Origin of the sequence: Roseovarius aestuarii, from assembly GCF_019966515.1 — a bacterium.
Lineage (GTDB): Bacteria > Pseudomonadota > Alphaproteobacteria > Rhodobacterales > Rhodobacteraceae > Roseovarius > Roseovarius aestuarii.
Map to the genome: position 1 here is coordinate 57,672 of NZ_JAIMIB010000014.1, position 56,350 is coordinate 114,021.

Here is a 56,350-nt window from a genome sequence, read left to right on the forward strand (position 1 = left end):
GGTGATCCGCATCTCGCAATCGCTCGGCAAGAATTCATGCGGGTGCCGACTGGATTCCGCCGCGCTTGAAATGGCGGTCGGCCTTGTCGAAGCGGAATTGGGTAAAGGGGCGCAACTGCTGATCGTCAATAAATTTGGCAAACAAGAAGCGGAGGGCGGTGGACTTCGTGATGTCATCGCACGAGCGGCCTCGGATGGCATTCCCGTTCTGGTAGGGTTGAACGGCGTAAACAAGCCTGCATTCGAGGCGTTTGCCGGTGGTCTGGCAGAGCCTGTGCCTGCAACTGAAGCGGACGTGCTTGACTGGGCGGAGGGTGCCCTGAAAGCTCGGCTAAGGGTCGCCTGAAAATCTCTGAATTGCGGAAATGCATTCGAGACCGTGCTGCGAACCCGGTTTCAGCGGTTTCAGTGTCCGCGAATTTCGTCCGCGGATTGCCGTACAACGTCCGAGATTTGTGTCAGATGATCCGTCAGCGGGCTGGTCTTGCGCCAGACCATACCAACGGTACGCGTGGGTTGCGGATTCCTGAAGTGCCCGACACAAACCGCGGCTGATCGGGTTTCGACCGGTACGGCCATTTCGGGGATCAGCGTGACACCGATACCCGCCCCCACCATCTGCACCAGCGTCGACAGGGAGCTGCCATCCAGCCCCTCCTGCGGCAGAGACGACGGGATATTGCAAAACGACAGCGCCTGATCCCGAAAGCAATGGCCCTCTTCCAATAGCAAAAGCCGCATCTCGCGCAGATCCTCCTTACTGGGCATGGGTTTTTCAGCCTCGTCCCCGGCGCGGACCAGAACCATGTTTTCGGTAAAAAGCCCCACCTCGGTAAAGCTGGGTTCCGACACCGGCAGCGCAACGATGGCCGCATCCAACCGACCGTCGATAAGTTCCTGCACCAGCCGGGGGGTAAGCGTCTCACGAATATGGACATCCAGGCCATCATGGGTTTGGGCCAGATTGGCAATGATCCGGGGCAGAAGATAAGGCGCGATGGTCGGGATCACCCCCAACCGCAACCGCCCCACCATCTTTTCGGTCGAGGCCCGCGCGAGATCACTCAATTCGTCCACACGACTCAGAATATCGCGCACCCGCGTAGCAAATTCCTCGCCAAAGCCGGTCAGACGCACCTGCCGCGTACCACGTTCAAAAAGTTTTGTACCCAACCCCTCTTCCAGTTCCTTGATCTGAACCGACAATGCGGGCTGCGTAACCGCACACATCTCGGCGGCACGTCCAAAATGACAATGGCTGGCAAGGGCTTCGAAATATCTGAGCTGTCGAATTGTAAGGTTTTTCATTAGAAAATATTATGGATAAGATCAGAAAATGCAACTTAAAACTATCCGATATCAATGCTAGAGAAGGCGTATTAGGGCTGGGAGGACTGACATTTTGGAGGCAACGTTGTTGCGCCCGCCACCAACGAAAACTTCCGCCCCCCTTTTTCTAAAAACGCCGCAGCCCGGTCTTCCCGGACAGCACAGACGTAACCAACATCGGAGAGATAACATGGACGGAAATGATGTAGGCGCCGGCAAATGCCCGGTTATGCACGCAAATCTTGGGGTTCGATCGAACAGTGACTGGTGGCCAAACCAGCTGAACCTGAAAATTCTGCACCAGAATCAGCCCGCCAGCGATCCGATGGGTGCAGATTTCAACTATGCGGAAGAGTTCAAAAAGCTCGACCTGAAAGCACTGAAGAACGACCTTTACGCGCTGATGACCGATTCTCAGGATTGGTGGCCGGCGGATTATGGCCATTACGGCGGGCTCTTTATCCGCATGGCGTGGCACGCTGCGGGAACCTACCGCACCGCCGATGGCCGTGGGGGTGGTTCAACAGGCAACCAGCGCTTTGCGCCGCTGAACAGCTGGCCTGATAACGGCAATCTGGACAAGGCGCGCCGCCTGCTTTGGCCGATCAAACAGAAATACGGCAACAAGATCTCCTGGGCCGACCTCTTCATCCTGACCGGCAATTGCGCGCTTGAATCGATGGGTTTCAAAACCTTTGGTTTCGCCGGTGGTCGCGAGGACATCTGGGCGCCCGAAGAAGACATCTATTGGGGGTCCGAGGACGAATGGCTGGGTGACAAACGCTATTCCGGTGATCGCGATCTCGAAGACCCGCTTGCCGCCGTGCAGATGGGCCTGATATACGTCAATCCCGAAGGACCAAACGGCAACCCCGACCCGGTCGCCTCAGGCCGTGATATCCGTGAAACCTTTGCCCGGATGGCGATGAATGACGAGGAAACCGTCGCTCTGACGGCCGGTGGCCACACCTTCGGCAAGATGCATGGCGCGGGCGATGCGGCGCATGTTGGCCCCGAACCTGAAGCTGCACCGCTTGAAGCAATGGGTCTTGGATGGCTAAGTACCCATGGCAGCGGCAAGGGCCGCGATGCCATTACCTCGGGGCTCGAAGGCGCATGGACGTCGAACCCGACACAATGGGACAATGGCTATTTCGACGTGCTCTTCGGCTATGAATGGGAACTCACCAAAAGTCCGGCTGGCGCGAACCAATGGATTCCGAAAGACCTGAAGGAAGAGGACATGGCGCCCGATCCAGAAGATCCATCCAAGAAAGTACCGATCTTCATGACCACTGCCGATATGGCGATGCGCATGGACCCGATCTATGGCCCGATCTCCAAGCGCTTCCACGAAAACCCAGAGGAATTTGCCGATGCCTTCGCGCGCGCTTGGTTCAAGCTGACCCACCGTGACATGGGGCCGACATCGCTCTATCTGGGCGGCGAAGTGCCCAGCGAAGAACTGATCTGGCAAGATCCGATCCCGGCAGTGGATCACGAACTGATCAACGATGCCGACATTGCCGATCTCAAGGCCAAAATCCTGGCATCCGGCCTTACGGTTTCCGAACTAGTTGCCACTGCCTGGGCCTCGGCCTCGACCTTCCGCGGCTCGGACAAGCGCGGCGGTGCCAATGGCGCCCGCATCCGTCTGGCCCCGCAAAAGGACTGGGAGGCTAACGATCCTGCGCAACTGGCCAAGGTGCTGGGTGTGCTTGAGGGCATTCGGGCCGATTTCCAGTCGGGCGGCAAAAAGGTCTCGCTCGCCGACCTGATCGTGCTGGGCGGCTGTGCCGCGGTCGAACAGGCGGCTGGCGGTGCAAACGTGCCCTTCACGCCCGGCCGCATGGACGCCTCGGCAGAGCAGACCGACGTCGACAGCTTTGCTGTGCTCGAACCGGTTGCCGATGGCTTCCGCAACTACCAGAAAACCAAATTCAGCGTCCCAGCAGAAACGCTGCTGGTGGATCGCGCCCAATTGCTGACGCTCACCGCGCCTGAAATGACAGTGCTTGTGGGTGGCCTGCGGGTGCTGGGAGCAAATACTGGCGGATCGACCCACGGTGTCTTCACCGACACGCCCGGCACGCTCAGCAACGATTTCTTCGTCAACCTGCTCGACATGGGCACCGACTGGAACGCCAGTTCGGCGGACGAAGACACGTTCGAGGGCCGCGACCGCGCTACCGGCGAGGTAAAATGGACCGGCACCCGTGCCGATCTGGTCTTCGGGTCGAACTCGCAACTGCGCGCCCTGGCCGAGGCATATGCTCAGAACGACCGTTCCAGCGCTTTCGTCGCTGATTTCATCGCCGCCTGGACCAAGGTGATGAACGCCGACCGCTTCGATCTGGCCTGATCGTATTACCCAAACCGAGCGCGCGACTGATACAGGCCGCGCGCTCGGCACAACAAGATAAGTATGCTAGGAGTGCAGAATCCGCTTTGGGATACCGCATAGGTATTTATTATAACAACAGACATTTACGGCCTTATGTATCAGACGCACCAATGGTGTGATCGGTGATTAGGCATTGGTGCGTCTGATACATAAGGCCGCAGATTTCTGCGCTGTCATGCAGCGGTCAGACCGGTCGTTCATGCTGGCTGCAGCAAGGACTTGCACTCGAACTCACAGGTCGCGGGCAACGCCGACGTTGCAGACTTGGTCAGTTACGTCCGCTTTCGTTCGAACTCTTGTTCGATAACTTCTGTGCCCCATTGCGTGCCGGGTATCTCATGGGCAAGCGCGAAGCCATGCTTTTCATAAAGGTGGCGCGCAGCATCCAACCCTTTGAACGTCCAGAGCCGCGTACGGTCAAAGCAATTCTGGTCTACGAAGGACGTGGCCCGCTCCAGTAGAATATTTCCGATCCCCATGCCCTGCGCCTCGGGGCCAACGATGAACCATCGCAAGTGACAGACGCCTTCTCCGAGGTCTTCACCGTCCAGTGACACCGAACCAAGCAGCTCGTCATCCAAATAGGCGGAAAACGTCGCGTTTGATGGATTGTCGATCCGCGCCATAAACTCCGACATCTCCGTTGCAACTTTCTGCTCGAAGACAGCACCAAACCCGAAGTTCTTCGAATAGAAAGACGCATGTAAGTGTGCCACAGAAGCGATGACGCCTGGACGGTAGCCCTGATGCACCTCGATATCTGTCACAGCGTCCAAGTTCGACCGGTCTTCCGCGCTCAGGGCCTTTGCGAACAGGGCAAGACCCGTTTCAATCCGGGCGACATCCTTCGATGAAAGCCCGTCCAGCGCAGAGCAAAGTTGTCGCCGAGCGAAACCTTCAACGTCGCTCAGAAGGCATTTCCCCTTCATCGTAAGTGCGAGAATCCGTGACCGTTTGTCGCCCGGATCTGGACCTACTTCGATAAGACCATCTTTCTGTAGCTTCTGAACAAGACGGCTGACACTGGATTTCTCCAGATGCAGCAGTGCGCCGAGGTTGCTTGCGTTGGTTACTGTGCCGTGGTCAACCTCAATAATGGTATGCACGGCCGAAGGTGAAAGCTCCGTCCCTGCCAACCCCTTCTGCATGAAGCCAAGTTCGCGCACGATGTGCCGCGCCGCGCTGCGAATCTTGTCGATACGGGAAGTAGGAAGTATCTGAGTCATGGTTGTATGATACAACTGCCATCCTGCCCCGTCCACTGGGAGCAGACATTCGCTGCGGAGCCGAATTGATGTAGATTGGACTCGGAGGCGACTTTGAATCCAGTGCAGCAGCCGGTCGACAGTCATCCCTGAACTAGATGAGGGCGGCCCTAAGCGGACCTTCGAAGTCGCTCGAAATCAACAATTCAATTCCCGCGAAGCAGACCTTCAAGTACAGTGAAGTATTTAGGGACAAGCTGTCGTCGAGCCCGAGCTCAAATAGGGCGGTATCAATCCAGCTTCAAACCTTCTATGTCTGCGTGAAATAGGGAAAGGTACCACATGCCGAAATCCAAAAAGCCTAGGGTAAAGCGCCCGGGTGCAAACCCCATAAAGAAACCAGCTTTGCATCAAGCGCTCAACAACACTCCCGGACAACATGGTGAAAGGCCAACCAAGACGGGCAAGAAGGCACAAAACAAATCTGCGTGAGACAGCGCCATTTTTTTGAAATGAACCGGTAAGGTTACGGTATTTGCCATATTGGCCGCTACCCGACACCAAAAGCAGCGCCGCATCTCCCCAATCTAGGTCGCTCGGTAAAACAAGGACGGCCCAATGCGGGCACTCTACATCTTCCAGGGTTCAATCACCAGCTTCCCGAAAGCCGCCGTTCGTTCAGGGCGCCGTATTTTGAATTCTTGAACTGCTACACTGCGGCGCGAAATCGCGGCGACTGCTCCTCTGGCCGCTTTATCAGCATCCTATCACCAAGTTTCCCATTCGAAGTTGCTTGCTTATGGAGACGCAACGCCGTCAGTGCTACCAATCCACTTATGGCACAACCACTTGATCGCCTCGTCGAATGTCAAATCCAGAAAGCTCTCGCCGAGGGAAAACTGCGGGGGCTGGAGGGTGAAGGCAAGCCGCTTCCCGACCGATCAGGCGAGGCGTATACTGATATGGCGACTGCCGTTGCTGTCCGCATCATGGCCGAGGCGGGGACATTGCCTGAGGAGTTCGAGATCAAGAAACTGCTGGACGCCGCAAAGAAGAATTACAGAGGCGCAGAAAACCCCGAAGCCAAGCGTGTGGCAATGGCTTTAATCGCTGACTTACAGCAGCGTTATAACATCGCTGTCGAAGCTCGCCGGCGATTCATGTCGCCATAGTCGGGGCGTCTGCATTGCAGGATGCACATTGGTCGTTCTAGCACTCCGAAGCATCATGCACTTTGGGTTCGGAGCTATCGTTCGCTGTTTTCGGATTTCGTGAGGAGGCATACGGACCTTTCCTGCCATACATCGTGTCGGCAACCCCTCGCGGGATCGAAGCAATCCGCACCATCAAAAACCGCTACATCACGATATGAAGCCAGGTGTTCAGCGGGAAGTCGCCCTCATGCACGAGGTGTTTGGATTGATTGTCTGACACACCCCAACAGCCTCGGTCCTCCGTTCCCTAATCTTAACAGTGGACCCATTCAAATAGGGAGGCTCAATCATGATGCGCCCGCAGAACTGGCCCAAGTTCAGCTTTGGTGCCTTGCTGGAGGAAGCCTCGATGCGCATGTCGCACAACAAGCTCGGAGTTGCACTGGCCAACAAGCTGGCTCGGATCGCGTGGAGCGTCCTGAACTCTGGCAAATATCTTGATTGGAAGGAAAAAGAGACAGCGACCACGATCTAAACAAGCCACAGCTGCAACGATCTCGTAATGCCTCGCTGCAAGCGCAATGGTTTTCTGCGTTAGCGATAGCTACGTCCGCAAAAGGCAGTTTAGTCCGCGAAGCTACCGCTCGCCGCGATTGCTCCAATGACCGTTTTTTTCTGTTTGCGAAAAAGACGATGATGTTGTGGAATACTGCACTACGGGACGCGCTATCTGTCAGCTCTTCGCAGCATCAACTGGGATAGTTCCAAAGTTAAGTACGCCAAATCTGACGCAATTTCAGAACTTGCTTTGGCGGATTAAATTCTCGCTCATCAGCCTCGACCGATAATGTAACTCTTGATAGCGCACAACAAAGGTGGTCAGAAGGGTGGTTTATGATATTGGTGTATTATTCAATATATTGATTTTTATCATTTATTTTAAAATTAGTGGTGCCTCAAGAGGGACTCGAACCCCCGACCTTGTCCTTACGAAGGACCTGCTCTACCAGCTGAGCTATTGAGGCTTACGCATTATCATATTAGCGCTGCGGTCCTTTACAAGAGATGGCGCCCGGCGTGCAAGCCCCGTCGCCGTGATCAGCCGCCTTTAAGGCGGGCCAGAAGAACCACTTCGCTGTCAGGTTTGATCGGGGTGAACCAGCTATCGTTGTAAATCCGCCCGTCGATGGCGACCGAGACACCCCGATCAAGCTGGGGCCTGAGGCCGGGATATTTCCCGGCCAGCCCATCCAGTAATTCTCGCAGTGTGGCCGCGTCGATCTTGACCTCGGTCTGATCGTCGGTCATGGCGGCCAGCGAGCCCCAAATTTTCACCTGGACCATCGCTCGCCGCCTTTCCTACTTGCTGTGCAGCGCGCTCAACACCTTGGGCGGCGACATCGGCAGTTGCGTCAGGCGCACACCCGCAGCCTCGGAAACCGAGTTGGCCACCGCCGCCAGCGGCGGCACAATCGAGGTCTCGCCCACACCGCGCACCCCGTAGGGATGGCCCGGATTGGGGATCTCCAGGATCACGGTATCGATCATCGGCAAATCCGACGCGACGGGAATACGGTAATCAAGGAAGCCTGCGTTTTGCAGGATACCGTCATCGCCATAGATATATTCCTCGTTGAGCGCCCAGCCGATACCTTGCACCGCCCCGCCCTGGAACTGCCCCTCAACGTAATCCGGATGCACCGCCTTGCCCGCATCCTGAAACACGGTGTAGCGCAGGATTTTCACCGCGCCGGTTTCCGGGTCGACCTCAGTATCGACCATGTGGGTGGCAAAGCTCACGCCCGCACCTTCTGGGTTGGCCTCGTGATGGCCCGCAATCGGCCCGCCGGTGTTGGATGCCACGGCGGCGATTTCCTTGAGGGTCATCGGCGGGTGTTTCCCGGCGTTTTCGCCCGCCGGATGGGCCGCGCCATCTTCCCACTTCACCGCGTCTTCTTCGATGCCCCAGACCATGGCCGCACGCTTGCACATCTCGCGCTTGGCAGCGCGGGCGGATTCGATTGTGGCCAACCCCACCGCAAAGGTCACGCGGCTGCCATCGGTCACCTCGTTCTGGCCCAGCGATCCGGTATCCGCCACAATTGTGCGGACTTGCTCATAGGGGATGCCCAGCTCTTCGGCGGCCATCATCGACATCGACGCACGCGAGCCGCCGATATCCGGGTTGCCCTCGGACACGGTGACGGTGCCATCGGGTGTGATGTTCAGCGTTACACAGGTGTCGCCGCCGAAATTGAACCAGAAGCCGCAAGCCACGCCGCGCCCCTGGTTCTCGCCTAGAGGTGCCGCCCAGTGCGGGTGGTCCTTGGCCGCACGTAGCGTTGCTTCCAGACCAATCGCCGGGAAGGTCGGGCCGTAGCTAGCCTTAGTGCCTTCGCGCGCCGCGTTTTTCAAGCGCACTGCCAGCGGATCAAGGCCAAAGCCCTTGGCCAACTCGTCAATCGCGCTTTCGACCGCATAGGCCGCCATCGGCGCACCGGGTGCGCGGTAGGCTGCCTGCTTCGGGCGGTTTGTTACTACGTCCCAACCGACGGTCTTCACGTTTTCCAGATCATAGGGCGCGAAGGCCGACATTGATCCGAATTCGACTGGCGATCCCGGATAAGCCCCGCCCTGATAGCGCAACTCGGCGAAAGCGGCGGTGATCTGGCCGTCCTTGGTCATGCCGATGCGGACGTCTATTGAACTTGATGCTGTCGGCCCGGTGGCCCGCAGCACTTCCGAGCGGCTCATCACCATCTTAACCGGGCGACTGGTCTTGCGTGACAGCGCCAGAGCAACCGGTTCGAGGAAAACGGTTGTCTTGCCGCCGAACCCGCCGCCGATTTCCGACGCGGTGACACGTAGCTGCCCCTGCTCCATTCCCATGATCGCCGCACAGGTGTTGCGCACCATGTAGTGGCCCTGGGTGCAGCACCACAGATCTGCCTGCCCATCCGGACCCATCGAGGCCAGACAGGCATGGGGTTCGATATAGCCCTGATGCGTTGCCTCGGTCTTGTAGGTGCGTTCAATCACCCGGTCAGCTTTGGCAAGCCCGGCCTCGATATCTCCGTGACCAAATTCGTAGCGCGCGAGCACGTTGGGCGACATGCCCTCGGGGACGGTCTCGTTGGCGCGACCGTCGTGCAGAACCGGCGCGCCATCTTCCATCGCCGCGTCCACATCGGTGACATGAGGCAGCACCTCATAGTCGACCTTGATAAGCTTCAGCGCCCTCTTTGCTACGGCAACCGAGTTCGCCGCCACGGCGGCCACCGCGTGACCATCATAAAGCGCCTTGTCCCCCGCCATGCAGTTATCGAGGATATCAGCGGTGAAATCATCATCGGTGATCTCGCTGAAATCCGCACGGGTGACGACGCCGTGCACACCCGGCAGCGCTTCGGCGGCCGATGTGTCGATTGACTTGATCCGCGCATGGGCATGTGGGCTGCGCAGCACATGGGCGATCAGCATGCCCGGCGCGCTCATATCCGCACCGAACCGCGCCTTGCCGGTCACCTTATCGACGCCATCAGGGCGTTTCACCCGTGTGCCGACAACCTTGAACTGACGAGTCTGGTATTGCTGTTTGTCATCCAGTGCCATCTACGACGCCTCCCGCATTTCCTGCGCCGCATCCATGACGGCACGAATGATTTTGTCATAACCGGTGCAGCGGCAGAGATTGCCTGCCAGCCAGTACCGCGCCTCTTCCTCTGTCGGGTCCGGGTGCTTTTCCAGCAGCGACTTGGCCGCGACGAGCAGGCCGGGCGTGCAGATGCCGCATTGTAAGGCGGCATGTTCGATGAACTTGCGCTGCAACGGGTGCAGCTGATCGCCCTCCGCCATGCCTTCGATGGTGCCGATCTCGCGGCCCTCGGCCTCGGCGCCCAGCATCAGGCAGGAACAGACCAGGCGGCCATCGACCGTGACCGAACAGGCGCCGCAATCGCCGGTGCCGCAGCCTTCCTTGGCCCCGGTCATACCCAGACGATCGCGCAGCGCATCCAGCAGGGTTTCATCCGCCTCGCACAGAAATTCTGTCGGGTCGCCGTTCACTGACGTGGTGATGTGAATCTTGCTCATGCCGCACCTCCTGCGCGTTTCTTGGCAATCTTGGCGGCGCGCTTGGCAAGGACACCCGCCACATGCACGCGGAAATCAACAGTGCCGCGTTTGTCATCAATAGGCTTGGCCGCCGCCGAACAGGCCGCCGCCAGCGCGTCCAGCGCCGTATCGTCTACCTTGGTACCGATCAGTGCATCTGCCGCCTCAGGCACCAGCAGCACCGTAGGGGCCACCGCACCTAGCGACACGCGTGCGGCGGTGCAGGTGCCATCCTCATCCAGCGTCAGTGACACGGCACAACCGACCACGGCGATATCCATCTCGGTGCGGGGAATGAAACGCAGATAAGCGTCCGAAGACCGCGCACCGCGTTCCGGCAGGATGATCGCGTCGATCAGCTCACCCTTGGCCAGCGACGTCGTGCCCGGCCCGGTTGGGATTTCCTCGACCGGCACCACCCGTGTGCCGTCCGGCCCAACAACCCGCGCCACCGCACCTGCGGCGACCATCGCGGGCACGCTATCGGCAGCGGGCGACGCGTTGCACAGATTGCCGGCCATCGTGCAGCGCCCCTGCACCTGCGTCGATCCGATCAGGTTGGTGGCCTCCACTACACCGGGCCAATCCGCAACCAGCCCCTCGTGTTCGCCCATCTCGGCCCCCGACACGGCGGCACCAACGCGCCACCCACCATCTTCAGGGTTGATCTGGCGCAGCGCGTCGATCCGTTTGAGATCGATAACCGCATCCGGATCGGCCATATCAGAGCGCATCCTGACCAGAAGGTCGGTACCTCCCGCAAGAAGTCTGCAATCGCCGGAATGGGCAGCCAGCGCGCTGACCGCCTCTTCGACAGTGGTTGGGGCAAGATACTGCATGGGTCGCCTTCAACATTGGGTTTCAACAAATCAGCCTGAACTACAGCCGATGCTTGGCCGGATGACAATATACATAATGAGGTATTTGCCTTCCCGGGTACCGGCGCATGTCATCATTGTGCAGCACAGAGCGCAAGGCGGCCGTGCCACAAATGCGCTGGATTGGCCAAAAAGCGGCATTTTTCGCTAAGGCTCGCGCGATTTGGCGTTATAGCTTGATGCAGCGGCCCTGCTCACCTATCTGGACCGCACCGCATTATGACAGCCAAAAAGGTTCCCGATGCCGCCGCTGGAAAATATCGACCGTGCCCTGATGTCCATCATCATCACCGTCCTGATGCTGACGGTGGGTATCAGCCTTTGGGACAAGATCTATTTCGCATTGAAATTCGCTGCTGAAGACGGTGTTGTCGAATACGGCACCGCCATCGCGCTGCTGATCTCAAGCATTGTTCTGATCCGCAACGCTCTTTCGATCCGGGGACGCGCGGGAACATTGGCTGTGGCGCTGACCTTCTTTTACGCATTGCTGTTCTTCTTCGCCGCTGGCGAAGAGGTCTCGTGGGGCCAACGGATATTCGGCTGGGAATCGGGTGAGTATTTTCAGGAGAACAACATCCAGAATGAAACCAACCTGCATAACATCGTGGTGGGCGACAAGCAGCTGACCAAAACCCTCTTCGGCCCGATCCTGACAGTTGTGCTGCTGCTCTATCTGGTTGTGCTGCCGCTGCTTTATCAGCGACTTGCGTGGGTTCAGCGTATCGCCGACACGCTGGCGGTGCCGGTACCAGGTCTGCGCCACGCCGCGACCGCCCTGATCGGCAGTATCATCGTCGCCGTTATCGACGCCTTCGATGTAGATCGCGCGTGGGAGGTATACGAATGCGTCTTCGCCCTGCTGACGGTGTCGATCTTCCTGCTGCCCACGAACCGCGACAAGGTTACGTGAAGCGAAAATCAGCCCTTCAGGCGTTACCCAGCTCAAATCAGTCACATTGGCGCAAGCAAATAGTCACAATGCGGAAAATGCTGGCGTTGTGCGCAGCGATACGAATGTCGGCTTTCTGTTTCACCTTCTATCTTGGTATGCGCTCGGTGGCGCGCCAAACTCTTTGGAAAATGCGCTTGGGCCTTTATATCCGCAACGAGCCGCAATCTGTTTCATCGGAAGGCCCTTTGCCAAAAGCTCCAAGGCTATTGAAAAGCGCACGCGACGTCTCCAGGTCGAGAAACCCATTCCAAGCTCTGTCACGCATAACCGCGCCAACGTCTTGGATGATGCCCCGGCTTCCTCAGACAGCTGTTCAAGGGTGAGAGATTTGGAAGGGTCGTCCAGGCCGATCTGACAGACAGTTTGCAGTCTTCGGTCGCGGGGCATTGGAATGTTTAGCGGCAGTCCCTCTCCCCCCAAAGGCCATCCAGAACAATCCGGATCTTCTCCTCCGCCGAAAACTGTCGACGCGTCTTACGCTTGATCTCTTTGACGTGTTTGTCAGCCGATCCATTCGGCCCTGTCTTCGTTCTCATCTCGTATCCCCTCAAGGATTACGATGAGCGAAAGACACTCACTTAGCAAAACAATGCTGCCTGCCTGCTCATCGTGCTATTCGCTGACGCCGGGGAAGTATAATAATACGCTATTGGAGCGAGCGCAGCGAAATGACTCCTGGTCCCGCAGAGCCGGCCTTAAATCAACGCCCGAGCAATGACCGCTGTGCGGACGGAAGCAGCCAATTAGGGGGCTGACTCCAAGGTCTGCAATGTGTTCGCTATGGATGCTATCTAAATTCTGGCGAGGCGCCAATCGGGTGCCAGGTTTGATCTCGTGCAAAATTCTTCGGTGCTGTGCCCCGCGAACAGGCCATCCTGAGTCACCAGAACAGTGCGCCACCCCCGTGCGATCGCGCCTAGGATATCTGTATGGAGCGTATCGCCACACATGATAATGCGTTCAGGTTGAATGCCATGCAGGGTACTTTCGACCAAGTCATAAACTTCAGGGAACGGTTTGCCGAAAAAGTGAACGTGCTTCCGGCCCTGATCCAATAGCAAATGGCCGAAATGTCCCGGCTCCAACGAAAATCCATTGTCGCGGGGCGCGACCAGATCGGCGTTTGCAATGAGAATAGGGCGATCATGATGTCGCAATGACGCGCTGAGGAGACTTTGACGCGCATCTGTCCATCCACTGGACGACAGGAACAAAAACCCACTGACCTGATCATAATCAACCGGATTGTCGCTCAGTTTAATGACATCAAAGTCAACATCGCTCATCTTGTCTTCGGGGGCAGCGATCGCCCCCCACGAGCCAGCGGTCAGACAAGCGAGCGCCGCATCTCGACTGGTAATGATTTCATCCGGGTGAACTATAATGCCCAGTTTTTTGAATTTTTCTACAGCCCCTTGGCGATCATAGCTGGCTGCGTTGGTTAGGATGCGGATCTCGTTGCCCATGTCGCGCAGGTCTTGCAGTCTACGGTCGGCTCCGTCGATCAGCGTATCTCCAACATTCAAGACGCCGAACGCGTCAAACACGAAGGCAGAAGCTTGATCGGCAATCTCGGTGAGCGACGAAATATCTTGTGTTTGCGCTACTGGCCGCACCACTGGAAATCTTTGTCGAACTTCTTCGTATCGGTCAAAGATTTCAGGGGTGCTTAGCATAAATACGGGCAACCTTTATGTTTTCCATCACCCGCCCGCAGCACGCCAGCGTCGATCTGCCGACTGTAGCAACGCCATCGAAAATGACAAACCTAAAAAATTACAAAACAACAAAACTAATAATTCTTGATATATACATACCGGAAAATAGCGACAAATTGTAACTATGGTAGATATATTTGTTGTTTTGTCGTTATTTCGGTTCTAGCGTTTGCTAGCGATTCTTCAAGGCTGGGGTGATGTCCGAAAAAAAGCGAAAGCGACACAACAGCATAATGGGCCTTGTCCATGAGCGCGGTGTGATGAGCGTTGGTGCACTGGCCGAGCGGATGGGCGTGTCGATGCAAACCATTCGCCGAGATCTGGACGAGATGTGCGATGATGATATGTTGCTCCGTCGCCACGGCCGCATCGAACTGAACGCACAGCAGCGCAATACACCGTTTGACCAACGTGCCGCCACCAACCCCATCGGCAAACAAGAGATTGGCGAAGCTGCGGCAGAACTGATTCCGGATGGTGCGACGCTGTTCATTTCCATCGGATCGACCCCGCTGAGCGTAGCACGCGCCCTTAGGCGCCGCACAAATCTGACTGTGATTACCAACAATCTGAGCGCGGCAATGGCATTGAGTGACGAGATGTCCAATCGCATCATTCTGCCGGGTGGCGAGTTGCGTTTGCCGGATCGCGATATTCTCGGCGACGGTGTTGTAACGTTCTTTGATCGGTATCGTGCAGATTTCGCGATCTTTGGGTCAGCGGGTGTGGCTGAAGATGGCCGCCTGCTAGAATTTCACGCCGCCGAAGTGCGTACCCGTGAACGCATCCGCGAAAACGCGAAAACCTCAATTCTCGTGCTGGATGCGACCAAGTTTGGACGTCTGGCCCCGGCGGCAGGCGAGAATATCCGCGATGTGGATCGTGTCGTGTTGGATGAAAAACCCGAAGGTGTGTTCGCTCAAATGATTGAGGATATCGGCGATCGGCTTTTGCTTGCCGAAAGGGCGTTCGCATGACAAATGCACCTTTTGTTGTAATGAAAGCCGTGGCCAAGCGCTGGAATGGCCAACTGGGTGTCGAAGACATTTCGCTAGACATCGACGAAGGATCTTTCGTGGCTCTGCTGGGGCCTTCGGGATGCGGAAAATCTACGTCCTTGCGTCTGTTGGCAGGCCTCGAAATCCCGGATGAAGGGCAAATATTGATCGATGGCCGCGACGTGACCACCTCGGCGGCGTCTGATCGCAATCTGTCGATGGTTTTCCAATCATATGCCCTGTTCCCACACCTGTCTGTGGCTGAAAACGTGATCTTTGGCCTCAAAGTGCGCCGGGTGCCCCGCGCCGAGCGGGCTAAGAAAATGAAGCGTGCGCTGCAGATCACCGGGCTGGAGGGGCTGGAACACCGCAAACCCGGCGAATTGTCCGGTGGGCAACGTCAAAGGGTCGCGCTTGCGCGTGCGATTGTGGCCGGACAACGGTTGTGCCTGATGGATGAACCGCTGTCGAACCTTGATGCCAAACTGCGGAATTCGGTGCGCAAAGATATCAAGAAACTGCAACGTGATCTTGGCATTACTGTCATCTACGTCACTCATGATCAGACCGAAGCGATGAGCATGGCGGACAAAGTGGTACTGATGAAAGACGGGCGTATCCAACAGGTTGGCACGCCGGATGATCTGTATAACCGCCCTGCTAACACCTTTGTGGCCGAGTTTGTTGGCGCCCCCCCGATGGCATTGATCCAATCTTCGGTGCTGGGTGGATTTGATGCGTCTCTGACGCTGGGCCTTCGGGCCGAGCATGTCTCGATTGTATCGAAAGGCGAAGGGCAACTGTCCTGCACTGTCAGCGAGGCGGAGTTTCTGGGTTCGGAAACCCTGATAGGGCTCAGCCACGAAGGAACGGTTGGCCTGAGTGTCCTGCAGCCCGGTCTGGCACTGTTGGACGAAGGCACCACTGTCGACATCGCATTCGACGCTGCGAACCTACACAAATTCAACCAAGAAGGCGACCGCATGTCGGAGGTGTAAGTCGCCAGAATACAACAAAAACAAAAGGGAGAACTAATAATGAAACATCTGAGAAAACTGGGCCTTTCAACGGCTCTGGTTGCCGGGATGGCGATGCCAGCCGCAGCTGAAACCGAACTGACAATGTACTACCCTATCGCCGTGGGCGGTGCGCTGACCGAAGTGGTTGACAGCATCGTTGCCGACTTTGAGGCGGCAAACCCCGATATCAGCGTCAACGCAATCTATTCGGGCAACTATGACGACACCCGCGTGCGGGCGCTTTCGGCCCTGAACTCGGGCGAACCGGCACAGTTGGCCGTCATGTTCTCGATCGATGCCTATGACCTGATCGAACAGGACCTGATCCTGCCGTTTGACGATCTGACTGACGATACAGACTGGTTGAACAGTTTCTACCCGGCCCTGATGGCCAATGGTAAAATCGAAGGCAAAACCTGGGGCATTCCGTTCCAACGCTCAACCATCGTAGCTTATTACAACAAGGACATGTTCCGCGACGCGGGCCTTGATCCCGACAGCCCGCCCACAACCTGGGATGAGATGATTGAGGCAGGCAAGGCGCTGACCAAGGACGATACTTACGGGCTGATGATTCCGTCCACGGGTTACCCTTATTGGATGTTCCAGGCGCTGGCGATCCAAAATGGTAAAGAGGTGATGTCCAACGACGGGCTGACTACACATTTTGACGACGACGCTGTTGTTGACACCCTGAAATTCTGGCAGTCACTGTCGGCTGAACATGGTATTATGCCAAGCGGCACGGTTGAGTGGGGAACGCTGCGCCAAGCCTTCCTCGAAGGTCAAACCGCGATGATGTGGCATTCGACCGGCAATCTGACGGCCGTGAAGAAGAACGCCAGCTTTGATTTCGGCGTGGCCGAGTTGCCTGCCAACATACGCAAGGGCTCACCCACAGGTGGCGGCAATTTCTATGTGTTCAAGGACACTTCGGCGGAAGAACAAGCTGCAGCACTGAAACTGATCCAGTTCATGACCTCGCCTGAACAGGCCGCCGCCTGGTCTATCGCCACGGGCTATATGGGTGTATCGCCCGCCGCCTATGAAACCGAGGCGCTGAAAGCCTATACCGAGGAGTTTCCACCGGCTCTCGTGGCACGAAACCAGCTGGAACACGCGGTTGCCGAATTTTCAACCTTTGAAACGGCACGCGTTCGTGATGGCCTGAACAACGCCATCCAATCGGCGCTGACAGGCGCGAAAGAGCCTGCCGAGGCACTGGGCGAAGCGCAATCTGCAGCTGACCGGCTGCTAAAAGCGTATCGCTGATACCAACCGCACCGGCCCGCACATCGGACCGGTGCTTTGCCACAGGGCAAGCATCACATGAACAAACACATCAATTTGGAGAAACGCCGCCAAGCCATCTATGGCTGGCTTTTGTTGTCTCCGGCGGCCGTGCTTTTGTCACTCTTTGCTTTTTATCCGTCTTTCGCCACCTTCGTCTCAAGCCTCTTTTCCAAGAAGACCCGGCGCAAACCGTCTGAATTCATCGAGCTTGAGAACTACGCAGATCTATTTGCTGACCCCACGTTCTGGCTGGTGGTGAAGAACAACCTTTTCTACGCTGCCATCACCATCCCGGTGTCGATTGCCATTGCACTGGCCATGGCACTGTGGGCCAATTCCAAAATCCCGGCCCGCGGTTTCGTGCGCACTGCCTATTTCACCCCGACCGTCCTGCCGATGATTGCAGCGGCCAATCTGTGGCTGTTTTTCTACACGCCGGGGCTAGGCGTGCTCGATCAGATTGGATCGCTCTTTGGGCTGCCGTCGGTCAACTGGTTGGGCCAGCCGGAAACCGCCCTGTGGGCCGTTATCATCGTGACCATTTGGAAAGAGGCGGGGTTCTTCATGATCTTCTATCTCGCCGCCCTTCAAACCATCCCTGAGGACCTCAAGGAAGCGGCGGATATCGAAGGATGCAGCCGCTGGACTTACACCCGCCGCATCGTGCTGCCCCTATTGATGCCCACGACACTGTTCATCATGGTCAACGCGATGATCAACTCGGTAAAACTCATCGACCATCTTTTCATCCTGACCAAAGGTGGGCCGTCGGATGCCTCAAAACTGATCCTCTATTACATCTGGGAAATGGCCTTTGCCTTCTTTGACGCGCCCCACGCCGCCGCCATGACCATCCTTGTATTGGCGGTGCTCTGTGTTGTGGCCGCGATCCAGTTCTTCTACCTGGACCGCCGGACGCATTACCAATGAACACTGTATTGAGGTATATCGAACCCGCGGGCGCGATCCTATTGGCGGTAATCTGGATATCCCCGCTGATGTTTGCGTTCTGGGCCGCGTTTCACTCCACCTCTGATGCGGTGAACTTCAACCTTTTCTCGGCCTGGACCCTCGACAATTTCCGCACCGCCTGGGACGGTGCCCCTTGGTTGCGATATTTCCTCAACACCTTCCTTCTGGTGACGGTGGTATTGATCGGCCAGTTCATCCTGACAACGCTCGCCGGGTTTGCCTTTGCCAAACTCGACTTTCCCGGCAAGAACTTTGTGTTCATTCTGGTGCTGATGCAGTTGTTCATCCTGCCCGAGGTGCTGATTGTTGAAAACTACGCCATGGTCTCGCGGCTGGGCCTGTTCGATTCGATCCTCGGCGTCGGCATGCCCTATATGGCCAGCGCCTTTGGCATCTTCCTGATGCGGCAATCGTTCAAATCTGTCCCGATCGAGCTGCACGAGGCCGCGCGGATTGAGGGTTGCGGATTGCTGGGCATTTTGTGGCGGGTCTACGTGCCCTTGGCGAAACCCACTTATCTGGCCTATGCGCTGGTGTCGGTATCGACCCATTGGAACAACTTTCTGTGGCCCCTGATTGTGACCAATTCGCCCGAAACCCGGCCTTTGACCGTGGGCCTGTCCATTTTTGGCGCGCCTGAAAACGGCGTTGATATTAGCGTGATTTCCGCGGCAACCATGATGTCTGTTGCACCACTTCTTTTGGCTTTCCTGCTGTTCCAGCGCCAGTTCGTTCAGGCCTTCCTGAGGGCCGGGATCAAATGACCACCATTCTGCAAATCTCGGACACGCATATCGTGCGACCGGGACAGTTGGTATCCGGGCGTCTCGATACCGCGGCATCGTTGGAAAAACTTGTGAAGCGCGTTTCGGCGAACAAATCTCAGTTTGGCAAGATCGACGCAATTTTGGTCAGCGGAGATGTAAGTGACGATGGTACTGCCGAAAGCTACGCGTTCTTTAAATCTCTCATGGCGCCACTGGAAGCGCCTCTTTTTGTCATTCCCGGCAACCACGATTTGCGTGAACCGATGCGCAGGACCTTTTCTGAACAGGGATATTTGCCTTCAGCCGGCAAGCTGAACTGGCATCAGCAGATCGGCGACATCGATGTCATCGGACTGGACACGTTGGTTGAAGGTGCAGGTGGCGGAGAAATTGACGCGGCCACATTGGATTTCCTTGAAACCGCGATAACAGCCAACAAATCACGCCCAGTCCTTTTGGCGCTACATCATCCGCCATTCCCCAGTGGGATTGCCTTCATGGATAGAATTGGCCTTGAAGGTATCGGGAAACTGGCAAAAGTGCTGAGTGGAGTTGACACTGAAATTCGGGTGGTATGTGGCCATATCCACAACACGATGGTGGCAAATGTCGGCGGCAAGACAGCCTTATCTTCCCCGTCATCCTGTAGCTGTTTTGAATTTGATGTGGCAGGAGACACGCCGGTTGGATTTATGGACCAGACGGATGGCTTCATGCTGCATCGCTGGCAGGACGGGTTTCAATCAACACGCATACCAGTCGAAACCGGTTCGGGGCCCTATCCATTCTGAATCTTTCTTAACATTTGCGCAGCTTGAAACGCGCCGAGAACGGCCTTGAATACATGGATCCGAAACATAAAGGAACGTAGGGAATGGCGTTACGCCAATTCCCGAAGGTGGCGGAGATGAATACTGCCATGTAGCACCAATTCGGACACTCGCATCACGTATGCATTTAGGACACTAACGGGTTGGTCTCAGATGATCTCGTCCTCGTCGTAAAGCGGTGCGGCCTCCAGATGCGCGGTCACACCTTCGGCGGCATCATCGGCGCGGGGCGTCTCGGCGATGTGAAACAGCGCCTCACCTTCATAAACGACCGGCATGTTGGTGCGTCCAATCACGATACCCTCGGCATCCGCCATGACTTCGGTTTCAACCTCACCGAACGGATCAGTGACAGCCCCCAGCACCGTGCCGGGTTCTACCGTGTCGCCAATCGTCAGGTAGCCGCGAAAAAGGCCGCCTGCGGGCGCGCGATACCAGCTTGAGGCACTGCAGAAGACCGGTTTGATCCGCGCCTTGGGCACGCCTTTGGCGGCGATCATGCCAAGCTGTCGCATCACCCGCAAAATGCCGCTGACACCGGCACGCGCGGCCAGTTCGTCAAACCGCAACCCCTCGCCGCCCTCATAGAGCAGCACATCCACGCCCGCCTCTTCCGCCGCCAAGCGCAAAGACCCGTCGCGTAGTTTCGAATGCATCATCACCGGCGCGGCAAAGGCCTGACCCAGTACGCGCAGCCGCTCATTGCCCGGGGTCAGGCGTAGCTGAGGCATGTTGGTGCGGTGAATGGCGGCAGAATGCAGATCGATGCCCACATCGGACCGTTCAACGACTTCCGTCATGAAAATATGCGCCAGCCGCGACGCCATCGAACCTTCAGCCTGTCCCGGAAAACATCGGTTCAGATCGCGCCGATCCGGCAGATAGCGCGTGTTGTTGAGAAACCCGAAGGAGTTCACGATCGGCACCGCCAGCAAGGTACCTGCCATATTATGCAGCGCCTCCGCCTTCAGCAATCTGCGGACGATTTCAACCCCGATCACCTCATCTCCGTGAATGGCAGCCGAAACAAACATCACCGGGCCGGGCTTTTTCCCGTGGATGACATGTACCGAAAGATTTACCGGTGTGTGATCCGACAGCGTACTGACCGGCACGTCCACAGTCTTGCGCGAGCCGGGCGCAATCTCGGTTCCGTTGATCTTGAACGTCTCGCGCTTCGCCATATCTGCCCCAACCTGTTTGCCAAGCGATAGGCAAATTCAGGCGCGCTGTCCATTCCACTGCGCGGTGTACGGGCCAGGGAACATCTTCAAGGCGTTGCGGATACTCCTTCTGTCAGCAATTCCCGATACTCCTTGCGCAGCAGATCCAGCTTCGGATCGATATATCGGGTACAGAACGGCCCGCCCCGGTTTTTCCGGTGATAGTCCTGAAACCGCACTTCCGAGGGCTTGAACCCTTCGAAATCCAGCACCCTTGTAACAAGCGGAACATCGAAACCGGACTGCAAACCATCCAGCACCGCCTCGGCCTGCTTGCGTTGCGCGTCAGAGCGGACATAGACGGCACTGCGATATTTGCCGCGCATCTTGTGGTTAGATGTGCTGGCATGGGTGCGCAGATGCACCTCGATCAGCGCCTCAAGCGGGATGGCATCGGCATTGAAATGCGCGACCACTGCTTCGGACCAGCCCTCATCCGGCGTCGTGGCACGGATGAAACCCTGATCCACCCGGCACACACCGCGCAGCGCGACAAAAACGGCCTCGGTACACCAGTGACAGCCGCCGCCCAATCCGATCGAGGTCACGCCCATTGGCCGTCCGGTACATCCTGCCCAAGCGCCGCAAGAAACCGCGCCGGATCAAGGTTGAAATCGGCATAGATCACGCGACCCTGCGGGTCGATCACCGTGAACCACGGCGTACCGCCAGTCTGATAATCCAGCATGAAGCCCGACAGGCCCGCGCCCGCCGGTTGCACGTCATGGCCGAAGGGGATGGCGAGGCCATAACGCTCCTGCGTTGGGCGTAGCCTGTCGACTGTGTTCTCCTCAAACCCTTCAAAAACAGTCTGAATGACCGCAAACCCAAACCCCTTGCCTGCCAGCGCCCTGACCAGCATTTGCAGGGTCGGAAAACCGTGGGAATGGCAACCGGGGCACCAGTGTTGGAAGCAATAGATCAGCTTGAACCCATCCCCCAGATCGGCCAGTTGCAGCGGCTTCTTCGTTGGCTGGCCAGCCCCGTCAATCCAGGTGGTCACACTCAGTTCGGGCGCAGGTTGGCCGAGTTGCATCTGACTATTCGGCAGCGTCGCGTTTCGGCAGCCGCCAGCCCGGGCGGATGAAGTGACATGTATAGCCGTTCGGGAGGCGCTGAAGATAGTCTTGATGCTCGGGCTCGGCCTCCCAGAAATCGCCGACCGGTTCCAGTTCGGTCACGACGCGTCCGGGCCAGAGGCCGCTGGCGTTGACATCAGCGATAGTATCCTCGGCCACCGCCTTCTGGTCGTCGTCGACATAATAGATCGCCGAGCGATACGACATCCCTCGGTCATTGCCCTGCTGATTGGGCGTGGTTGGGTCATGTATCTGAAAGAAGAATTCGAGCAGCTCGCGATAGCTGATCTTGTCAGGCTCGAACGTGATCTCGATCCCCTCGGCATGGGTGCCGTGGTTGCGATAGGTGGCGTTGGGTACGTCGCCGCCGGTATACCCAACACGTGTCGAGGTAACGCCGGGCAGTTTGCGGATCAGATCCTGCATTCCCCAGAAACATCCTCCGGCCAGTACAGCGCGTTCGGTCATGATACGTCCTCCACTTGGTTCAGGTACTCACCATAGCCTTCCGCCTCCATCTCGTCACGGTGAACGAAACGAAGCGAGGCCGAGTTGATGCAATAGCGCAGCCCGCCCCGATCACGCGGCCCGTCGGGAAAGACGTGGCCCAGATGGCTGTCGCCATGGGTCGAGCGGACCTCGGTACGGATCATCCCATGCGTGGCATCCCGCAGCTCGTTGATATGGGCGGGTTCGATCGGTTTGGTGAAGCTGGGCCAGCCACAGCCGCTTTCATATTTGTCCGACGAGGCAAAAAGCGGCTCGCCCGAGACGATATCGACATAGATACCCGGCTCTTTATTGCCGAGATATTCGCCAGTGCCAGGGCGTTCGGTGCCCGATTGCTGGGTCACCCGGTATTGTTCCGGGTTCAGGCGGGCGATGGCATCGGGGTCTTTGTTATAGGGCATGGCATTCCTCTTACGCGTGACATTAGGCATAAGATGGCGCGCAGCCACCGAATTTCCAAGGTGGAGCCGGGGGTGGTCACCAGAGCGTGATGTGGTGAAAGACGCAGTTGGCGCCCTCAACGCCGGGCCGGATCGGATATCTATGGCCAAGGGAAGAGCGAATTCCCCAAATCATTTGTGCGAGGCGAGCCCCCCCCAAAAGCCGCATAACAGCCAGACTTCGGGATGGCGATTCAGCACAGGTGATCCGCGCTTTATCCCCGCAACGTCCTTGGTTCTGAGTTCAATTGAGCCGGCCAGTCGCCAGGAAATACAGTCTTACCCTGCGCGGTTGAAACAGAACGCTGCGCCTATTGAAATCATTGAAACACAACTTCGACCTCACCGATGACAAGCTGAAACACAGTGGCGCTATCAGAAGGTCACTTCACAGTCAGAGGACGTATTCAAATGACACATTCATCAATCAGCCATAAGGGTCCGGCGCCTGATGGCATTTTCACGCCGCATTTCATTACCAACCGAATCTCTAACGCCTTGGCGCGGATCAAACAGATGCGCGAAGCAAACACCGCGATCAAACTGCTTTCGGAACACACCGATGCCGAGCTTGCAGATATCGGCATTCTGCGGGCGGACCTTGCCGAGGGCCGGTTTGAAGAAGCAGCGGATGCGCGGGCGTTGGCAATGCTTCGGGTCTACCGGTAGCGGTCCTGCCAGCCGGTAGAACGAGCGCAGGAAATGATGGAGCAGCGGACATGGCCTTGCCCGCTGCTCTTTTTTTGAGGCCCGGCCTATCAGGCCGCCGACCGATCACCCGCTCAGCTTGGCATCTTGGTCTTGCGCAGATATGGCAGCACCGTTTCGAACTCGCCGAACTTGGCTTTGGCGTCTTCGTTCGACACGGTCGGCGGGATGATCACATCTTCGCCCATCTGCCAATCCGCAGGGGTAGCCACGCCCTTACCGGTGCTGGTTTGCAGCGCGTCCAGAGCCCGCAGCACTTCGGCAAAGTTGCGGCCCACGGTCATCGGGTAGGTCATATTCAACTTTAACTGCTTATCCGGCCCGATGATAAAGACACTGCGTACCGTGGCGCTGTCGGCGGGTGTGCGGCCATCGGGCATATAGGCCTCGGCCGGCAGCATGTCGAACGCCTTGGATACCGCCAGACCCTCGTCAGCGATAATCGGAAATCCAGGTTTGGCTCCGCCCACCTGTTCGATATCGCCTTTCCACTTCTTGTGATCCTCAACCCCGTCCACGGAAACGCCGATCACCTTGGTGCCGCGTTTTTCCCATTCGTCGCTCAGTCGCGCGACGGCGCCGAACTCGGTCGTGCAGACCGGCGTGAAATCCTTGGGATGCGAAAACAGGATCGCCCAGCTATCACCGATCCAGTCGTGAAAGCTGATTGTCCCCTGGTCTGTTTCAGCGGTAAAGTTCGGTACGGTATCGTTGATACGCAGTCCCATGTCGTCTTCCTTTTCAGTTGTTTTTTCGGCGTTTCGCAAAATTTGATCAAATTATCCGACTCGGCTAACATCACACCTTGCAGGCCAGCATTTCCCCTGACACAGTGCCGCAAAATTGACGGAGGTCAACCATGATCGACAAACGAGAATTCTACATCAACGGCAGCTGGGTCGCACCCAGTGTAGCAAATGATCACAACGTAATCGACCCTTCCACCGAGGAGCCTTGCGCAGTGATCTCTTTGGGTGGCCAGGCCGATACAGATGCTGCAGTGGCCGCTGCCAAGGCCGCGTTGCCCGGCTGGATGGCGACCCCACCAGAAGAACGAATCGCGGCGGCCGAACGTATTCTTGAGGTCTACAATACCAAGGCCGAGGAAATGGCGCAGGCGATCAGCCTTGAGATGGGCGCGCCCATCGACATGGCGCGCCAGCAGCAGGTTGGCGCCGGCAGCTGGCACATCCAGAATTTCATCACCGCCGCCAAGGATTATGCGTTTGACGCCCCTCTTGGCGATCACGCCCCGAATGACCGGATCATTCACGAAGCGGTTGGCGTTTGTGCCCTGATCACGCCGTGGAACTGGCCGATGAACCAGGTCACGCTCAAGGTTATTGCGGCGCTAATCGCCGGGTGCACGATGGTCTTGAAACCATCCGAGGAATCACCACTCAACGCCCTCCTCTTCGCCGAGATCGTCGATGAGGCCGGTCTGCCACCGGGCGTCTTCAACCTGGTTAATGGCGATGGCGTGGGCGTGGGTAGCCAGCTTTGCGCCCATCCGGATGTCGACATGGTCAGTTTCACCGGATCAAGTCGCGCAGGCAAGCTGATCTCGAAAACCGCCGCCGATACACTCAAGCGCGTCAGCCTGGAACTCGGCGGCAAGGGCGCCAACCTGATCTTTGCCGATGCCGATGAAAAAGCCGTCAAACGCGGCGTGCTGCATTGCATGAACAACACCGGCCAGTCCTGCAATGCCCCCACCCGCATGCTGGTCCAGCGCGAGCTTTATGATCAGGCCGTCGAAACCGCTGCCGAGACCGCCAATAAAGTAACTGTCGGCTCCGCACATGACGAAGGCCGCCATGTGGGTCCGGTGGTAAACGAGGTGCAGTTCAACAAGATCCAGGACCTGATCCAGAAGGGCATCGACGAAGGCGCGCGCCTTGTGGCCGGGGGCACCGGTCGCCCTGATGGCCTCAACCGTGGATTCTATGTCAAACCCACCGTCTTTGCCGACGTCACCCCCGACATGACCATCGCGCAGGAGGAAATCTTCGGCCCGGTCCTGTCGATCATGCCGTTTGACAGCGAAGAGGACGGCGTGCGGATCGCCAACGATACCCCCTACGGCCTGACCAATTACGTGCAGACCACCAATCCGGCACGCGCCAACCGACTGGCGCGCGCCCTGCGCTCGGGCATGGTCGAGATGAATGGCCAGAGCCGCGCTGCGGGCTCCCCCTTCGGCGGCATGAAGCAATCGGGCAACGGGCGCGAAGGCGGCACATGGGGCATCGAGGATTTCGTCGAGGTCAAGGCCGTTTCGGGCTGGACGCCGGGCGTCTGAACCATGCAGATCGGCGCTTTTGTCCTGCACCTGACCCGCGCAGAAAAGCGCCGGGCAAACGCGCACAAACTCAAAAATACAAGCGGGCTGGATGCGGAAATCTGGCCCGCGGTTGACGGGCGCGCGCTGCCCTCGTCTGACATTGCTGAAATTTTGCGCGAACAGATCTTTGAACCGCGCTACCCGTTCCCGCTCAAGACCGGCGAGATCGGCTGCTTCCTCAGCCACCGCCAGATCTGGGCCGAGATCGTCCGGCGCGGCATCCCTGCCGGTTTCATCATCGAAGACGATGCGGGCCTTGAGCCGGGCAGGTTCAAAAACGCCCTTACCCTGGCGATCGATAACATCGCGCGGCTGGGTTATATCCAATTCCAGACCCGCGCCCCGAAAGAGCCCAGGTTCCTGGTCGATAGCGCCGGAGGTTGCGCCCTGACCGTGCCGCAGCAGGGCGGATTGCGCACCACGGCGCAGATGGTCAGCCTTGAGGCGGCCGAGCACCTTCTGGATCTGTCACGAAGCATCGACCGGCCCGTTGACACCTTTGTGCAAAGCCACTGGTTCACCGGGTTGCGCCCGGCGGTGGTCTATCCTTCAGGGGTGCTGGAAATCGGGGACACGCTGGATGGGTCAACCATTCAGGGCGGTCGGAAACCCCTGCTTGAGAAATTGCGGCGCGAGCTGTCACGTGGGAAATACCGCAACGCGGTGACCCGGCTGTCGCGCCATTCCGAGGCTCCCTGCAGGGGCGGTTTGCATGGCTGACCGCATCATCTCGCGACTCTTTGGCGGGGCAGGCAACCAGCTTTTTCAATATGCTGCCGGGCGGGCGCTGGCAGATCATCTGGGCTGTGATCTGGTGTTGGACACGCGCTATGTCGCGGATAGCGCCGACCGGGGTGATTGCTTTGGTCATTTCCGGAATGCGCGCTTCAGCCGCGATGAAAACCTGCCCCCGTCAAAATCAGACGGCGCCCTGCGCTACGGCCTCTGGCGCAAGTTCGGCCGCGATCCGAAATTCCACCGCGAACGGGAGCTGGGCTTCGACCCGGGTTTCTTCGATTTACCGGCAAACTCCTACCTGCATGGGTATTGGCAATCCCAGAAGTATTTCAAACCGATCATCGACCAACTGCGCGCGGATCTGACCTTCACGACCGAACTGAACCCCGCCAATGCCGAGATGGCCGCACAAATTGCCACGGCCCCCACCCCCGTCGCGCTGCATGTCAGGCGTGGCGATTACATCGCCTCGGGCAGCTACGCTGCCTGTTCGCCCGACTATTACCGCGCCGCAGCGGACCTGTTGGCAAAAAAACTCGGCACGTCGCTCACCTGCTTTGTCATCTCCAACGATCCCGCTTGGGCCCGCGAGAATCTCGACCTCGGGCAGGAGAGCGTGTTCGTCGACCTCAACGATGAGAAAACCGGCCATTTCGACCTACGCCTGATATCACTCTGCGCCCATAACGTGATCGCCAATTCCACCTTCTCGTGGTGGGGCGCCTGGCTGAACAGCCATCCAGGTAAGCTGGTCGTGGCCCCAAAAGACTGGTTCGCCAAGGATAAGCTCTCGAACCCCGACATTTGCCCAGAAGACTGGCTGCGGCTGTGACGCCGTGTGGCGTTATTTATCATGCTATGGCGCAGTTTCTGGCGCTCACGCGGTATGTTGGGAACGAAACAACTAACGGCAAAACGGGTATTGCCCGACAAATGATTGCATGAACCTTACAATCCCCGGCTACACCCAGCTCACATCTGGCGCCCTCCGGCCAATCGCTCTAAGACAGCCCTCATGACACACGACACAGATATCGCAAAAGCCCGCTTCGTGCCCGGCACCGTGCACAAGCGCGATATCTTTTCCGAAACCATTTCGGGCACGCTGGAAGGCATGCCCGACTTCCCCGTGGTGCTGCGCAAGCTTGACGGTGTACCCTTCTACGCCCGTCCCATCGCATGGTTCCTCGCCCGCAAGGAAATCAAGGGGCTGCGCGCCGTTCAGGGGATCGAAGGCACGCCGGTTCTGGTTCGTATCGACAAGACCGGCCTTCTGCGCAGTTGGACGCAGGGCACGCCGCTGCAACTTGCAAAACCAACCAATGCCGGCTGGTACAAAGACGCGAAACGCCTGCTGCGTCAGATGCGCCGCGCGGGTGTCACTCATAACGACATCGCAAAGCCGCAGAACTGGCTGATGACACCCGATGGCCGCGCCGCCGTGATCGACTTTCAACTGGCATCGGTTCATCGCCGCCAAGGCACGCTCTTTCGCACCATGGCCCGCGAAGATCTGCGCCACCTGCTGAAGCAGAAACGCGCCTATGCGCCGGATCTTCTTACGCCATCTGAACACAGGATGCTTGCCACCAAGGCGCTGCCCTCACGCATCTGGATGGCCACCGGCAAACGGCTCTATAATTTCATCACCCGGCGGCTGATGAACTGGTCGGATGGCGAAGGCACCGAGGACCGGATCTCGCGCGACGGCCCCACCCTGATCGCGGCGCTTTCGGCGCATCCCAAGGTCAGCGATGTGGCATTGCACACCTACGCACTCCCGGCGAAGGGTGTGGGCCTCTATGCCTTCGTCGAGACCGACCTGACCACGACGGAGCTTCGCGGCCTCGCACCCGAACCTCTGCCGGAGCTGATCCAGCCCGTCGCCGCCCTGCCGCGCTCCGAGGATGGCACGTTGCGCGACGACGCGCTCAATCTCATTGCCACCAACCGGCTCGATGAACTAGAGCTGCTACAGGCCGATGACCCGGCGCTCTCCGCCGCCCTGAAACCGGTCATCGCCGGACGTCTCAATCTCACCGACCGGGTGCTGCGCCGCTAAGGCAAAACGTACATAACATGTGTACATCCCGTACACCCAGTACGTTTCAGATCAGAACGGCACCGCTGCGCGAAACTTCATGCCCACGCCGCCATCAGGATGCCGCAACCGCAGTTCTTCCGAGTGCAGCATCATCCGCGGAAAGGCCGCCGCAGCGCCACTTGCATAAAGTGGATCGCCCAGAATCGGATGCCCCAGGGCCAGCATGTGAACCCGCAACTGGTGGCTTCGCCCGGTTTTCGGCATCAACTTCACCCGGCTCTCTTGTGCCGAAGCCTTCATCACCCGCCAGTCGGTCACCGCTTGCCGGCCCGTCTCGGAACAAACCTTCTGCAAAGGCCGGTTCGGCCAGTCCACGATCAGCGGCAGATCAACGGTGCCGAGTTTCGGTTCAAGTCTCCCTGAAACCCTTGCGATATATGTCTTTTTCGTCGTGCGCTTCTCAAACTGCAGCCCCAGATGTCGTTGCGCATGGGGCGTCAGCCCAAAGACCATCACCCCGGAAGTATCCCGGTCCAATCGATGCACCAGTAGCGCCGTCGGGAAAGCCACCTGCACCCGTGCAAGCAAACAATCCGCCAGATGGGCACCCTTTCCGGGCACCGACAAAAGCCCCGCCGGCTTGTCCACCACGACAATCTCGTGATCTTCGTGCAAAACCTCTAGCGGTGTATCCGGGGGAACATATTCAGACATGGCCGCCGCATACACCAACGCCAAGGCAGCCACCAGTCCCGAGGAGAAGGCCGGAGGCCGCCGACGAGATATAGAGCGCAGGCCAGCGGCCCGCACATTTTAACAACGATTTCTAAGCCTTGGCCCGTTCACCTTTGGGATCATACATCGGCCGCAACGATGCTTCCGCCTTGACCCGCGTGCCCGCCACGTCGATCTCGTAACTTGAGGCCAGCACCTGCTCGGCACTCTCGCCCTTGCATTGCACATAGCCCATCCCCATGGCGCCACCCAGATGGTGGCCGTAATTGCCCGAGCTGAGGTAGCCAACGATCTCACCATCACGCAGAAGCGGCTCATTGTGATAAAGGAGCGGTTCTGGATCGCTCAGTTTGAACTGCACCATTCGCGCAGACAGTCCCTCGTCCTTCTTTCGCAGCACCGCATCGCGACCAAGGAAATCAGGCTTGGCGGTTTTCACAGCGAAGCCCAACCCCGCCTCCAATACGTGATCCTCGCAGGTGATGTCATGACCGAAGTGGCGGAAGCCCTTTTCGATCCGGCAACTGTCCATCATGTGCATGCCGCAAAGCTTCATACCATGCGCCTGTCCGGCCTCGTGCAGCACTTCGAAGGCGTGGCCCGCCATGTCAGCACTCACATAGATCTCCCAGCCCAACTCGCCCACATAGGTCACTCGGTGGACGCGAGCCATGCCAAAGCCCAGCTCGATCTCCTGCGCGGTGCCGAAAGGATTGACGTCATTGGAGAAATCATTGGGCGACACCGCCTGCAGCACCTCGCGCGCCTTCGGCCCCATGACAGCCAGAACACCCTCGCCCGCCGTCACATCGGTGATCACCACATTGAACTCGCCCTTGTGGCGCATCATCCAGGTCTGATCGGCCAGTCGCGTGGCGGCAGGTGTCACGACCAGATAAGCGGTTTCGCTCATGCGTGTCACGGTCACATCCGCCTCGATTCCACCGCGATTATTCAGAAACTGCGTATAGACGATCTTACCCTCGGGCACCGAATAGTCGCCGCCGCCCACATAGTTCAGAAATGCTTCCGCATCCGGCCCCTCGACCCGTATCTTGCCAAACGACGACATGTCATACATGCCCACGTCGGTGCGGACCGCCTGATGCTCAGCCGCTGAATTATCGAACCAATTCTGCCGTTTCCAGCTATAACGATATTCGCGCTCCTGACCCTCATTCGCGAACCAATTGGCGCGTTCCCATCCGGCGATTTCACCCATCACCGCGCCTTGTTCCAGCAGGTGGTGATGGAACGGCGTGCGACGGACACCGCGAGCGGTGCGCTTTTGCAGGTAAGGGAAATGGTCGGCATAAAGCAGACCCAACGTTTCCTTGGACCGCTCAAAGAGATAGTGTTTGTTGCCCTGGAACGGCTGCATGCGGGAAATGTCCACATCGCCCAGATCAAACGGTTTCTCGCCGCTATCCATCCATTGGCTCAACGCATGACCGGCGCCGCCCGCCGACTGGATACCGATCGAGTTGAAGCCGCATGCGACCCAGACATTGTCCATCTCGGGCGCAAGACCCAGATGATAGGCGTCATCCGGCGTGAAGCTCTCCGGCCCGTTGAAGAAGGTGTGAATCCCCGCCTCCGCCAACAGCGGCATCCGGTTACAAGCCGCTTCGAGGATGGGTTCGAAGTGATCGAAATCTTCGGGCAGTTGGTCGAATTCGAAACTCTCAGGAATGCCATCCATACCCCAGGGTTTCGAGTTTGGCTCAAACGCGCCCAACAGAATCTTGCCCGCATCTTCTTTGTAATAAGCACATTCATCCGGCACTCGCAGCACCGGCAATTGCCCCAGACCGCTGATGCCTTCGGTCACGATGTAGAAATGCTCACAGGCATGCAGTGGCACATTCGTGCCTGCCATCCGGCCCACTTCGTGGCCCCACATGCCCGCGCAATTTACGATCATCTCGCAGGCGATATGGCCCTGCGCCTGCCCGTTATCGCTGGCCCAGTCAACACCGGTCACCCGGCGGCCTTCGCGTGCGATACCGCAGACTTTTACGCGTTCCTTGACCAACGCGCCGTTCTGACGGGCGCCTTTTGCCAATGCGAGCGCGATATTGGCCGGATCGGCTTGCCCATCCGTGGGCAGCCAGACGCCGCCGGTCACGCCCTCAAGATTGATATGTTCGTAGCGTTCCTTGACCTCTTTGGGCGACAACTCCTCGACCGGGACACCAAAGGCCCGCGCCATCGCCGCCTGACGGAACAGCTCTTCGCGGCGCTCGTCGGTCAGCGCGACCGAGACAGACCCGCCCTGACGCAGCCCGGTGGCCACGCCGGTCTCTTCCTCAAGTCCAAGGTATAGCTCGGCAGAATAGCGTGCCAGCTTGGTCATGTTCGACGTGGCCCGCAGCTGCCCGATCAGGCCCGCGGCATGCCAGGTGGTGCCGCAGGTCAGTTGCTTGCGTTCCAGCAACACGACATCCTTCCAGCCCATCTTGGCCAGGTGATACGCCACAGAGCAGCCAACAACACCGCCGCCGATAATGACCACACGCGCCTGTGAAGGAAGTTCCATGTCTCAATCTCCTACTTAATGTCAGCAAAGTCGCGCAACACGACAGCCACGGCCACAATTCGTCTCAGCTACCCTAGCAAGGCCCTACACAAACATCCCACCGCGAAACGTCAGGTAAGGCGGAGTTTTCAGCAGATCAGCCGACGTTAGCGCCACCACGCCGACGTGCCTTGCGCGCCGCCTGTGGGGTCAATCCGAATAGCGCACGGTAATGCGGTGTGAACCCGCTTGGGAAGCCACAGGCCAGTGCAATCTCGTTGATCGCCATCGATGTATTCAGAAGCAGGTTGTTGGCCTTGTTCAATCTGAGCGCACGGTAATATTCCGCCGGGCGGCTTGCCAGCTTGTCGCGGAAACGCCGTTCGAGCGAGCGTGACGAAACGCCCACCAGCCGCACAAGTTCCGAGATCGGCAAGGGTTCCTCGATATTGGCCTGCATAAGCGCGATGCATTCATCCAGCTCTTTGTCACCGGTAAGCGCCACGCTGCTGCCGCCAAAGGGTTGCAGGGTGCCCAGATCGCGAATGCGGTCATGCAGAAGCACATTCGCCACCGCCGTGACCGTGGCTGCCGGAATGTGCCGCGACATGATGTTCAAAACCACATCCACCGTTGACCCCATACCCGCACTGGTGATGATCTGGCCCTGTTCGGTGGCCAGAACCTGCGTCGTCTCTTCCAGTCCGATCTTTTCCTGCAGGACGGCGCGGTTTTCCCAATGGGTGGTCAAATTCTGATCACCGCGTTCACCGATATAGCGGCTGGCGGCCTCGGCCAGGAGGATCACCTTGATACCACGGCTGACATAGCTGTCGATAAGCCGGCCCAGTGACAGGTCGGGATGTGATGGATCCGAATTGCCAATGGCAAAGACATAATCCGCCTCGGGGTAGCTTTCGAATGGGGCAGTTTCCACGTAAGCGTCTGATGAACAGGCGATCGCCCCCCCCGTTGCCGACAGGCTGCGCCAGGAAAAGAACGGCTTTAACGCAATCCGGTTTGCGAGACGCAGCTGATCCACGACGGCCGCAAATTCGGTCAGCACAAAGCCCTCGGTCAGCAACAGATCGACATGAACCGTTGTGATTTCAGGGTCTGTCATTGCGGTCCCCTAGACGATCTGATGCCCGGCGGCATTCAGTTGCCGCGCCAGTTCCCGGATGTGATCGGGGCCGATCTCACAGCATCCGCCCACGATAGTCGCACCCTGTGCAATCCAGCCCATGACGAATCCGGCATAGGCTGCTGGGTCAAGATCAGCGCGCTGCTCGAGGGCATCAACCGTCGGCAAATCCGTCAAAAAACCGTCGCTGATGCGCGTGAACCCATTTGCATAGGCCCCAAAAGGCACGCCAAACTCCGCGATGGCGGTCAGCGCTGCGGCAACGGCTTCGGGCCGCGAGCAATTGATCAAAACCGCCTCGGGCTGATACCCCGCAACCACCCCCGCCAGATCCGACACCAACTCGCCCGAACGCAGCCGGGTGCCGTCATCATCCTGCACCGTGACTGCCAGCCAAACCGGTTTGCCCTGCCCTGTCGCCGCCCGCAGCGCGCCCTCGGCCTGATCGACCGAGGACATGGTTTCGATCAGCAGGATATCAACCCGGTCTCGCATCAGGCGCACCGGTTCTCCGTACATGATTGCGGCTTTGTCGGCTGGCGGGCAGATGTCAGGCCGGTACGACGCAATCAGCGGCCCAAGTGCACCCGCGACGCGGCCGGCGCCCCGCGCATCCCGCGCCGTCACGGCCGCGGTTACAGCCGCCTCTGTCAGCGCCTCAGTCTTATCTTCAAGCGACGCCGATGCCAGCCGGTCGCGCAACGTTGCGTAGGTATTGGTGGTGGCAATCGTGGCCCCGGCGGCAAAGTAGGCGTCATGCACATCGCGCACCAGATCGGGGTGATCCATCATCACCCTTGTGGACCACAAAGGCGTGGCACGGTCCCCGGACCGTTTGACCAGTTCCTGTCCTATTGAACCATCCAGCAAGGTAATCTGCGTCATGGATACATCCCTTGAAATTCGCGCCGCAAAGCGCGATCACCTCTTTCTTGCGCAAGCCGTTGTCAGCCCCTCGGGGCATGACTTCACTGCGCCTGCCCGCGCCCGATATCCTTTATGCCCAGCAACACTGCCGCACCGATCATCAGCGCGCCGGAGATCCGGTTGATCCAAACGCCTGTCAGCGCTTTCACACGACCCAGCGATCTGACGGCGGCCCAGCCCCAAAGCACCAGAATGATCCCGTCCACCACCAGATAGGTGACACCAAGCACCAGAAGCTGTGGCAATATTGGCGCGGTGGGGTCCAGGAATTGCGGGAAAAGCGCGCCAAAGAACACAACCGCGTACGGGTTGGCAGACGAGGTCACGAAGCCTTGCCGAAAGAGCTTACTACCACTCGTCGCCGCTTGCTCTACCGCGCTTGGGCGCGACAGCATCAACCGCAGCCCGATCCAGACCAGATAAGCCACACCCAGCCATTTCACGACCCAGAGCGCATCGGCATTGGCGGCAACCACTGCCGTCAAACCAAAAGCCGCCAGTGTCATCTGTAGGGCATTGGCTGAAAGATCCCCCGCTACTGTGGCCATGGATCGCCGCATCCCGTGACGCAGGCTGTTCGAAATGATCAGCAACTGGCTGGTATCCGGCGGCGTTGCAAAGAACGCCGCCAGTACGCCAAGGTAGATCAGGTAGGTCTCTGACGTCACGCGCGCAGCCTATCGTTCTGCGGATCCCAAAGCGGCTGATCCGGTTGAACCACAGCTTTACACCGTTGCCCGTAGATTTCCACCTCCAGCTCGGTTCCCGGTTCGACCAGTTCCGGACGTATCATCGCCAGTGCAACGGACGCATTCACCCTGTAGCCCCAGGCGCCGCTGGTGGTCTCACCAACAATTTGTCCGTCATGCCAAACCGTCGACATGTAAGGCGCATCCGCATCACCGGCTTCGATCACCAGCGTACAAAACGCCTTTTTGCGGCCTTGCTGCTTTTCGGCCAGCAACGCTGCCTTGCCGGTGAAGTCTTGTGGTTTGTCGAATTTCACAAACCGCTCCAAACCGCCTTCAAGCATCGAGTAATCCGTACTCAGATCACCTTTCCAGGCACGATAGCCTTTCTCAAGCCGCAGGGAATTCAGCGCATACATACCAAACGGCTTCGCCCCTGCCTCAAGGATCGCCTCGTATATCGCCGGCATATCCTCGTTCGCGGCATGCACTTCCCAGCCCAGTTCACCAGTAAAGCTCACCCGGATCAGGAACGCTTTTTTGCCTGCAACGGTACAATGCTGATGCGTCAGCCAACCCTGCGTCAGGTCTGCGTCGGTCAATCCGCTAAGCACATCGCGCGATGTTGGACCTGCAACCAGCAGTGCATCTCGCTCTGTCGTGGTCTCGGTTACGGTTACGCCGTCGGGCACCGAATTGCGCACCAGATCGCCATCATGCCATTGCGCCGTTGCAGCGGTGATCAGCACAAAGCTGTTTTCATCCAGACGGATGCAGGAAAACTCGGTCACAATCCGACCGCGTTTGTCGGCTACATAAACCAGATTGATCCGTCCGATCTTGGGCAAGCCGCCAGTAACAAACCCGCGCAACCACTCATCCGCGCCTTCGCCCTGCACCCAAAGCCGGGTAAAGCCCGGCAGGTCCAACACGCCGCAAGCATCGCGCACCGCTTCGCATTCTTCCCTGATGCGCGGCTCCCATGGGCCGGAACGGCCCCAGGTATGGGTGGCCTCAAGCGAGGTGTCATCCCCGGGCTTGGCAAACCAGTTGGCACGCTCCCAACCGTTATAAGCTCCCATCACGCCACCCAGTTCCTTGATCTTGGCGTGGTTGGGGCTGAGCTTGCGGTCGCGTGCGGCGGGCCATTCGTGATACGGGAAATGCATGGCATATTCGTTGCCATAAACCTCCATGCCCTTGTCCACGCAATATTGGTGATCGGTGAAGTCGGTATAACGGCGCGGATCGACCGCCCACATATCCCATTCTGTCGCCCCATCGACGATCCACTCCGCCAGCACCTTGCCGGCGCCACCACCCTGCGCGATCCCGAAGGTGAATACACACGCCTCAAACGCATTTTTCACGCCCGGCATCGGCCCGACCAGAGGCAGTCCATCGGGCGCATATGGGATGGGACCATTGATGACGCTGCTCACGCCCGAGGTCTGCATCAGCGGCACCCGCTCCATCGCGTCGGTCACGATATCCTCGATCCGGTCCAGATCATCCTGCCAAAGCTGGAAACTGAAATCCTCGGGGATCGCGTCACCGGACTCGGTCCATTCGCCCTTGCAGTTAGGCTCGTAGGGACCAAGGTTGTAGCCGTTCTTTTCCTGCCGCAGGTAATAGGAGATATCTACGTCGCGAATGAGCGGCAGCTTGCCGCCATGTTCCTTGCTCCACGCCTCGACCTCGGGGATCTGTTCGGTCAAAAGGTATTGGTGGCTCATCACCATCATCGGTACGGTGCGTCCGCCATAGGGTTTGAACCATTCACCAACCCGCTGTGCATAATACCCGGCAGCGTTGACCACATTGTCACAGTCGATATCGCCCTTGTCGGTATGCACTGTCCAACTGCCGTCGTCGTGCTGAGTCACGCCGGTTGCCGGGCAAAAACGGATGATCTTTTGCCCCATGTCGCGCGCACCCTTGGCCAGTGCCTGCGTCACCTGCGCCGGGTCGATATCACCATCGGACGGATCCCAGAGCACACCTGCGAGATCGTGTGTCTCAAGGAAGGGATAGCGTTCCTTCGCCTGTTCCGGCGTCCACATCTCCATCTCGATGCCCTGATAGCGGCCCATCGAGCAGGCGCGCTCGAATTCCTGTATCCGTTCCTTGCTATGCGCCAGCCGGATCGAGCCGGTCTGGTGATAGTTCATCGGATAATCGACCTCTTCCGCCAGGCCGCTATAAAGCTCGGTCGAATAGCGCTGCATATTCATGATCGCCCAGCTGGTCGAGAAGGTGGGCACATTGCCCGCCGCATGCCAGGTCGACCCAGCAGTCAATTCGTTCTTTTCCAGCAGAACGCAGTCGGTCCAGCCCTTCTTGGCCAGATGGTAGAGTGAGGAACAGCCGACAACGCCGCCCCCGATGATGACAACCCGTGCTTTGCTTGGCAGATCAGCCATTTTGCAGTCTCCGTAGTTTCTAGTGTTCGTTGTTTCAGTTATTGTTCAAAGGGTCTAAGCCATTGTCCTGTCAGGACATCTCCGACTGTGGCAGGTCGTCGTCGATGACATAGTAGTCACCCTTGTCCGCCACGAAGATATGACATTCGAGTTTGACCCCCGTGGGTTCGTCGAGTGCGCCGAGTGAAAAGCTGACCGCGTCCTCGTCATGGGCTTTCCAGAACAGGAAGGATCCGCAATTCGGGCAGAACCCTCGCTTCGCGTCAGCGCTGGCCTCGTACCATTTCACCTGTCCGGTGATCGCGATGTCGCTCTCTTCCGCACTGCTTGAGGCCCAGTAATGCCCCGATTGTTTGCGGCACTGGCTGCAATGGCAGGCAGCGGATCGTCCCAAAGGGCCGTCCACAGAGAAACTTACTTCGCCGCACAGGCATCTGCCTTTTATCATTCCCCAAACCCCTCGTGTTGCGGCAATCCATCGGCAATGTCGTAGTAATCGCCCTTGCCATTCACCCAGACATGGCGGCCCAGAGACACGCCCGTAGGACGATCCAGCGACGCCAGGGCCACCGCAATTCCATCGCCGTCGTCCGCCCGCCAGAACAGGGTCGAGCCGCATTCCCGGCAAAATCCGCGCGCAGCAAGATCGCTGGCCCGATACCATGTCAGCCCGTCCTGACATGCAAATGTCACTGCGTCTTTGGGGGCATGAATCGCGGCGAAAAAATGCCCCGATTGCTGACGGCACTGTTTGCAATGACACGCCAGCGGATCGGTCAGCTCAGCCTCGATCGAAAAGGTCACTGCCCCACAAAGACAAGATCCCCGGTGCATATTCACGCCCTCCCCGGTGTGGCAGCACTGCCCAGAAGCACGCCGTAGACGATGAAACACAACGCCAGTACCCGGCGCAGCCAGACATTGAACACCGCGCCCAGGGCCGCGCGCCCCAGTCCGGCCCCGAGCGCCGTGTAGGTCATATAGCTTAACGCGGTCAGGGTCAGCGCGGTCGGAAAGATCACCCACATTTGCTGACCGATCGGCACATCGGGCTGCACGAACTGGCTGAACGCCGCCAGGTAACCTGCAACAGATTTCGGATTGATCGTCGCGATCACGAAGGCGCGCCAATAGACCGACCCCTGCGGCGCATCCACGCTTACCATTCGCCGCGCCGTGATCCAGCCGCGTACGCCCATATAGATCAGGAAAGCCGCCCCCAGCAATTTCACCGCCTGAAACGCCACTGGCGAAGCGACAATCAACGCGGTGATGCCCAGCGCCGAGAGCGTCAGGAAAAGGCTCGCCTGTGTCAGGATCGCCAGCACGGCAATCAATCCGCGGCGAAACCCGATGGTCATGCCGTTGGTGATGCAATTGACGGCATTTGGCCCCGGCGTGGTGACAAAGACCGCCCAGAACACCGCGAATATGGTCCAGCCCTCCCAGCTCATGGCGCTAATAGACCGGCGGGGCGATCACCCAGATCGCAACGGCCGGTTCGTCGTAAGGATTGATCCATTCATGCACCTCGCCCCGGATACGGAAACTGTCGCCGGGGTAAATGGTATGGGTGGTGCCGTCGATCATCAGGTCCAGCCTGCCCGAGATCAGGAACCCCACTTCCTGCGTCGGGCGCTGGATGATCTCACCCGCGCGGCTATGTGGCGCGAAGGTGGAGTGCACCATTTCAAAGTCATCGGTCAGGTCGGGAGAGAGCAGTTCTTCGACCAACCCGCCCTCACCGGTGCCGATCTGGCGGCGCGCGCCTTTGCGCACCACAAAACCAGCCTCGTCCGCCGGGCTGGCGGCATGGCCGAACAGCATTGAAATCGGCACGTCGAGCGCTGCCGCTATGGCGCGCAGATCGCCGATGGACGGTTCTGACTTGTCGCGCTCGACCTGGCTCAGCCAGCCGACCGAGCGGCCCAGCCGCTCGGACAGATCGCTCAATGTCACACCGCGCGCCTTGCGCAACGCGCGCAAATCGGCCCCCAAGCTGCGGGAAGAGGCGATTTCAGACTGGTGCATTGGCGCGCTCTCGACAAATAGGTAGCGATTCGGGGTGTGGTGAAATTTTTTGCCACTTTTTCACGATGCCTCGAAACAATGAAAATTCAAAGCGTTTTTTCATGTGCGGTCCGATATCTGACTGTCTTTTGCCTCACCAATCTGGTGATGCAGGACGCCGAGATCCGGTTTTGACGCCGCGTCACTCCGCCTGAAACTGCAGAAAGTAAGGTTTTCCTTACTGTGCAAACCCGCAGAAATCACCGAACGAGCGCGAAATACCACTCACGGACGTTGCCCTGTCGGGACGTCGCCCATCGCCCCGGGGCCTGCCTCGGGGCGAAAACACTTCCTATATGCGAAAGACCTGATCGAGAATGTCGCGCAGGCCCACCGCGTCTTCACTGGAGAAGGCCGCAGGCTGATCGCTGTCGATATCAAGCACAGCCAGCAAACTGCGAGTGCGATCCCAAACCGGCAGAACAATCTCGGACCGGGTGGAACTGGCGCAGGCGATATGGCTGGGGAAAGCGTCTACATCGTCGATCAACTGGGTTTCGCCGGTTCTAGCCGCTGCGCCACAAACCCCGCGTGAAAACGGGATCACGAGGCAGCCATGCCCGCCCTGATACGGCCCGATCTTAAGCATTTCCGGCGCCACCACGCGATAAAAACCTGTCCAGTCAAACCGGTCATCTGCGTGGTGCAGTTCGCACACCACTGTGGCCATCAGCGCAACCAGATCGTCTTCACCTTCGGTCAGAGCAGCGATGGATTTGCTGAGGGCGCCATAGTCAGCGTGCATCCTGTGACTCCTATAGTTGGGCGCTTAGAAAGACCGTTTTGCGCGAATTGCCCGTCTGGTTCAGGCACGCTCGATCGCAATCGCCGTGCCTTCACCGCCGCCGATACAGATCGCCGCAACGCCCCGTTTCAGCCCGCGCTTTTCCAACGCGTTGAGCAGAGTGACCATGATTCTTGCACCCGACGCCCCGATGGGGTGACCCAATGCACAGGCCCCGCCATTGACGTTCACCTTGTCGCGCGAGAGACCCATTTCATGCATGAAGGCCATCGGCACCACCGCGAAGGCCTCATTCACTTCCCACAGATCCACGTCTTCCTTGGACCAGCCAATTGATTTAATAAGCTTTTGTGCCGCTGGCACCGGCGCCGTCGTGAACCAGCCCGGCGCTTGGGCGTGACTTGCATGACCCATGATCCGCGCGCGGATATTCAGGCCCTGCGCCTTGGCAGCCTCGGTAGAGGCCAGCACCAGCGCTGCCGCCCCATCCGAGATCGAGCTGGCATTGGCCGCCGTTACCGTGCCGTCCTTGCGAAAGGCAGGTTTCAGCGTGGGGATCTTCTCGGGCCGGGCCTTGCCAGGCTGTTCATCCTCGGAAATCACCAAATCGCCCTTGCGAGTGGCGATGGTCACCGGCGCGATCTCACCGTCAAATGCGCCGGATTTCTGCGCTGCAAGCGCCCCTTCAAGCGAGCCAATAGCATACTCATCCTGCGCCTCGCGGGTGAACTGGTATTTCTCGGCGCAATCCTCGGCAAAGGTGCCCATCAAGCGGCCCTTGTCATAGGCATCCTCCAGCCCGTCCAGGAACATGTGGTCCTTAACCTCGGCATGCCCGATTCGTGCGCCACTGCGCATCTTGGGCAGCATGTAAGGCGCGTTCGACATGCTCTCCATCCCGCCCGCGATCATCGTGTCGGCATGGCCCAGCGCGATCTGATCAAACCCCATCATCGCGGCTTTCATGCCCGATCCGCACATCTTGTTAAGCGTCGTAGCGGGCACATCCTCGCCCAATCCACCGGCAAAACCGGCCTGCCGCGCGGGCGCCTGGCCTTGCCCCGCAGGCAAAACGCAGCCCATCAGCAGCTCTTCGACGGTTTCGGCCCGTGCTTCGTCCAGCGCCGCCCGGATGGCAGCGCCGCCCAGAACAGCCGCATCAACACCATCGAAATCCCCCTGAAATCCACCCATCGGTGTGCGGGCGGCTCCTGCAATGACGACTTCCTTCATGGCTTATCCTCCTGAATTCTTTGCTCGTGCATACCGAATGGTAACGAATGCGGTCTAGTTTTTGATGTTATTACTACTTACCGTGCGAGGGCACCATGGATCTGGAAGTTACTACAAACGAAACCTTCGATATCGTCACCGTCAATGCCGGACGCATTGATGCCTCGGTTGCGATCCAGTTCAAGGATGCAATGCGGGCGGCGACAGAAAATGGATCGTGCCATATCATATTGGATCTCGGGCAAGTCAATTTTGTCGATTCCAGCGGCCTGGGTGCCATTGTTGCCGCGATGAAGCAATTAGGCTCCGATCGCAAGCTCGATCTGGCGGCGCTGAGACCCGATGTAGCTAAAGTATTTCACCTGACACGCATGGATACGGTATTCGACATTCATCCGGAAATCCCGCGGACAGACACACGCTCTGCAGGCTGATCAGGCAACGTTCTCACACTGACAATACTGGAGACGTGCAGATGAACGACACCACGCACACTCGGTTTCAACAACGATTCACGATGTCGGCCCTGGCCTGCAGCCGTGAGGTCCGCGTACTGTTACAGCGCATGCGCAAACGATTGGCCGAACTTGGCGTGTCTGACGCGGTCTGCGCCTCGGTCGAACTTGTGCTAGCCGAAGCACTGAACAATATCACCGAGCATGCTTATGCAGGTGAAGCGGGCGGCTCCCTGAATATCTGCGCCGAGATCAGCCCCGTCGCGCTCCGCTTCACGCTCACGGATCGCGGACAGATATTGCCTGGAATCCGTTTGCCGAGCGGCAATCTGCCGAGCTGTGACGTACCGCTTCTTGATCTGCCCGAAGGCGGCTTCGGCTGGTTCCTGATTCGAGGTATGACAACATCGGTCACCTACGAACGCGAAGACGGTGAAAATCGACTTGTTCTGACGCTTCCCAACGCTCTGGGCATCTGAAATCGGCGGGCGCCAAAGCCTTAACATTGCCCTAATCTGCGCAAATTGCGGCCCAAATACCTCTGCATAAATGTATCTGTAGCTGCATATGGCTTCCCTCGGCGACCCGCGTTTACAGCCCCCACCCAGTGCGTGTCGCCGAGGACTCTTCCTTCCCGACAATTGGCAATCCCGAAAGACAGCCCTAGTGTCCTTGATGACACCAATCAAAGGGCCAGTTATGCGCGATTTTCACCTGCCCGGCCGCTCGCCGGTTCTAGCCACTAATGGCATGTGCGCCACCTCACACCCCCTGGCGGCTCGTACTGCGGTTGATATTCTGGCGCGCGGTGGCAACGCGATGGATGCCGCAATCGCCGGGGCCGTTCTGCTCGGCATTTGCGAGCCGCACATGACCGGCATCGGTGGCGATTGCTTCGCGTTGTTCAACACCGCTGGCAGCAATGACATCCTCGCATATAACGGTTCTGGCGCAGCACCCGCAGCCGCGTCCGCCGATGTCCTGCGCGCTGACGGCCATGACACCATCCCCGAGACAAGCGCCCACGCGATCACCCTGCCTGGCGCCATCGACGCTTTCTGCCGGCTCAGCGACCGCTACGGCAAGCTTGGTCTGGCCGATCTTCTCGCCCCGACAATTCACTACGCAGATCACGGCGTGCCCGTCGCGGCCCGCGTCGCCGATGACTGGCCCATCGCCAGCGAAAAGCTTCAGGGACATGGGCTTGCTCATTTCATGCCCAGAGGCAACCCGCCAAAAACCGGACAGATTTTCCGGGCGCCCGGTCAGGCCGAAATCCTGCGGCGCGTCGCCAAAACCGGGCGCGACGCATTTTACACCGGCGAGGTGGCCGCGGATATGCTGGCCGCGCTCACCGCAGCGGGCGGCACTCACACGGCCGAGGATCTTGCCAGTGTCGCGGTCACCCAGACCACCCCGATCAGCGGCAGCTATAAAGGCACGGAACTTGTCGAACATCCGCCCAACACCCAGGGGGCTACCGCCATTCTTCTGCTCAATATCCTTGATCACTTCGATATCGCGTCGATGGACCCGCTGAGCAGTACCCGCGCACATATCGAGGCCGAGGCCAGCAAGCTTGCCTATGACGCCAGAAACCGCATCATCGCCGACGCGGATCATACCACCGCGCTGGAACACATGCTCTCACACGACACTGCGGCGCAACTGGCAGCTCTGATCAACCCGAAGGTCGCCATGCACGAGGCACATGCCGTCGCCGAGGCTGTGCATCGCGACACGGTCTACATCACCGTAGTGGATCGCGATCGCATGGCGGTGTCGCTGATTTATTCGATCTTCCACGGCTTCGGCTCTGGCATCGCATCCGAGAAATTCGGTGTACTTTTTCACAACCGCGGCGCGGGCTTCAACCTGACACCAGGCCACCCGAACGAACTGGCCGGGGGCAAGCGCCCGATGCATACGATCATCCCGGCAATGCTGCGCGAGAACGGACGCGTCACCATGCCCTTTGGCGTGATGGGCGGGCAGTATCAGTCCTGTGGCCATGCGCGATTTGTCAGCAACCTGAAAGATTTCGGGATGGATCCGCAAACCGCCATAGACGCACCACGCTGCTTTGCCGAGGCAGGCCAGCTAAAACTCGAGCGCGGTTATTCCGAGAAAACCCGCAGCGAATTGGCCAATCTCGGCCATCAGGTTGTGGTTCCAGACACTCCGATCGGCGGCGCGCAGGCGATCCTTCTGCACGACAGCGGTGTGCTTGAAGGGGCCAGTGATGCCCGCAAGGACGGCTGCGCGCTTGGTTACTAACCCAACAATCGGAATAATGAACATGCCCATACGCCCCGTAAAAGAACTGGTCGCCGAGGCCAAATCACAAATCACCACCCTTTCGGTGGCAGAAGCACAGGCACGCCAGGTATCCGGCGAGGCCCTGCTGGTCGACATTCGCGACCCGCGCGAGTTGACGCGCGAAGGCCGTATACCCGGCGCGTTTCACGCCCCGCGCGGCATGCTGGAATTCTGGATCGATCCGGCCAGCCCGTATCACAAGACACAACTAGCAACGGACAAGACCGTGATCCTGTTCTGCGCCAGTTCCTGGCGCTCAGCGCTTTCAGCGCAAACCCTGCAGGACATGGGCGTTGACAATATCGCAGAAATTGACGGCGGGTTCAGCGCCTGGCGAGAGGCGGGCGCGCCCATAGAAACTGAAGAATAAACCCATATTTCCAGCTATTTTCAGAGAAATCACCGTTTCATGGCGCCGCGGAAAGCCCCAACATGGCGTCAGACCCCGTCAGTTCAATTGAAAATGCAGCGGGTACTGACCATCTTCAAATGGCCCGAACATATCCGGAATATCCGGATGCTCTACCGGCTCGCCCGAATAATCCGCGATCAGGTTCTGTTCGCTGACATACGCCACGTAATAGCTCTGATCGTTCTCGGCTAGAAGGTGATAGAAGGGCTGATCCTTAATCGGGCGACTTTCCTCGGGAATCGACGAATACCACTCCTCAGTATTCGAAAATTCGGGATCGACATCGAAAACGACACCGCGAAACGGGTGTTTCCGGTGACGGACAACCTGTCCGAGATGATATTTTGCACGCGTTTTTAACATTACATCACAGCCCTTAACTAAGACCTTAAAGGTTACAAGGCTCGTTTGTCCAATGATAGCTGTTATTTACAGTGGAAACAGTCTGTGAACCAAGCCTTGACAGTGCGTTCTGACCGTTAACTTCCCGTTGCCGAAACACCCCAAAAACCACCACCACAGATTGTATATCGATGTTTCCGCCTATGTTGAATTCCTGATTCCCACAAGGCGAATATTCGGTTAGACTGCAAGAAAAAACAAATATAGCGAGAGGCAGATGAGCAGAACTCTTCGCGCATTAATGGCGGTTGTGCTGTTGGCATCCTGTGGCAGCAGCGGTGGGGATCGGGGTCCGGCGCCCCGCAACCTCGACAACGCCTGCGCAATTCTCAATGACCGGCCGGAATTCAGGCGGGCCTTCAGCGCCGCCGAACGCCGCTGGGGCGTGCCCGTCCCCGTGCAGATGGCGACGATCTATCAGGAAAGCAAATTCAAGGCCGACGCCCGCACCCCGACACGCTGGACACTTGGTGTGATCCCGATGGGGCGCCAAAGTTCGGCCTTTGGCTATTCACAGGCGCTTGACGGCACCTGGGACGAATACCGCAATGAGACCAGCCGACGCCGCGCACGGCGCGACAATATCCACGATGCAGCTGATTTCATGGGCTGGTACATGTCCAAATCACGGGAGCGTCTGGGGATTTCGTTGCATGACACCCGCAGCCAGTACCTGGCCTATCACGAGGGTCGCACCGGATTTTCCCGTGGCAGCTACAACCAGAAACCCTGGTTGCTGCGGGTCGCAAGCGAGGTCGAAACACGCTCGCATGTCTACAGCGCGCAGCTATCGCAATGCAACGGACAGCGTTCAGCATCACTGTTCTGAGAATAGGGGCCTTCCCGAGGAGGCCCCTTTGATCCATATCTACGTGCCAGCGTGACATTCTAAGGAAAATCGTGCCGGTTTTTACGCGGTCGCTCTACTTATCCTGCCGGATAAACGCGCCTTCAGGCAGGGTGAAGATTTCATCTTTCAAACGTCCGCCCTTGGTCAATTCGCCCAGTACCACCGTCGTACGCGAACCGGCATTGTCGTTGATCACCCACTGACGCAACTCTACGGGACTGCCGGTAAATACCAGCTCGATATTGCCATATTCCGGGTGATCCGGATCCTGCGCGACGACGGTCGTAGTTTTGTCATCACTGGTGTGACCCACCACCATCCGCGCACGGCTCAGATCTACATTGCGCGCCAGAATGATGCTCAGCGGGGTCCGGCGCAGCGGGTAGGCCTCGGCCCGCTGGTTGGATTTGGCATCTGCTATGCCCACATGCGCCCCGTCCGACACCACCAGCGTTCGATCCGGTGGATTATACTCGAACCGCACCCGCCCCGGGCGTTTGATAAAGATCTGCCCGGTACTGATCGTGCCGTCATCGTTAATTTGGGTGAATTCACCCGTGGCCGTCTGCATCCCGTTCAGATACTGCGAAATCGCGCGCAATGAGAGCTTTTCGGCCGCAACGGGCAACGTGGTCATCATCACGATCAGCCCGGCCGTCAAGGTACGAGAGATTTTCATCGGAAACCAACTCCATTCAGTCTTGATACATTTGACGATGTAGGTATCGCGGCCATGTTATACGATATCAGCCGGATTTTCCGGGGTATCTAGACTGAAAGGCTTAGGATCAAGTGGTATTGCCCCTCAAGGGCTGTGACCGGCGTCAGAACGCCGCCGGTCTGTGGATTCAATCACATCACGTCAGCCTGTTCCGGCACCAGAATCTCTCGTTTGCCGACATGATTGGCCGCGCTCACGATGCCCTCATCCTCCATCTGCTCGACCAGACGGGCGGCCTTGTTATACCCGATCGCCAGTTTGCGCTGGATATAAGAGGTGCTGCACTTGCGGTCCTTGATGGCAATCGCAACCGCCTGATCGTAAAGCGCGTCCTCACCATCCGTATTGCCACCTGTATTCAGCCCCAGCACCGCATCGATACTATCGGCCTTTTCCTCACTGGGGCCGCTCAGCACGCTGTTGACATATTCCGGCGGACCATAGGCTTTGAGGTTGTTGACCACCTCTTCGACCTCTTCATCGCTGACAAACGGCCCGTGGCAGCGGGTAATCTTGCCACCGCCCGCCATGTAAAGCATGTCACCCATACCCAAGAGCTGCTCGGCGCCCATCTCACCCAGAATCGTCCGGCTGTCGATTTTCGACGTCACCTGGAAGGAAATCCGCGTCGGGAAGTTTGCCTTGATCGTGCCAGTGATCACATCGACCGACGGGCGCTGCGTTGCCATGATGAGGTGAATGCCGCTGGCCCGTGCCATCTGCGCCAGCCGTTGGATACAGGCCTCAATCTCCTTACCCGCGACCATCATCAGATCGGCCATCTCATCGACGATCACGACGATATAGGGCATCTTTTCGGGCGCGAATTCCTCAGTCTCGAAGACCGGTTCGCCGGTCTCGTCGTCAAAACCGGTCTGCACCGTGCGGCTGAACATCTCGTTCTTCGACAACGCTTCATGCACACGGCCATTATAGCCGTCGATGTTGCGCACGCCCATTTTCGACATCTTGCGATAGCGGTCTTCCATCTCCGCCACGACCCATTTCAGCGCCACTACCGCCTTTTTCGGATCGGTCACGACCGGGCTCAACAGATGCGGAATGCCGTCATAGACGCTCAGTTCCAGCATCTTCGGGTCGATCATGATCATCCGGCATTCATCCGGCGTCAGCTTGTAAAGCAGGCTCAGGATCATGGTGTTGATCGCCACGGATTTACCCGAACCGGTTGTCCCCGCGATCAGCAGGTGGGGCATCTTGGCGAGGTTCGCGACAATCGGATCGCCACCAATGTCCTTGCCCAAAGCTAAGGGGAGTTTCTGGTTGCCATCGCCATAATCCCGGCTCGACAGGATTTCGCGGAAACCCACCATCTCGCGGTTTTCATTAGGCAGTTCGATGCCGATCACGCTACGCCCAGGCACGGTCGAGACCCGCGCCGACAGAGCGGACATCGAGCGCGCGATATCATCCGCCAGACCGATTACCCGGCTGGCCTTGAGCCCCGGTGCGGGCTCCAGCTCGTACATGGTGACCACAGGGCCGGGGCGGACGCTGACGATCTCACCTTTGACGCCATAGTCATCCAGCACCACCTCAAGCATCCGGGCGTTTTCTTCCAGAGCCTCATCGCTCAGATGATGACGTTTAATGTTGACCGGATTCGACAACAGGCTCAGTGGCGGTAATTCATACTGCACCCGCTGCTTTTCTTCGAATTGCAGCGCCGGTTGCGCTTCGGCGATGGCCCGCGTCGAGGGTTGAACCGCCTTGCGTGGCGGATGCTGCACCACCTTGCGCGGCTCAGCGACTGGAATGCGCGGGGCCTGTTCTTCCATCTCGGGCTGGATCATTTCCTCTGCGGGTGCCTCGGGTAGCGTCAGCCGGGGATCCGCCGACTGACCAGCTGTCAGGGGCGGCTCGCTCCGCACGCCAGGCTGTTGCGGGTTCAGGATCAGCGGATCCGGTCCGCGACCCCGTCCCTTGGTCAGCGGCGCGACCGCCGCCACCTGAACATCAGGGCTTTGCCGCACGCGTGCACGGATCACATCCGCAATCTTGGCGCTGATACGCTCGTCACCGGGGGTGTCCGCATCGCCCTCATAGGCTGCGGCCTCCACCAGTTCCGGCTCGGGCATCTTTTCGGGGCGGCGGATCAGCGACGGCATACGTGCCAGCAACCCACCAGGTTTTTCAATGGGCTCTACCACATCGTCTTCATCGATCACGGGCGCTGTGCGCATCACCATCGGCTCTTGCGCACGACGTGCGTGACCCAATACCTCAGTCTCAGCCGCAGCGCTGGCACGGCGTTCGCGGCGATCAGCCAGCCGTTCCTGCATCACCCGCACAGTTGTAACTGCGCCGGTCGCACCCCGACCTAGCAACATCATGATGCTGGCATAAGTCATGATGATCCCGAAAAGCAGGAAGCGGCCAATACGCAGGGTTTCGGCGTGGGTGAATCCGAGCACGAACCCGCCCAGCACAAGCATTCCCACACCCAGCGCAACCGACATCAGCTTCAGAGACAGGCTGGCGCTGAACGGCAGGATACCCAAGGCAGCCCCCAGCACCGTATCGCCAAAAAGCCCGCCCAGCCCGAAATTATGCGTCGCTTCCCATTCCGGCCCCGGCATCAGGGACGACGCGTAAAGCGCCAGCACTGCGACCCAGATCGGTGCAAAGATCAACCGCCCGATGGCACGTTCCTGCCCCAGATGCAGCGTGAACCGCAGACCCCAGGCGCCCAGCACGATGGCCAGCCCCCAGGCACCCCAGCCCACGATCATGAAAAGCGGCGCCGCTATCGTCGCCCCGATCGGCCCCAGCCAGTTTTCAATCGGCGCATCCGTGGCCGACATCCAGCTTGGATCATCCGGGCTGTAGGATACGATCAAGGCCGCCGCCATCGCGCTCAGGCACAAAAGCGCCAGTCCCAGCAATTCCTTGCCGCGTTTCTCAATTGCCTCGGCCATGTTGCTGTCGAACAGCGGATCACGTCCCCGTGCCTGATATGCCATGTCTTCCCTCTTTCGCACTCAACTATAAAGACAGTCGCGAAGCCTAATGAGCCCCTGCGCCATCTCTTCTATTGGGGCCACCATCGCAGCCCGGATATATCCCTTGCCGGGGTTTATCCCCCCGACCTCGCGGCTCAGATAGGCGCCGGGCAAGACCCGCACACCGGTTTCCAGCCACAGCTTCATCGTCGCCTTTTCGCCATCTTCCACCGGCAGCCACAGGAAAAAACCCGCCTCGGGGCTGATATACCCCGGCACGCCCCCCATGATGTCATCGGCCCTGATGTATTTTTCGGCGTAAAGCGCTCGGTTCTCGATCACATGCTCTTCATCGTCCCAAACCTTCTCCGCCGCATGCTGCAACGGCATCGGCAGGGGGCTGCCCGCATAGTTGCGCAATTGGCGCACGTGCTTGATGCTTTCCGGCCCGCCCGCGATGAACCCGCTTCGAAGCCCCGGGAGGTTCGACCGCTTGGATAGCGAATGAAATACCACCACCCGCTCCGGATCAGCACCCAGATCGCGGGCCACTTCCAGCGCCCCTACGGGCGGTTCATGCCGGTAGATCTCGGAATAGCATTCATCCGCGAAAACCTTGAAATCATACTGCTCGGCGAGCCTGATCAACGCCTCCCAATAGGCGCGGCTTGCCACCGCGCCCTGCGGATTGCTGGGTGAGCACAGATAGGCCACTGTCACCTGGTTCAGAACATCCGGCGACAGTGCCTCGAACTCCGGCAGATAACCGGTCTCACGCGTGGCGGGCAGAAAAACCGGCTCGGCCCCGACGCTCAGCGCCGCCACCATGTAGACCTGATAGAACGGGTTCGGCAGCAAAACCTTTGGCCGGGCACCGCCTTTGATTTCGGGGCACAGCGCCATCATCGCGTTGTACAGCCCCTCGCGCGTGCCGTTCAGCGCCATCAGATTCGCATCCGCATCAAGCGTCACGCCATAGCGTCGTGATACCCAGTCACAGATCGCCCGGCGCAGCCCCGGCGCCCCTTCATTGACCGGGTAGTTCCCAAAGCCATCCGCGTTTTGTGCAATGATATCAACAATCCAAGGCGGAAAATCATGCCCAGGCTCGCCGATGGTCATATGCATCACCTCGCCGCCGGGCGCGTGAGCGTCCAACAAGCTCCGCAAACGCGGAAACGCATAGGCCGGTAGGTTCGAAAACCGCTCGGGAAACATCACATACTGCCTCAAGGTTCGGGATCGTTATCGCCCCGTTTGACCTGAATCTACCTCATGCCCACCGCAGAGGTCCAGAAAAACCAAGGCCTTAAAGGTTAATTGTGGCATTTTTGGCAGCCCGCGCGCCGGCTCGACGCACACCCCTTGTTTTCAAGGCTGCGGGGCGCGTTCCCGGCTTCATCTTGCCCTAAATACTCTCGCCGGAAGCAACCGTTTCAGCGCAACGCCGCCTCTGTAGCGCTTGCCACCCGTAAAAGCCGCTCTTCCGCAAAAGGCTTGCCACACAGCATGAGGCCACAGCTTGGCTCACCCGTGGGCAGGCTAACCGCGCAAAGCCCCATCAGGTTGCCCACCCGTGTATTACGCAACGCAAGCAGGTTTTCGGTCAGGTAATAGGCTTCATCGGTCATCAGCCTTTCTACATTCGGAGGCAACGTTGGCGCGGTTGGCATGATCACCGCGTCATACCCCGCTACCCGGGCGTGCCAATCCCTCCGCAACACCTCAAGCCGTTGCCACGCAGCCACATAGTCCGCTGCTTCGAACTCCTGCCCCGAACGGAAACGCTCAAGGATCGGTGCAAACATCTTGCCGGGATCGGATTCAATCAGATCGCCCCATGTGCCATAGGCCTCGGCAGTGAATAAAAGCCCTGACAGCGGCATCGCCTCGGCCACTTCCGGCGAATCAAGCGGCTCCACGACCGCCCCTGCCGCCTGCAACCGCCCAACTGCATCGCGATAGCCCGCGAGTGGTGCCTCGCGCACATCTTCCATGACAACCGTCTGCAGCGCCGCCAAACGCACGCCCTTGAGCGAGGCGCCGCGCAAATCGGCGGCGGACCCGCCTTCCAGCGCCGCCAGCATCAGGGCGCAATCTTCGACGCTGCGCGAAAGCGGCCCAACCGTGTCGAACTTCGCGCAAAGCGGCACGACACCATCCAGTGACAATCGGTCCGAGGTCGTCTTCAGCCCCACCAGATCGTTCCATGCCGACGGAATGCGCACCGACCCGCCAGTGTCCGACCCGATCCCGCAGGCCGCAAGCCCGAACGCCACTGAAGACGCTGCTCCCGAGGAGGAACCACCCGGTACGGCGCCTGGGTCATTTACATTGGGCGGGGTCGCCGTCACCGGATTCAACCCCAGTCCGGAAAACGCAAACTCGCTCATATGGGTCTTGCCCAGACAGACAAGACCCGCCGCGCCCGCCGCCCGCAACACCCGCGCATCGCGCGCAGGCGTCCGGCCTGCCAGCAATGCCGTGCCCGAGCAGGTTTCGGTGCCCGCTGTGTCGAACAGGTCTTTCCAGCTGATCGGCACCCCATCAAGCAGCCCCAGCCGTTGGCCCACCTTCGCGCGCGCTGAAGCCGCCGCCGATTCGGCGCGGGCGCGTTCATGCGTCACCACCGAATAAATCTGGTCGCGCGCCTCATGTGCGTCAATCGCTTCCAGATAGGTTTCAGTCAGCGCGACCGGGTCGATCTCGCCTGCGCTGATACCCCGGCCCAGATCGCCCGCACTTTCCCAAAGCCAGTCCTGCATCGCCACCCCTCTGAAATATCCTGATCGGATTTCAACGGTAGCGGCCTTGCGGCGCATGGACAATCCCACGCAAGCCGCCATATGTAATCGCATGACGCATGACAGCGATATCCTGATCGTCGGTGGTGGGCTTAACGGTCCGGCATTAGCCCTTGCCCTGGCCCAGGCCGGGCATTCCGTTACCGTCATCGATGCGCTCAGCGAGAAAGTTCGCAGGAATGCCGCCTTTGACGGGCGATCCTATGCGCTTGCCCTCGCCTCGGTCCGGCTGCTTAGCGCCATCGGTATCTGGGAACGCGTCGCCAAAAATGCCCAACCCATGCTGGAAATCAAGGTTAGCGACGGGCGCGCTGGCGAAGGTGCCGCACCCTTTTTCATGCATTTTGACCATGCGGAGATCGAAGAGGGCCCGATGGGCCACATGCTCGAGGACCGCTTCCTGCGTCGCGCTTTTCTTGAGGCGATGGAGGAGACCCAAGGCATAACCCACTTGGCCGGCGAAACCGTCATCGCGCAAGACATTCATCCCGCCCATGTCAGTGTCACGCTTGCATCGGGCAAGACCCTCTCGGGCAGGTTTTTAATCGGCTCGGACGGCCGCGCTTCGGGTACGGCTGAACGCGCGGGAATCCAGCGCACCGGTTGGGATTACGGCCAGACGGCACTTGTCTGCGCCATCGAGCATGAGCTACCGCATAAGGGTATTGCGCATCAGTTCTTCATGCCACCGGGTCCACTCGCCATCCTGCCCCTTCCGGCTAGTATGAGTTCAATCGTCTGGAGCGAAAAGGAAGAAACCGCCGCCAAATTTGCCGAGCTTTCTGATGCCGGTTTCATGGAGGTTCTGCGCCCCCGCTTTGGCGATTTCCTGGGCGAGATCAAGCTTAAGGGCAAACGCTTTACCTACCCTCTGGGTCTCACCGTAGCGAATTCCTTCATCGCGGACCGGCTTGCGCTGATTGGCGATGCAGCGCATGGCATGCACCCGATTGCCGGACAGGGCCTCAACGCGGGCCTGCGCGACGTCGGCGCCCTGGCCCAGGTGCTTCAAGAGGCATCGCACCGTGGTGAAGACATTGGCGCGCCAGATGTTCTGGCCCGCTACCAGCAATGGCGCCGCTTCGACACGAGCACGCTGGCGCTGGCCACGGACCTTACCAACCGGCTGTTTTCAAATGATAACCCACTCCTGAGGTTGGGGCGCGATCTGGGTATGGGGGCGATCAACGCCATGCCCGGCCTGCGGCGAAAATTCATCAGAGAGGCTGCGGGGCTTACCGGTGATCTGCCGGCATTGATGCGTGGCTAATGCCCGGTTTGTTTTAGCAGGTACGTGTTCAGCGATTCAGCCTGCGAAATTCTCCAAGACATCCGTTTGATCTGTCTCTTGCGCGATAAGTTTCAGAACCGGACGCACCGGGGGCTCTGCCACCGGGTCGCCAGGGCGGACAGCACGCGTCGCTTTGGGTTCATTGGCTTCGATCAGATGCCGATGCGTGGCCAGGTTGACCACGTCCGATGCCGCACGTTCGCATAGCGTTACCGCAGGCACCTCGCGCTCTTCCCAATAGGCCGGGTCTTTCAGAATGTGCGCAGGCAGTCGATCACGCAGCAGCCCCCGTCGCTTCTGCGTTTTGATCACCACCTCATGGCAGTGTCCCTCAGGGCTGTCGGGGTCAGCCAGTGCCATCTCCCGCAACATCTGTTCGCGCCGCTTTAGCGCGTTAATCTCAGACCGAATTCCGGCCAACTCGTCAGCGATGTTGCGGGTATGGAACATTTAAACTCTCCGTCCTAGCGACATATAGAACAAAAGCGGAACTTAATTAAAATCGAGTGAATTTTGTTCAGCTTTCGTCCTCAAGGAACGAAATTATCGTGTCACCGTATTTGCGAGCTTCCAGCAGACGCAAGTCGGCGGGCACGTCAATCGTCGAGCTCTCTTCCCAGACCACCAACGCGCCCGGTGCGATCCAGCCCCCCGTCAGCGCCTTCGCGAGCGCCACCTCGCCCAATCCCTTGCCGTAAGGCGGGTCAAGGAAAATCAGGTCATAGGCAGCCTCCGGGTTCTCACCCAGCCGCCTTGCATCGCGTCGTAGTACCTGCACTTTCGGGCCTGCGTTCAACAGCGCGATATTCTCTGCCAGTATACTCTGTGCCTTGCGCCCATCTTCGACAAAACACACGCAATCTGCGCCGCGCGACAGGGCCTCAAGCCCCAACGCCCCGGTACCCGCAAAAATATCGAGACAGCGCGCACCTGTCACCGGGTCGCCATAGCCGCCCGCCAGTACGTTAAACAGGCTCTCGCGCACCCGGTCCGAGGTCGGTCGCAAATGCGCCGCCATATCCCCTTTGCCGACCGACGCCAATGTGCGGCCGCGATGCGTGCCGCCGATAATCCTCACGCGCGCATCAACTGCTTCAGATCGGCCCCCGGGTCGGCAACGACAGCCGGGTCGGCGGTTTTGCCGCTGTCGATCAGGCGTTTGCCGACCATGTAGGCGCGCGGTTCGTTCATCGCATCGACCGCCAGCAGCTGATCGCCTTTGTAATACCAGAACGAGGCATGGCCCTCGGCTTCACCAGGGCGTGTCACGATCCGGTCGTAGCCGGTATTCAGCCCGGCGATCTGCAATTTCACGTCATACTGATCCGACCAGAACCACGGCTGCGGCACATAGGTCTTGCCAGCACCCATGATGTTTTCGGCCACGCATTCGGCCATATCGATCGCATTGGGCACGCTCTCGAGCCGGATACGGCCCTCGCCATGCGGGAACGATGCGCAATCCCCCGCCGCCCAGATTGCCGGGTCGCTGGTCTGACCCAATTCATCGACCTTTATGCCGTTCTCGATCTCCAGCCCGGCAGCTTCGGCCAGCGTCGTGGCGGGCACGATACCCACGCCAACGATGACGAAATCCACTGCCAGCTCGCTGCCATCGCTCAGACACGCACCGCTGACGTGACCATCACCCAGCAATGTCTCAAGCCCTACACCTTCGCGGATATCGACGCCATGGCCCCGATGTAGATTGCGGAAGAAATCCGAGGTCTCCGGTGCCGCGACACGCTGCAGGATGCGATCCGCCATCTCGACCAACACGACCTCAAGCCCTTTGCTGGCCGCCACAGCCGCGGCCTCAAGGCCGATATAGCCGCCGCCCACGATCAATACGCGTTTGCCGGGGCCGAACCCCAGCGCCATCGTGTTTACATCTCTGAGGTCACGCACAACGAAAACACCCTCAAGCTCGCCGCCAATTGCTGCGGGCAAGCGGCGCGGAGTCGATCCGGTGGTCAGCACCAGATGATCATAGGCCAGACGCTCACCCTCCACGACGATCTCTTGAACGGCCCGATCAATCTCGGTAACGGCGCCGTTCAGACGCAGGTCAATACCGTTCTCTTCATAAAAACTTTCCGGCCGCAGGTAGAGCCGCTCCAACTCCATCTCGCCCAGCAGGTATTTCTTCGACAAAGGCGGGCGCTGGTAGGGTGGCACCGGTTCTTCACCGATCAGCGTCACCTCACCGTCAAAGCCGCCATTGCGCAGCTTGGCCACCAGCGACGATCCGGCCTGCCCGGCCCCCACGACTACAACCCGCGTCATCCCGCCTTCTCCTTAATTCCTCGTGGCCTTGCCACCTGTCCCGGCCTATATCTACACTTACGCGAAACATGAATGATAGACAGGATGCGACAATGAGTATTTCTTCTGGCGACAAACTTCCCGCGGCGAATTTGATGCAGATGGGCGCGGAGGGCCCGGAACAAGTGGCGCTGGAAGACAAAACCAAAGGCCGCAAGGTGGTGATTTTCGCCGTGCCGGGCGCCTACACACCCACTTGCCATTCGGCCCATGTGCCCAGTTTCATCCGCACCAAGGATGATCTGGCCGCGAAAGGTGTGGACGAAGTGATCTGCATCAGCGTCAACGATCCTTTCGTGATGAAATCCTGGGGCGAAGCCACCGGCGCAACGGACGCGGGCATTACCATGCTGGGTGACGCCGATGCCTCGTTTACCAAGGCGATCGGGATGGATTTCGATGCCCCGCCAGCCGGGTTGCTAGCGCGTTCGAAACGTTATGCCATGCTGGTCGAGGACGGCACTGTCAGCCTGCTGCATGCCGAAGAAAGCCCCGGCGTCTGCGAAGTCTCGGGCGGCGAGGCGTTGCTCGCGGCGATCTAGCCCGCCAATGACCGGCACGGGCGGGACGGCCAATGTCTCAGCCCGCCCGGTTTTTCGCTTG

At 58.8% G+C, this 56,350-nt stretch carries 58 protein-coding genes and 1 tRNA gene (2 of these 59 only partly in view); 23 read left to right on the plus strand and 36 right to left on the minus strand.

The genetic code is table 11. The features are described 5' to 3' along the window. A protein-coding gene (locus LC334_RS15940; RefSeq protein ID WP_223413033.1) for a DUF2478 domain-containing protein crosses the window boundary here: on the plus strand, positions 1-346 show its 3' portion. 158 nt of this gene lie to the left of the window's left edge; the window shows 346 of its 504 coding nt (coding positions 159-504); the start codon falls outside the window, past its left edge; its stop codon occupies positions 344-346. Between the two features lie 59 nt (positions 347-405). On the opposite strand, the gene LC334_RS15945 is transcribed toward LC334_RS15940, so the two are convergent. Further along, complete coding sequence (locus tag LC334_RS15945; RefSeq protein ID WP_085801428.1) at positions 406-1,308, minus strand: LysR substrate-binding domain-containing protein; 903 nt, start codon at positions 1,306-1,308, stop codon at positions 406-408. A gap of 211 nt (positions 1,309-1,519) precedes the next feature. Between LC334_RS15945 and katG the strand changes: the two genes are divergently transcribed. Further along, positions 1,520-3,691: a catalase/peroxidase HPI gene (gene katG, locus LC334_RS15950; RefSeq protein WP_085801429.1), complete on the plus strand. Its 2,172-nt coding sequence runs from the start codon at positions 1,520-1,522 to the stop codon at positions 3,689-3,691. A 314-nt stretch (positions 3,692-4,005) separates the two neighbouring features. On the opposite strand, the gene LC334_RS15955 is transcribed toward katG, so the two are convergent. Beyond that, entirely contained in the window at positions 4,006-4,959 is a 954-nt protein-coding gene (locus LC334_RS15955) for a helix-turn-helix domain-containing GNAT family N-acetyltransferase (protein WP_223413034.1), read from the minus strand. An 815-nt stretch (positions 4,960-5,774) separates the two neighbouring features. Here LC334_RS15955 and LC334_RS15960 point away from each other — a divergent pair. Beyond that, positions 5,775-6,110: a DnaJ family domain-containing protein gene (locus LC334_RS15960; protein ID WP_085801430.1), complete on the plus strand. Its 336-nt coding sequence runs from the start codon at positions 5,775-5,777 to the stop codon at positions 6,108-6,110. Between the two features lie 331 nt (positions 6,111-6,441). Further along, complete coding sequence (locus LC334_RS15965) at positions 6,442-6,627, plus strand: hypothetical protein (RefSeq protein WP_085801431.1); 186 nt, start codon at positions 6,442-6,444, stop codon at positions 6,625-6,627. A gap of 414 nt (positions 6,628-7,041) precedes the next feature. Here LC334_RS15965 and LC334_RS15970 read toward each other — a convergent pair. The 5 genes from LC334_RS15970 to LC334_RS15990 form a co-directional block, all read right to left on the minus strand. Beyond that, positions 7,042-7,117 (minus strand) — tRNA-Thr (locus LC334_RS15970). Between the two features lie 73 nt (positions 7,118-7,190). Further along, positions 7,191-7,436 carry a MoaD/ThiS family protein gene (locus LC334_RS15975; RefSeq protein WP_085801432.1) on the minus strand — a complete coding sequence of 82 codons (246 nt, stop codon included), beginning with the start codon at positions 7,434-7,436 and terminating at the stop codon, positions 7,191-7,193. Positions 7,437-7,451: 15 nt separating this feature from the next. Then, positions 7,452-9,704, minus strand: coding sequence for a xanthine dehydrogenase family protein molybdopterin-binding subunit (locus LC334_RS15980; RefSeq protein WP_085801433.1), 2,253 nt, complete (start codon positions 9,702-9,704; stop codon positions 7,452-7,454). Beyond that, complete coding sequence (locus tag LC334_RS15985; RefSeq protein ID WP_085801434.1) at positions 9,705-10,184, minus strand: (2Fe-2S)-binding protein; 480 nt, start codon at positions 10,182-10,184, stop codon at positions 9,705-9,707. Further along, the gene (locus LC334_RS15990) at positions 10,181-11,044 is read right to left on the minus strand and encodes an FAD binding domain-containing protein (protein WP_085801435.1); all 864 of its coding nucleotides are present in this window, start codon (positions 11,042-11,044) and stop codon (positions 10,181-10,183) included. The genes LC334_RS15985 and LC334_RS15990 overlap by 4 nt, the downstream gene beginning before the upstream one ends. A 280-nt stretch (positions 11,045-11,324) precedes the next feature. Here LC334_RS15990 and LC334_RS15995 point away from each other — a divergent pair, with 280 nt between their 5' ends. Beyond that, positions 11,325-11,996, plus strand: a complete 672-nt coding sequence (locus LC334_RS15995) for a hypothetical protein (protein WP_085801436.1) — start codon at positions 11,325-11,327, stop codon at positions 11,994-11,996. A gap of 120 nt (positions 11,997-12,116) precedes the next feature. On the opposite strand, the gene LC334_RS23295 is transcribed toward LC334_RS15995, so the two are convergent. Both LC334_RS23295 and LC334_RS16005 read right to left on the minus strand, forming a co-directional pair. Continuing rightward, on the minus strand, positions 12,117-12,425 hold the full coding sequence (locus tag LC334_RS23295) for a helix-turn-helix domain-containing protein (RefSeq protein WP_085801437.1): 309 nt from the start codon (positions 12,423-12,425) through the stop codon (positions 12,117-12,119). A gap of 404 nt (positions 12,426-12,829) precedes the next feature. Beyond that, a complete protein-coding gene (locus LC334_RS16005; protein WP_085801438.1) occupies positions 12,830-13,714 on the minus strand; it encodes an HAD-IIA family hydrolase in 885 nt (294 codons plus the stop codon). Between the two features lie 239 nt (positions 13,715-13,953). Between LC334_RS16005 and LC334_RS16010 the strand changes: the two genes are divergently transcribed. The 6 genes from LC334_RS16010 to LC334_RS16035 are packed head-to-tail and all read left to right on the plus strand — an operon-like array spanning position 13,954 to position 19,596. Then, positions 13,954-14,733: a DeoR/GlpR family DNA-binding transcription regulator gene (locus LC334_RS16010; RefSeq protein WP_085801439.1), complete on the plus strand. Its 780-nt coding sequence runs from the start codon at positions 13,954-13,956 to the stop codon at positions 14,731-14,733. Next, a complete protein-coding gene (locus LC334_RS16015; RefSeq protein WP_085801440.1) occupies positions 14,730-15,752 on the plus strand; it encodes an ABC transporter ATP-binding protein in 1,023 nt (340 codons plus the stop codon). The genes LC334_RS16010 and LC334_RS16015 overlap by 4 nt, the downstream gene beginning before the upstream one ends. Before the next feature lie 39 nt (positions 15,753-15,791). Next, on the plus strand, positions 15,792-17,045 hold the full coding sequence (locus LC334_RS16020; protein ID WP_085801441.1) for an ABC transporter substrate-binding protein: 1,254 nt from the start codon (positions 15,792-15,794) through the stop codon (positions 17,043-17,045). Between the two features lie 57 nt (positions 17,046-17,102). Further along, positions 17,103-17,996: a carbohydrate ABC transporter permease gene (locus LC334_RS16025; RefSeq protein ID WP_085801442.1), complete on the plus strand. Its 894-nt coding sequence runs from the start codon at positions 17,103-17,105 to the stop codon at positions 17,994-17,996. After that, positions 17,993-18,802 (plus strand): carbohydrate ABC transporter permease, encoded by an 810-nt coding sequence (locus tag LC334_RS16030; RefSeq protein ID WP_085801443.1) that lies wholly within the window; start codon positions 17,993-17,995, stop codon positions 18,800-18,802. The genes LC334_RS16025 and LC334_RS16030 overlap by 4 nt, the downstream gene beginning before the upstream one ends. Then, a complete protein-coding gene (locus LC334_RS16035; protein WP_085801444.1) occupies positions 18,799-19,596 on the plus strand; it encodes a phosphodiesterase in 798 nt (265 codons plus the stop codon). The genes LC334_RS16030 and LC334_RS16035 overlap by 4 nt, the downstream gene beginning before the upstream one ends. 188 nt (positions 19,597-19,784) lie before the next feature. Here LC334_RS16035 and LC334_RS16040 read toward each other — a convergent pair whose 3' ends face one another. From LC334_RS16040 to msrB, 5 genes are all read right to left on the minus strand, one after another. Further along, positions 19,785-20,819, minus strand: a complete 1,035-nt coding sequence (locus tag LC334_RS16040) for a succinylglutamate desuccinylase/aspartoacylase family protein (protein ID WP_085801445.1) — start codon at positions 20,817-20,819, stop codon at positions 19,785-19,787. 86 nt (positions 20,820-20,905) lie between these two features. Next, positions 20,906-21,412, minus strand: a complete 507-nt coding sequence (locus tag LC334_RS16045; protein ID WP_085801446.1) for a peptide-methionine (S)-S-oxide reductase — start codon at positions 21,410-21,412, stop codon at positions 20,906-20,908. Beyond that, on the minus strand, positions 21,403-21,894 hold the full coding sequence (locus tag LC334_RS16050) for a peroxiredoxin family protein (protein ID WP_085801447.1): 492 nt from the start codon (positions 21,892-21,894) through the stop codon (positions 21,403-21,405). The genes LC334_RS16045 and LC334_RS16050 overlap by 10 nt, the downstream gene beginning before the upstream one ends. A gap of 4 nt (positions 21,895-21,898) precedes the next feature. Continuing rightward, positions 21,899-22,405, minus strand: coding sequence for a peptide-methionine (S)-S-oxide reductase MsrA (msrA, locus tag LC334_RS16055; RefSeq protein WP_085801448.1), 507 nt, complete (start codon positions 22,403-22,405; stop codon positions 21,899-21,901). Then, positions 22,402-22,848: a peptide-methionine (R)-S-oxide reductase MsrB gene (msrB, locus tag LC334_RS16060; protein ID WP_085801449.1), complete on the minus strand. Its 447-nt coding sequence runs from the start codon at positions 22,846-22,848 to the stop codon at positions 22,402-22,404. The genes msrA and msrB overlap by 4 nt, the downstream gene beginning before the upstream one ends. Before the next feature lie 450 nt (positions 22,849-23,298). Between msrB and LC334_RS16065 the strand changes: the two genes are divergently transcribed. Further along, on the plus strand, positions 23,299-23,556 hold the full coding sequence (locus LC334_RS16065; RefSeq protein WP_085801450.1) for a DUF1127 domain-containing protein: 258 nt from the start codon (positions 23,299-23,301) through the stop codon (positions 23,554-23,556). Between the two features lie 113 nt (positions 23,557-23,669). Here LC334_RS16065 and LC334_RS16070 read toward each other — a convergent pair whose 3' ends face one another. After that, entirely contained in the window at positions 23,670-24,323 is a 654-nt protein-coding gene (locus tag LC334_RS16070) for a peroxiredoxin (RefSeq protein ID WP_085801499.1), read from the minus strand. Positions 24,324-24,454: 131 nt separating this feature from the next. Here LC334_RS16070 and LC334_RS16075 point away from each other — a divergent pair, with 131 nt between their 5' ends. The 4 genes from LC334_RS16075 to LC334_RS16090 all read left to right on the plus strand — a co-directional run bounded on the left by LC334_RS16075 (position 24,455) and on the right by LC334_RS16090 (position 28,739). Further along, positions 24,455-25,897, plus strand: a complete 1,443-nt coding sequence (locus LC334_RS16075; RefSeq protein ID WP_085801451.1) for an aldehyde dehydrogenase family protein — start codon at positions 24,455-24,457, stop codon at positions 25,895-25,897. Between the two features lie 3 nt (positions 25,898-25,900). Then, positions 25,901-26,659: a glycosyltransferase family 25 protein gene (locus LC334_RS16080; protein ID WP_085801452.1), complete on the plus strand. Its 759-nt coding sequence runs from the start codon at positions 25,901-25,903 to the stop codon at positions 26,657-26,659. Continuing rightward, on the plus strand, positions 26,652-27,509 hold the full coding sequence (locus tag LC334_RS16085; RefSeq protein WP_085801453.1) for an alpha-1,2-fucosyltransferase: 858 nt from the start codon (positions 26,652-26,654) through the stop codon (positions 27,507-27,509). Before LC334_RS16080 ends, LC334_RS16085 begins: the two co-directional genes overlap by 8 nt. 183 nt (positions 27,510-27,692) lie before the next feature. Further along, the gene (locus LC334_RS16090; protein ID WP_085801454.1) at positions 27,693-28,739 is read left to right on the plus strand and encodes a serine/threonine protein kinase; all 1,047 of its coding nucleotides are present in this window, start codon (positions 27,693-27,695) and stop codon (positions 28,737-28,739) included. A gap of 51 nt (positions 28,740-28,790) precedes the next feature. Here LC334_RS16090 and LC334_RS16095 read toward each other — a convergent pair whose 3' ends face one another. From LC334_RS16095 to LC334_RS16150, 12 genes are all read right to left on the minus strand, one after another. Next, the gene (locus LC334_RS16095) at positions 28,791-29,435 is read right to left on the minus strand and encodes an RluA family pseudouridine synthase (RefSeq protein WP_085801500.1); all 645 of its coding nucleotides are present in this window, start codon (positions 29,433-29,435) and stop codon (positions 28,791-28,793) included. Between the two features lie 112 nt (positions 29,436-29,547). Continuing rightward, positions 29,548-31,995 (minus strand): GcvT family protein, encoded by a 2,448-nt coding sequence (locus LC334_RS16100; RefSeq protein ID WP_085801455.1) that lies wholly within the window; start codon positions 31,993-31,995, stop codon positions 29,548-29,550. 136 nt (positions 31,996-32,131) lie between these two features. Continuing rightward, positions 32,132-33,097, minus strand: a complete 966-nt coding sequence (locus tag LC334_RS16105) for a GlxA family transcriptional regulator (RefSeq protein ID WP_085801456.1) — start codon at positions 33,095-33,097, stop codon at positions 32,132-32,134. A 9-nt stretch (positions 33,098-33,106) separates the two neighbouring features. After that, the gene (locus tag LC334_RS16110; protein ID WP_085801457.1) at positions 33,107-34,003 is read right to left on the minus strand and encodes a homocysteine S-methyltransferase family protein; all 897 of its coding nucleotides are present in this window, start codon (positions 34,001-34,003) and stop codon (positions 33,107-33,109) included. Positions 34,004-34,086: 83 nt separating this feature from the next. Further along, positions 34,087-34,713, minus strand: a complete 627-nt coding sequence (locus tag LC334_RS16115; RefSeq protein ID WP_085801458.1) for a LysE family translocator — start codon at positions 34,711-34,713, stop codon at positions 34,087-34,089. Then, complete coding sequence (locus LC334_RS16120; protein ID WP_085801459.1) at positions 34,710-37,157, minus strand: GcvT family protein; 2,448 nt, start codon at positions 37,155-37,157, stop codon at positions 34,710-34,712. Before LC334_RS16120 ends, LC334_RS16115 begins: the two co-directional genes overlap by 4 nt. A 70-nt stretch (positions 37,158-37,227) precedes the next feature. Then, complete coding sequence (locus LC334_RS16125) at positions 37,228-37,605, minus strand: GFA family protein (protein WP_085801460.1); 378 nt, start codon at positions 37,603-37,605, stop codon at positions 37,228-37,230. Further along, a complete protein-coding gene (locus LC334_RS16130; protein WP_085801461.1) occupies positions 37,602-37,991 on the minus strand; it encodes a GFA family protein in 390 nt (129 codons plus the stop codon). The genes LC334_RS16125 and LC334_RS16130 overlap by 4 nt, the downstream gene beginning before the upstream one ends. Positions 37,992-37,993: 2 nt before the next feature. Then, the gene (locus LC334_RS16135; protein WP_085801462.1) at positions 37,994-38,611 is read right to left on the minus strand and encodes a LysE family translocator; all 618 of its coding nucleotides are present in this window, start codon (positions 38,609-38,611) and stop codon (positions 37,994-37,996) included. Positions 38,612-38,615: 4 nt separating this feature from the next. Continuing rightward, the gene (locus tag LC334_RS16140) at positions 38,616-39,188 is read right to left on the minus strand and encodes a helix-turn-helix domain-containing protein (protein ID WP_085801463.1); all 573 of its coding nucleotides are present in this window, start codon (positions 39,186-39,188) and stop codon (positions 38,616-38,618) included. Between the two features lie 331 nt (positions 39,189-39,519). Further along, the gene (locus LC334_RS16145; RefSeq protein ID WP_085801464.1) at positions 39,520-39,972 is read right to left on the minus strand and encodes a GAF domain-containing protein; all 453 of its coding nucleotides are present in this window, start codon (positions 39,970-39,972) and stop codon (positions 39,520-39,522) included. Positions 39,973-40,032: 60 nt separating this feature from the next. Then, positions 40,033-41,205 (minus strand): acetyl-CoA C-acyltransferase, encoded by a 1,173-nt coding sequence (locus tag LC334_RS16150; protein ID WP_085801465.1) that lies wholly within the window; start codon positions 41,203-41,205, stop codon positions 40,033-40,035. A 95-nt stretch (positions 41,206-41,300) separates the two neighbouring features. Between LC334_RS16150 and LC334_RS16155 the strand changes: the two genes are divergently transcribed. The 4 genes from LC334_RS16155 to LC334_RS16170 all read left to right on the plus strand — a co-directional run bounded on the left by LC334_RS16155 (position 41,301) and on the right by LC334_RS16170 (position 44,349). Beyond that, positions 41,301-41,639, plus strand: coding sequence for an STAS domain-containing protein (locus tag LC334_RS16155; RefSeq protein WP_085801466.1), 339 nt, complete (start codon positions 41,301-41,303; stop codon positions 41,637-41,639). Between the two features lie 41 nt (positions 41,640-41,680). Beyond that, positions 41,681-42,139: an ATP-binding protein gene (locus LC334_RS16160; protein WP_139836458.1), complete on the plus strand. Its 459-nt coding sequence runs from the start codon at positions 41,681-41,683 to the stop codon at positions 42,137-42,139. 220 nt (positions 42,140-42,359) lie between these two features. Continuing rightward, positions 42,360-43,937 carry a gamma-glutamyltransferase family protein gene (locus LC334_RS16165; protein ID WP_085801468.1) on the plus strand — a complete coding sequence of 526 codons (1,578 nt, stop codon included), beginning with the start codon at positions 42,360-42,362 and terminating at the stop codon, positions 43,935-43,937. Between the two features lie 22 nt (positions 43,938-43,959). Continuing rightward, positions 43,960-44,349, plus strand: coding sequence for a rhodanese-like domain-containing protein (locus LC334_RS16170; protein ID WP_085801501.1), 390 nt, complete (start codon positions 43,960-43,962; stop codon positions 44,347-44,349). Positions 44,350-44,427: 78 nt separating this feature from the next. On the opposite strand, the gene hspQ is transcribed toward LC334_RS16170, so the two are convergent. Beyond that, positions 44,428-44,754: a heat shock protein HspQ gene (gene hspQ / locus LC334_RS16175; protein ID WP_085801469.1), complete on the minus strand. Its 327-nt coding sequence runs from the start codon at positions 44,752-44,754 to the stop codon at positions 44,428-44,430. Positions 44,755-45,010: 256 nt separating this feature from the next. Between hspQ and LC334_RS16180 the strand changes: the two genes are divergently transcribed. Beyond that, positions 45,011-45,622, plus strand: coding sequence for a transglycosylase SLT domain-containing protein (locus tag LC334_RS16180; RefSeq protein WP_085801470.1), 612 nt, complete (start codon positions 45,011-45,013; stop codon positions 45,620-45,622). A gap of 94 nt (positions 45,623-45,716) precedes the next feature. Here LC334_RS16180 and LC334_RS16185 read toward each other — a convergent pair whose 3' ends face one another. The 4 genes from LC334_RS16185 to LC334_RS16200 form a co-directional block, all read right to left on the minus strand. Further along, positions 45,717-46,322: a LolA family protein gene (locus LC334_RS16185; RefSeq protein ID WP_085801471.1), complete on the minus strand. Its 606-nt coding sequence runs from the start codon at positions 46,320-46,322 to the stop codon at positions 45,717-45,719. 173 nt (positions 46,323-46,495) lie between these two features. Further along, the gene (locus LC334_RS16190) at positions 46,496-49,348 is read right to left on the minus strand and encodes a DNA translocase FtsK (RefSeq protein WP_085801472.1); all 2,853 of its coding nucleotides are present in this window, start codon (positions 49,346-49,348) and stop codon (positions 46,496-46,498) included. Between the two features lie 18 nt (positions 49,349-49,366). Next, a complete protein-coding gene (locus tag LC334_RS16195; RefSeq protein ID WP_085801473.1) occupies positions 49,367-50,545 on the minus strand; it encodes an aminotransferase class I/II-fold pyridoxal phosphate-dependent enzyme in 1,179 nt (392 codons plus the stop codon). A 218-nt stretch (positions 50,546-50,763) separates the two neighbouring features. After that, positions 50,764-52,092 carry an amidase gene (locus LC334_RS16200; RefSeq protein ID WP_085801503.1) on the minus strand — a complete coding sequence of 443 codons (1,329 nt, stop codon included), beginning with the start codon at positions 52,090-52,092 and terminating at the stop codon, positions 50,764-50,766. A 91-nt stretch (positions 52,093-52,183) separates the two neighbouring features. Between LC334_RS16200 and LC334_RS16205 the strand changes: the two genes are divergently transcribed. Continuing rightward, a complete protein-coding gene (locus LC334_RS16205; RefSeq protein ID WP_085801502.1) occupies positions 52,184-53,401 on the plus strand; it encodes an FAD-dependent monooxygenase in 1,218 nt (405 codons plus the stop codon). A gap of 36 nt (positions 53,402-53,437) precedes the next feature. Here the strand turns inward: LC334_RS16205 and LC334_RS16210 are convergent, their stop codons facing one another. The 3 genes from LC334_RS16210 to LC334_RS16220 form a co-directional block, all read right to left on the minus strand. Continuing rightward, the gene (locus LC334_RS16210; protein WP_085801474.1) at positions 53,438-53,872 is read right to left on the minus strand and encodes a hypothetical protein; all 435 of its coding nucleotides are present in this window, start codon (positions 53,870-53,872) and stop codon (positions 53,438-53,440) included. Positions 53,873-53,939: 67 nt separating this feature from the next. Then, a complete protein-coding gene (rsmD, locus tag LC334_RS16215; RefSeq protein ID WP_085801475.1) occupies positions 53,940-54,500 on the minus strand; it encodes a 16S rRNA (guanine(966)-N(2))-methyltransferase RsmD in 561 nt (186 codons plus the stop codon). Then, a complete protein-coding gene (locus LC334_RS16220) occupies positions 54,497-55,708 on the minus strand; it encodes an NAD(P)/FAD-dependent oxidoreductase (RefSeq protein WP_085801476.1) in 1,212 nt (403 codons plus the stop codon). The genes rsmD and LC334_RS16220 overlap by 4 nt, the downstream gene beginning before the upstream one ends. A 92-nt stretch (positions 55,709-55,800) precedes the next feature. On the opposite strand from LC334_RS16220, the gene LC334_RS16225 reads away from it, so the two are divergent. After that, the gene (locus LC334_RS16225; protein ID WP_085801477.1) at positions 55,801-56,289 is read left to right on the plus strand and encodes a peroxiredoxin; all 489 of its coding nucleotides are present in this window, start codon (positions 55,801-55,803) and stop codon (positions 56,287-56,289) included. A 37-nt stretch (positions 56,290-56,326) separates the two neighbouring features. Here LC334_RS16225 and LC334_RS16230 read toward each other — a convergent pair whose 3' ends face one another. Next, positions 56,327-56,350, minus strand: the 3' portion of a protein-coding gene (locus tag LC334_RS16230; protein ID WP_085801478.1) for a LysR family transcriptional regulator. Its footprint extends 897 nt past the window's final position; only the last 24 of its 921 coding nucleotides appear in the window; its start codon lies off the right edge, out of view — the gene reads right to left on this strand; its stop codon occupies positions 56,327-56,329.

Coding starts and splice junctions, on each gene's coding strand:
- LC334_RS15945 (WP_085801428.1), bottom strand. CDS start 1,308: ATGAAAAACCTTACAATTCGACAGCTCAGATATTTCGAAGCCCTTGCC.
- katG (WP_085801429.1), top strand. CDS start 1,520: ATGGACGGAAATGATGTAGGCGCCGGCAAATGCCCGGTTATGCACGCA.
- LC334_RS15955 (WP_223413034.1), bottom strand. CDS start 4,959: ATGACTCAGATACTTCCTACTTCCCGTATCGACAAGATTCGCAGCGCG.
- LC334_RS15960 (WP_085801430.1), top strand. CDS start 5,775: ATGGCACAACCACTTGATCGCCTCGTCGAATGTCAAATCCAGAAAGCT.
- LC334_RS15965 (WP_085801431.1), top strand. CDS start 6,442: ATGATGCGCCCGCAGAACTGGCCCAAGTTCAGCTTTGGTGCCTTGCTG.
- LC334_RS15975 (WP_085801432.1), bottom strand. CDS start 7,436: ATGGTCCAGGTGAAAATTTGGGGCTCGCTGGCCGCCATGACCGACGAT.
- LC334_RS15980 (WP_085801433.1), bottom strand. CDS start 9,704: ATGGCACTGGATGACAAACAGCAATACCAGACTCGTCAGTTCAAGGTT.
- LC334_RS15985 (WP_085801434.1), bottom strand. CDS start 10,184: ATGAGCAAGATTCACATCACCACGTCAGTGAACGGCGACCCGACAGAA.
- LC334_RS15990 (WP_085801435.1), bottom strand. CDS start 11,044: ATGCAGTATCTTGCCCCAACCACTGTCGAAGAGGCGGTCAGCGCGCTG.
- LC334_RS15995 (WP_085801436.1), top strand. CDS start 11,325: ATGCCGCCGCTGGAAAATATCGACCGTGCCCTGATGTCCATCATCATC.
- LC334_RS23295 (WP_085801437.1), bottom strand. CDS start 12,425: ATGCCCCGCGACCGAAGACTGCAAACTGTCTGTCAGATCGGCCTGGAC.
- LC334_RS16005 (WP_085801438.1), bottom strand. CDS start 13,714: ATGCTAAGCACCCCTGAAATCTTTGACCGATACGAAGAAGTTCGACAA.
- LC334_RS16010 (WP_085801439.1), top strand. CDS start 13,954: ATGTCCGAAAAAAAGCGAAAGCGACACAACAGCATAATGGGCCTTGTC.
- LC334_RS16015 (WP_085801440.1), top strand. CDS start 14,730: ATGACAAATGCACCTTTTGTTGTAATGAAAGCCGTGGCCAAGCGCTGG.
- LC334_RS16020 (WP_085801441.1), top strand. CDS start 15,792: ATGAAACATCTGAGAAAACTGGGCCTTTCAACGGCTCTGGTTGCCGGG.
- LC334_RS16025 (WP_085801442.1), top strand. CDS start 17,103: ATGAACAAACACATCAATTTGGAGAAACGCCGCCAAGCCATCTATGGC.
- LC334_RS16030 (WP_085801443.1), top strand. CDS start 17,993: ATGAACACTGTATTGAGGTATATCGAACCCGCGGGCGCGATCCTATTG.
- LC334_RS16035 (WP_085801444.1), top strand. CDS start 18,799: ATGACCACCATTCTGCAAATCTCGGACACGCATATCGTGCGACCGGGA.
- LC334_RS16040 (WP_085801445.1), bottom strand. CDS start 20,819: ATGGCGAAGCGCGAGACGTTCAAGATCAACGGAACCGAGATTGCGCCC.
- LC334_RS16045 (WP_085801446.1), bottom strand. CDS start 21,412: ATGGGCGTGACCTCGATCGGATTGGGCGGCGGCTGTCACTGGTGTACC.
- LC334_RS16050 (WP_085801447.1), bottom strand. CDS start 21,894: ATGCAACTCGGCCAACCTGCGCCCGAACTGAGTGTGACCACCTGGATT.
- msrA (WP_085801448.1), bottom strand. CDS start 22,405: ATGACCGAACGCGCTGTACTGGCCGGAGGATGTTTCTGGGGAATGCAG.
- msrB (WP_085801449.1), bottom strand. CDS start 22,848: ATGCCCTATAACAAAGACCCCGATGCCATCGCCCGCCTGAACCCGGAA.
- LC334_RS16065 (WP_085801450.1), top strand. CDS start 23,299: ATGACACATTCATCAATCAGCCATAAGGGTCCGGCGCCTGATGGCATT.
- LC334_RS16070 (WP_085801499.1), bottom strand. CDS start 24,323: ATGGGACTGCGTATCAACGATACCGTACCGAACTTTACCGCTGAAACA.
- LC334_RS16075 (WP_085801451.1), top strand. CDS start 24,455: ATGATCGACAAACGAGAATTCTACATCAACGGCAGCTGGGTCGCACCC.
- LC334_RS16080 (WP_085801452.1), top strand. CDS start 25,901: ATGCAGATCGGCGCTTTTGTCCTGCACCTGACCCGCGCAGAAAAGCGC.
- LC334_RS16085 (WP_085801453.1), top strand. CDS start 26,652: ATGGCTGACCGCATCATCTCGCGACTCTTTGGCGGGGCAGGCAACCAG.
- LC334_RS16090 (WP_085801454.1), top strand. CDS start 27,693: ATGACACACGACACAGATATCGCAAAAGCCCGCTTCGTGCCCGGCACC.
- LC334_RS16095 (WP_085801500.1), bottom strand. CDS start 29,435: ATGTCTGAATATGTTCCCCCGGATACACCGCTAGAGGTTTTGCACGAA.
- LC334_RS16100 (WP_085801455.1), bottom strand. CDS start 31,995: ATGGAACTTCCTTCACAGGCGCGTGTGGTCATTATCGGCGGCGGTGTT.
- LC334_RS16105 (WP_085801456.1), bottom strand. CDS start 33,097: ATGACAGACCCTGAAATCACAACGGTTCATGTCGATCTGTTGCTGACC.
- LC334_RS16110 (WP_085801457.1), bottom strand. CDS start 34,003: ATGACGCAGATTACCTTGCTGGATGGTTCAATAGGACAGGAACTGGTC.
- LC334_RS16120 (WP_085801459.1), bottom strand. CDS start 37,157: ATGGCTGATCTGCCAAGCAAAGCACGGGTTGTCATCATCGGGGGCGGC.
- LC334_RS16125 (WP_085801460.1), bottom strand. CDS start 37,605: ATGATAAAAGGCAGATGCCTGTGCGGCGAAGTAAGTTTCTCTGTGGAC.
- LC334_RS16130 (WP_085801461.1), bottom strand. CDS start 37,991: ATGCACCGGGGATCTTGTCTTTGTGGGGCAGTGACCTTTTCGATCGAG.
- LC334_RS16135 (WP_085801462.1), bottom strand. CDS start 38,611: ATGAGCTGGGAGGGCTGGACCATATTCGCGGTGTTCTGGGCGGTCTTT.
- LC334_RS16140 (WP_085801463.1), bottom strand. CDS start 39,188: ATGCACCAGTCTGAAATCGCCTCTTCCCGCAGCTTGGGGGCCGATTTG.
- LC334_RS16145 (WP_085801464.1), bottom strand. CDS start 39,972: ATGCACGCTGACTATGGCGCCCTCAGCAAATCCATCGCTGCTCTGACC.
- LC334_RS16150 (WP_085801465.1), bottom strand. CDS start 41,205: ATGAAGGAAGTCGTCATTGCAGGAGCCGCCCGCACACCGATGGGTGGA.
- LC334_RS16155 (WP_085801466.1), top strand. CDS start 41,301: ATGGATCTGGAAGTTACTACAAACGAAACCTTCGATATCGTCACCGTC.
- LC334_RS16160 (WP_139836458.1), top strand. CDS start 41,681: ATGAACGACACCACGCACACTCGGTTTCAACAACGATTCACGATGTCG.
- LC334_RS16165 (WP_085801468.1), top strand. CDS start 42,360: ATGCGCGATTTTCACCTGCCCGGCCGCTCGCCGGTTCTAGCCACTAAT.
- LC334_RS16170 (WP_085801501.1), top strand. CDS start 43,960: ATGCCCATACGCCCCGTAAAAGAACTGGTCGCCGAGGCCAAATCACAA.
- hspQ (WP_085801469.1), bottom strand. CDS start 44,754: ATGTTAAAAACGCGTGCAAAATATCATCTCGGACAGGTTGTCCGTCAC.
- LC334_RS16180 (WP_085801470.1), top strand. CDS start 45,011: ATGAGCAGAACTCTTCGCGCATTAATGGCGGTTGTGCTGTTGGCATCC.
- LC334_RS16185 (WP_085801471.1), bottom strand. CDS start 46,322: ATGAAAATCTCTCGTACCTTGACGGCCGGGCTGATCGTGATGATGACC.
- LC334_RS16190 (WP_085801472.1), bottom strand. CDS start 49,348: ATGGCATATCAGGCACGGGGACGTGATCCGCTGTTCGACAGCAACATG.
- LC334_RS16195 (WP_085801473.1), bottom strand. CDS start 50,545: ATGTTTCCCGAGCGGTTTTCGAACCTACCGGCCTATGCGTTTCCGCGT.
- LC334_RS16200 (WP_085801503.1), bottom strand. CDS start 52,092: ATGCAGGACTGGCTTTGGGAAAGTGCGGGCGATCTGGGCCGGGGTATC.
- LC334_RS16205 (WP_085801502.1), top strand. CDS start 52,184: ATGACGCATGACAGCGATATCCTGATCGTCGGTGGTGGGCTTAACGGT.
- LC334_RS16210 (WP_085801474.1), bottom strand. CDS start 53,872: ATGTTCCATACCCGCAACATCGCTGACGAGTTGGCCGGAATTCGGTCT.
- LC334_RS16220 (WP_085801476.1), bottom strand. CDS start 55,708: ATGACGCGGGTTGTAGTCGTGGGGGCCGGGCAGGCCGGATCGTCGCTG.
- LC334_RS16225 (WP_085801477.1), top strand. CDS start 55,801: ATGAGTATTTCTTCTGGCGACAAACTTCCCGCGGCGAATTTGATGCAG.